This window comes from Pedobacter sp. GW460-11-11-14-TSB4, assembly GCF_059423705.1.
The window spans coordinates 1-50,772 of sequence record NZ_JBWKYI010000035.1 but is presented as its reverse complement, the minus strand read 5'-3'; the positions used below and the strand labels follow the sequence as shown (position 1 = coordinate 50,772).

The following is a 50,772-nucleotide window of genomic DNA, read 5'->3' as shown; positions in this document are numbered from 1 at the left end:
ATTCTCAATAATAACATTAATAGGTTAAATAAAAGTCGTGATTTAGCACTTACATAAAATTTTGTATTGATAATCCCGATATTAGTCAAGTCGAATGTGAGATTTGTGAAGAATCCTTTTAGTCAAATCTCATATCTAACACCTCAAATCTACCCCAATGAAAAGCATCGGAGATCACATTAAACAAAGCAGGCTGGCCTTAGGTTTAAGTCAGGCTGATGCCGCTAAAAAGCTAAATATTTCTACTCCGGCTTTCTGTAAAATCGAGACGGGTCAAACCGATCTCAATATCTCCCGTTTACTCCAGATTTCCAAAACATTTAAGGTTCCGGTTATGCAGCTGATCGCCGGACAATCAGGAGGATCTAATTCTTCTGAAGAATTAACCGCGCTTAAAAAAGAACTGATCGAAAAAGAAGAGGAAATTAACAAACTCCGTAAAAAGGTGATTGATCTGTACGATAAACTTGGGATATAAAATGCGGTTTATCTGCTATTTTGCCGACTAATTATCATATTAAAATTATAATAAAGAATAAAATTCATTATTATTTAAAATATTTTGAATTTTATTCTAATAATTTATAGTTTTATAGAATGGTAATCGAAAACAATTTTAGTCTGGATCATGTCGATCTGGCTATACTCAGACTTATGCAGGATAATGCGCGGATCTCGAATGTAGATTTAGCGAAGGCATTGGATCTGGTTCCATCAGCTGTGCTGGAACGGGTAAAGAAGTTGGAAAAGAAGAATGTAATTACCCAATATAATGCCCGGATAAATCCTGTGGCGCTCGACTTAAAATTACTAGCCTTTATTTCGATGAAATCATCTCAAAGTTTAGGCTGTAGTGATACCGCAAACGAGCTGGCAAAAATACCTGATGTGCAGGAAGTGCACGTCATTGCAGGGGATGATTGCTTTCTGATTAAGGTGAGGACAGCAGATTCGGCCTCATTAATGGCTTTATTGCGTGATGAATTTAGTAAGATTCCAAATATTTTATCGGTTAAAACCACGATTGTGCTGGAGACTGTAAAAGAGCAGCAAAAATTAGTAATTCCTGAAAAATAAAAACATGGCAAATTTAAATAAAACAGCATCTCCGGTAATGGTTTACCTCGCATTTGCTATTGTATATATCGTATGGGGTTCAACTTACTTTTTCATTCAAAAGGCCCTGGTTGGTTTTCCACCTTTTATTTTAGGCGCATTCCGTTTTTCTATTGCAGGAGTGCTCATGTTAACCTGGTGCAAGATTAAGGGTGAAGACATTTTTAATCTAAAAACCATTAAAATTGCTGCAGTAAGTGGTATTTTAATGTTAGGCTTAGGTAATGGAATCGTTATTTGGGTAGAGCAGTTTATCCCCAGTGGTTTAGTGGCTATTATGGTGGCCTCAGCAGCCATATGGTTCGTTATTTTAGATAAATCACATTGGAAAGAAAACCTGAGTAATAAGTATATCGTTTCGGGTTTAGTGATTGGCTTTTTAGGGGTTGTGCTCTTATTTGGCAACCAGATCGTGCAAGCGCTTGATAAACCTCAAAGTAACCTGCAGGTTATAGGCATGGTATTACTTGTTTTTGGACCAATAGCCTGGGCTGGGGGATCGCTTTATTCGAAATATCATCCCACTACCGGTAGTTCGGTTTCGGTTAATACGGGCTGGCAGATGTTGATGGCCAGTCTCGCTTTTTTACCCGGAGGGTTTTTCAAATCTGAGTTTAAATTGCTCGATTGGGGCAGCATACCGCTTGATGCCTGGTTATCGATTATCTACCTTATCCTTTTTGGTTCAATTGCTGCCTTTAGCGCTTATGTATGGCTGCTTAAAGTCCGTCCGGCTACGCAGGTGAGCACCTATGCTTATGTAAACCCGGTAGTAGCAGTTTTGTTAAGTTTAACCTTTACCAATGAAGTGATTGGCCTAACGCAGGTAATTGGATTGGTGATTATTTTGGGAAGTGTGCTCTTGATTAATTTGCCGAAATATAAAAGCGCGTAGATTATTATAGTGGATTCGTCATTTCGACTGTGGTGCAGTCCCGAATATTCGGGAGAGAAATCTGCTGCATACGGCTTAGAAGTTAATTGATCCGTGTTTTCAGTGAATCCGTGGCAGGAAAATAAAAAAAGGTTCGTGGAGACACGAACCTTGGCAATTGACAACCCCATTCAGGTTAAAATATCTTGCGCATCGTTAAATGCTTTTTGCCAAAGGTAGCACCGGTGGCTTTATGGATAGCAATCATCTGTTCGTTAAAATCGCCTACCCAACTCAATTCGAGTTCCTTGTATTGGTTTTTAGGCAGCACATATTCACCTAAGCGGATAAAAAGAACCGATTCTAAGCCATGTTTTTGGAATTTAGGTTTAGTACCCATTACAATTGCACGCATGCGGGTAACGCCCACCCAGCGACGGTAAGCAAACTTTAATTTTTCAATTAAACCTAATTTGCCATCAAAACCTTTTATCATCTGGTTAGCATCCGGAATCAGCACAACAAAGGATGCTGGTTCGCCATTAAAGTACGCAAACTGGATGAGATGTTCATCCATAATGGGCTCCATACTTTTAAAACTTTCTTCGAGGGTTTCTTTTTTAATGGGCACAAAGTTTTCAAAATCCTGCCAGCCATCATTGTAGATTTCCATTAAATCGTTAATGTATTTGCTCGAATTGGCTTTGCTGAAATATTCGAAAGTATAACCAGGTTTATTTCTTACCCAGTTGGCAATTTTGGTAAAACGTTCCGGGAAAGGAATAGTAAGGTTAATGTGGTTGGTTAATTGCTCGTATTCGGTAACGAAACCATATTTCTCGAAAAATTTCTGATAGTATGGAAAGTTATAGTTCATGCCGAAAGAAGGGGGGGTGAAGCCTTCAACTAGTAAGCCCCAAAAGCTATCGTTTTCGCCGAAATTAATCGGGCCGTCCATCGCTTTCATTCCATTTTCGCTTAACCATGTTTTGGCAGTATCGAATAAAAGAAAGGCAGCTTTTTCATCATCAATACATTCAAAAAATCCCATACCGCCTGTTGGCTGGTCGTAATGGTAGGCTTTTTTCTCATTGATAAAAGCAGCTACACGGCCAATCAGTTTTCCTGCATCGTCTTTTAAAACCCAACGCGTACATTTTCCATGCGCAAAAAAGGTATTTTTCTCGGGGTTAAAAACATTTTCAACTTCACTATCCAGCGGACAGATCCAGTTTTTATCGTTTTTATATAGGATTTTTGGAGTGTCTAGAAAGTCTTTTTTTAATGATGAATTGCTTACGGGTATAACTTGCATGGGCAGATTTTAAAATTAAAAAGCATCCTACCAAGCGGGCGGATGCTTTTTCAAATATATGTTTTTTTAAATATTAATAATCGTCGTCGTCATCGTCGAAATTATCGAAGTTGTCAAGGTCATCTAATGGCATATCAAAATCATCATCGTCATCATCTTGAGGCTTCTTTTTCGTTGTTTGAATATCGTCATCTTCAAGATCATCATCTTCGTCTACCTGTTTCTTGGTAGTCGGCTTGGTTGGGAGTTTCTTTGGCGCTTTCATAACACAAAAATAAAAATTGCTTTTATAGTTTAAAAATACAAAAAAACTTTTTTTAATAACAACCTGGAAGCAAAGAAATTAATTTATTTATTCCACATTTTCTCCGACCGTATTTTCCTCCTTTACGATATCTTTTAACTGGGGAAGTTGGTTTAGGTTATTTAAACCAAAATAATCCATAAATAAGGTGCTGGTGCTATACAGAATAGGTCGGCCCGGCGTTTCTGCTTTTCCATCGATACTGATCAGCTCTTTTTCCAGCAGTCGTTGTACAGAATAATCTGAATTAACACCTCTTATCTGTTCGATTTCTAATTTAGTAATGGGTTGGCGGTAGGCTATAATAGCCAGCGTTTCCATAGCAGCCTGACTTAATTTTTTCTTCGAACGGTGTAACTGCAGCTGGTTAACCGTTTCATGGTAATCTTTTTTGGTGAGAAACTGATAACCATTATTTAAGAATACCAATTCGATGGCAAAATCATCATGGCTATATTTTTCCTTAATTTGTTCAACACTTTCGAATACCTGTGCTTCGGTAAATTCTTCATTGAAAACAGCATTTAAGGCCAGTATAATTTCTTGCGTACCGATGCTTTGACTGGAAGAGAATACAAGGGCTTCGATGTGCCTGGAGATGTTGTGATTGGGCATATACAAAAATAGAATTTTTGGGCATAAAAAAAGCGGTCTCGCTTTTAAAAACAAGACCGCTTTCAACACACAAATGAAACCTGAATTAAGATATAGTTTTAGGTTAGGTTATTAAATATCTATATCAATTCTATAAGAACGTCTTTGATAAACACTATCGTTTATTTCTAACACAAGTTTAAGGCTAAACCGGGTTCGAACAAGATTCTATTTAGTGAGTGGTATTAATAATTGAGTAAACGGTAAATTTTCTATTTTAACGGTATACAAATGGATACCGTAGTACCATTTGTGGTGTTCTGCTTCACATTTAAGTGTATAGGTTTTGCTCCAATCTGACCTAAAAGGTGCAATCTTTCTTTGGTTAACTGCATACCTTTACTAATGTGTGTTTCCTTTTTATCCTTTAAAGAGTTGTCAATTCCAATCCCGTCATCAATAATTTCGATGTTAAGATAGAATTCATCTTTCAGTTTAATGTTGATCAGGATTTCGCCGCCGGTTTCTTTTGGCATAATGCCATGCCATATTGCATTTTCTACATAGGGCTGCAACAACATAGACGGTATAAAAGTTTCTTCTTTATCGATATCTTCATCCACATTAAAAATATAGGCTAATTTATCTCCAAAACGATTCTTTTCCAGCTTAAGATAGAGGTTTAGGTATTCCAGTTCTTCTTCAAGTGAGATATAACTTTTTGTGCAGATTTCCAGGTTTTTTCTGATCAGTCTTGCAAACCCTGTTAAAACCTTATTGGCCGAAGCGGTATTCTGCGTATTAATGTAATGCTGAATGGAGTTCATCACATTAAATACAAAATGTGGATTCATCATCGCCTGCAGAGCCTGTTGCTCCAGCATGAGTACTTTGTTTTTTAATAATAATTGCGCCTGCTCTTTATCTTTCTGCTTGCGGGTAATGTAAACAGCTACCTTGTAAAAGATATAGGCTACAAGCAATATTAAAATAGATAAAAACCACAGGCTTTGCCAAAAATGCTTTTTAATGGTAAAAGCGATTTTCGCCGATTCGCCCCAATTACCGTTCTGGCTTTTTGCACTTACTTCAAATACATAATCGCCTGATTGTAGTGAAGAAAAATCTAAACGTCTGGTACGGGTTTCTACCCACGCCGAATTTTCGTTTAAGCGGTAACGATAGGTAATATCACTGGTGGTAAAATCGACTGCACTAAAAGTAAACAGAATGGTATTGTTACCGGTTTCGAAAGTAAAATTACCCTGATCAACCGGCAAACGCTCATTATCTTTAATGATAGAGGTAACGTAAACTTTAGGAAGATTCCTAACAATATTTTTATTATTGTATTTGAATAAGATCAGGCCTTTGTTTGTCGCAAAATAGGCGGTACTGTCATCAATAAATAAACTGTTGATGTCGTCACTCAAAAGATCTTTGCCATAATCGAAATTAGCCACAGTGGGTTGATTAGGATAATCGGCTATTTTGTTAACGCCTTTATTGGTTAATACCCATATTTCGCTGTTTTTTACAAATATTTTGGTACAGATATTATTCGTTAAACCATCTTTTTGAGTAATCTGGCGGGTAATCTGATTGTTCTTATAAAAAATTAAACCATAGCCATCTGTCGCCAGAATCAATGTGCCATCGGCAAGCTGCTGAATGTCATTGATCCTTTTGGTAAGCAAAGGATGGTTTTCGTAATGTTTAATCAGTTTCCCTTTAGAAAATTGGGAAAGACCATTGATATTCGAGAACCACAAACTGCCTTCGCGATCGTAAAAAACGTGGTAAGACCTGTCTTTAAAAAAATCTTCTTTTTCGCGGTATTTTGCCGCGTTAAACTCAAATTTATTTCTTCTGTCTGATAAGAAAACCACTCCCGATGATAGGGCTAAGGCAAGTTGATTGTTATTTTCACCCACGCTAAAGTGTTTAATAACGAACATCGAGTTGTTTGATTCTTTTAAATAACTTACCTCATTACTGTTGTTGTAGATATTTTTGAAAACACCCATTCCATAATCAGAAGCAAAATATATGGATTGGTCTTTTGGGTCGAAAGTAATCTGTTTAATGGTTTTATATTTCTTAAAGTCATCTAAACCAATTTCATCTACCTGATAATTGTTGATGGTGAGCACATCGATTACGGCATCATCAGTACCCAGCCACAGGCGGTTTTTCCCATCTTTGGTAATGCTTTTGATGACATTGCTGCTCAGACCAGATTCTGCATCAATAATCGATAACCGGTTATTGGTATTAGGGAGCATATAAATTCCCTGATTGGTGGCAAACCACATGTTCTGGTTATTATCCTTGATTACCTGGTTAACCGAAATATCCTGCAGATATTGGATTGTTTTCCCGCTTTTATCGAGGGCGAAGGCTCCATTGGCATTCGATAACCAGACCTCTTTGGTCTTAACATCGTAATAAAAATATCCCGACATGTTCTTGATCAGATTCTGGGGAATCGGGATGAGATCGTTAATGCTGCCGTGCCTGTATTGTTTTAATCCTCCACTGTCCAGGTAAAATAAAGATCTGTGGCTACTGTTTGAAGCGGTCATGTAAGAAAGTGGTTGTACTTTCGAACTGACCATGGAAAAAGTTTTTCCATTAAACTTTTGTACACTTAAGTCGCTATAAGCAAATATGTTACCTTGCTCATCTTCATGAATAAAGGCGTTGATGAATTTATCGTTTAGATTAGGGGAGATGTATTTTTTGATCGTTTTTCCATCCCAGCAAACGATCAGGTTCGCATTGGTTCCGAGCCAGATCCGCCCCGATTTATCCACTAAAAAGGAAACAATTACTGTATTAAAGTTTAGCTTTTTAAGCAGTTCATCATTGTCCTGGTTATAAAATTTTCCTTCTTTTAAGTAGCTGAGCTGACCGTTCAGGGCAAAAAACCACAACCGTCCCTCTTTATCTTCCCTCATCTGGAGGATCTGGGTGTCAGGAAGTCCATCTTCGATGGTGAAGTTCTGGAAGTTTGTCCCATCAAAACGGCTCAATCCATTATCGGTGGCAATCCATATAAAACCTTTTTTATCTTGTAAAATGTAATAACAGTTATTGCTGGCAAGCCCGCTTTTTGTATTGTAATGGGGGAGGTAAGTGGTTTGGGCAAGCAGGTTTTTCGGGAGGAAAAATATAATAAACCCGAATAAAAAAGCAATAAAAGAGCGGCCAAAGTTTAACTTCAGGATTGCTTTTTCAGCAAATAAAAGCGCTTTTATGCGTAGTTTAATGATCACTGTTTGCCTTTGTAAATAATTTTATTTTTTCAAAAAAATCGCTTGCTCTTCTTCGCGAAATGTTAATGCTTTCACCATTTTTTAAGAAAACCTGAAGTCCGTTTTTAGAATTATACTCTTTTAAGTGGTTAAGATTTATAATGCTCGACTTATGGATCCGCACAAATTGATCGCCTGGCAAAAGCTCTTCAAATTCCCGTAAAACTTTCGAAACCGTTATTTTATCATGGTTATTTAAGTGTACAATCGAATAATTGCTATCTGCTTCGATGTAAATAATATCATCGATATCAATCATTTTAAAACCCTGTCCATAAGGGAGGGTCAGTTTTCTGATTTCCGCCCGTGAACTTAAACTTGAAGCCAGGTTATTGATTCTTTCGTCGTTTTCGTTCTGGCTTTTAAAACGTTTAATATGTTGAAAAACCTTATCTACAGCTATTTTAAGCTCATCAATATCAATTGGTTTTAACAAATAATCGAGTGCATTTGCTTTAATCGCTTTTAGTGCATACTGATCGTAAGCAGTGGTAAATATAACGGCGGCATTGTGTTTTTGTGCATCGGGAATAAGTTCAAAGCCGTTGCCTCCAGGCATGGCAATATCCAGAAAAATCAAATCAATGGGATGATGCGCTAAAATATCTTTTGCTTCCGCTACAGACCTGGCAATACCGGTAATTTCTACCTGCGGGCAGTTCTGTTGCAGTAAAAAAAATAACGATGAGCGTGCAAATTCCTCATCATCAACAATAATGGCTTTTAATATCGTCATAGCTATAGGTTGGTGAATGTATTAAAATGGTCTTACAAAAAAAAATGCAAAGAGAAAAAACCAGTCTTGAAATTGTCACGTATGTATCATCAAACGAATTCAAAACCACTAAACATAGATTACTATGAAAAACAATGAACTAGAAACAAAAAGTGAACTTCAAGATGAAAGTTTATTTAACAGCACCGTAGGCAGGAGATCTTTTCTTCAGTACGCAGGTGCGAGTGCAGCCGGTATTGCTTTGGTTGCCGCAGGTTGTAAAAAAGATCGTGGCTACATGGATCCGCTTGCAACAGGTGCTACGCTAGATTTTAAAGATGATTTCGGTGTATTAAATTATGCATATGCTTTAGAGCAATTAGAAGCTGCATTTTATGTTAAAGTTGCTTCAGCACCTCCTGCATCTTTCACTGCAGCTCAGAAAGCATATTTCCAGGATATTCAGTTTCATGAAATTGCCCACAGAGAGTTTTTTAAAGCTGCTTTAGGTACAGCTGCAATCGGAAGTCTGGAAGTAGATTTTTCATCAATTGATTTTACCAGTTCTGCCAGTGTTTTAGGAACGGCAATGGCTTTTGAGGATTTGGGAGTGGCGGCATACAATGGCGCCGGACCAAGAATCAAAACTGGTGCTTATTTATTGTTAGCTGGTAAGATTGTTTCGGTTGAAGCCCGTCACGCAGCTTATGTCCGCGATCTGATCTCAAATGGAACATTTGCTGATTTAAACAGCCTTTCTGCTTTAGGTGCTGATAATTCGAAGGGATTAGATGCCGCACTTACTCCAGACAAAGTTTTAAATATTGCTAAAACGTATATCAAAACCAAAATTAATGTAATCAATCTTTAATTTTTAAAACCAGAAATCATGAATATCGTAAATATATTAGAAGAAATTGAAAAAGTTGATGGAGAAATCTATGAGAGATTAAATCCGAGAAGAGCTGCAATGAAAAGCTTTTTCAACATGGGTAAAAAAATCTCTTTAGCGGCTATGCCACTGGCTTTGGGCTCAATGTTCCAAAAAGCTTATGGACAAACCGCTTTACCGGCAGCGGTTGTGGATGTATTGAACTTTGCTTTATCATTAGAGTATTTGGAATACCATTTTTATAATCACTGTATTGTAGGAAAAACTCCGGGATCGGCTGTAACCGATGTTACCTTTAATTTTCCTAATGCAGCCAGCCAGGCAGCCATTACTACCATTCGTGATCACGAAAAAGCGCACGTTGATTTATTGGTAGGCGCTTTGGGAAGTTCGGCCCGTGCACCAATTGCCTATGCAGATACCGATTTTAGAGCAGGTGGAACATTTAGTACCGTATACTCTGATTATGGTACCTTCTTAGCGGTAGCACAAGGTTTTGAAGATACTGGTGTTAGGGCGTATAAAGGTCAGGCAGGGAATTTATTAGTGAGCCCGGGCGTATTGCAAACTGCATTACAAATTCACTCTGTAGAGGCACGTCATGCATCACACATCCGTCAAATGCGTACAGCAGCTGGCACTGCAGTTTACAAACCATGGGTTAGTTTAGGCGCTTCAGGCCAGGCAAATGACTCTGGAGTTCCTCAGGTAGATGCCGTTTATGCTGGTGAAGATTTAACCGTACAGGCAAATGTGAACATTGCAAATATTACTGGTGCACCAAACGCCACTGCGGCTAAACTGGCTGCTGTGGAAAGTTTCGATGAACCACTGGATAAAGCAAGTGTAATCACCATTGCAAACTTATTCCTGAAAGACGGCAAAAAGCTATAATAGCAATTTTTTACATTATTAATTAGGTAATGTTTTGTTTAAGGTAGGGAGGTAGAACTTGGTTTTACTTCCCTTTTTTTGCAAGATTATCAGGATGACAGGATTTTAAGATCAATGTGTATAAAAAATCCATCTCACCTCATCCATTTGACGGCATCTATCCCTTTTACAGTCCTAGTACGTAATTACCTGTTCTTCTAAGTGCTCGGGTAAATCTCTGTAGTTGTATTTTTGTCCGCGTAACTGCGGTTCGAAACCTGCAGCTTTAATAGATTGCTGAATACCATTTGCCGTAAAACGGTGTGGTGCACCAGCCGCCGATACTACATTTTCTTCGATCATAATCGATCCGAAATCATTCGCACCTGCATGTAAGCAAAGCTGTGCGGTAGCTTTACCAACAGTTAACCAACTGGCCTGGATATTTTTAATATTTGGCAACATGATGCGGCTTAAAGCAATCATGCGGATATATTCATCAGCTGTTACATTGTTGCTAATGCCCCGTAAGCGCTTTAATAAAGTGCCATCATCCTGGAAAGGCCATGGAATAAAAGCTAAAAATCCATTTGCATCAGCAGGTTTTTCACTCTGTACCTGGCGGATCCATACCAGATGTTCAAAACGTTCTTCTATGGTTTCAACATGGCCAAACATCATCGTTGCCGAAGTCGTGATGTCTAATTGATGACATGCACGCATCACATCAAGCCATTCTTGTCCGCCACATTTACCTTTCGAAATTAAACGCCTCACGCGGTCGTTTAAAATTTCTGCACCGGCACCAGGAAGTGAATCCATTCCTGCTTCTTTTAGTGCTTTTAATACTTCAGTATGTGTCATGCCTTCGAGCTTTGCAACGTGTGCAATTTCCGGTGGGCCCAAAGCATGTAATTTTAAATCAGGATATAATTCTTTTAGTTTTCTGAATAAGTCGGCATAAAAAGCCAAACCTAAATCGGGGTGGTGACCACCTTGTAATAATAATTGATCTCCACCTAAGCGGAAAGTTTCTTCAATTTTTACTTTATAAGTTTCGATATCAGTAATATAACTTTCGTCGTGGCCAGGCCTGCGGAAGAAATTACAGAATTTACAGTTGGCAATACAAACGTTAGTGGTGTTTACATTACGGTCGATCTGCCAGGTTACTTTACCGCTGGGTACCTGTATTTTTCTCAGTTCATTTGCCACAAACATCAAAGATGCGGTATCGGCATGGTGGTATAGATGGACACCTTCTTCAAGGCTTAAAAAGTCAAAATGTAATGCCCTTTGCAGTAAATCGGCTGTATTCATAATGCAAAAATACTAAATTGTTTATACAACACTGCTTAGTTATTATGGCAGGAAAGTAAATTTTTGGCATAAAAAAAAAGAGCGACCTTATTAAAGAGCCGCTCTTTTTAAAACGTTTACTATTTAAGGGATAATAAAAACCCAATGGTAAAATTGGCATCCCAGTCAAATACGAAAGTATCGCAATTGGTAGCGTCTTTAATAGCTTTGTAGATGTTTACACCGCTTTTAATTTTAATTTTATCGGTATTGTATTGATCAGGATCATTTAGAACAGTAAATCTTTCATCACCTGTACGGGTTTGTTTTGCAAGTTCAAAAGGCACACCTCCGATAATGAAACAAACATCGTGTTTTGTAGAAGGGATTTTTGATGATAAAGATTTAACCTCATTATATACATCATCATCTTTCAGATTTTTCTCATAATATTTAGCGCCGGGTGCTTCAAAAGATTTCACATCGCCATCCATCCACGAAATTTTAGTATTACCTGAACCAATGTCAACAACAAAGGAATTATCATAATAAGATGCAGGTAAAACACATTTTAAGGCGAGTTTACCTTCCTGCTCTGCTGTAACAAGGTTCACCACAAAGCCCATTTTCTTTAATTCAGAACTAATGGCCGTTGTTTTAGGCTCTTTTTGTGCACCAGAACTGATTACAAAGTGAATGTTTTTAGATTTTACACCTTTATCAAACATGGCACCTATATAATCTTTTAGTCCGGTTCTGATATCTGCGGTATTGGCTAAACCTTCATAAACAAAAGATTTTCCAAAATCTTTAGAGATAATTTCCCAGCGTTTTTCCTTATCAATATTTACTACAAAAGAGTTAAAGCCCGATGCACCAACTTCAACAACACCTTTATATTCACCATTTACAGGTTTTTCAGGAGTGTAATTAAAACTTCTTTTTTCATCGCTTTTAGCGGCAGTAGGTGATGATACCTGCTCCGTTGTGTCTTTTTTACTTCCTTCTGTGATGTTTACACCATCAATTTTTCCTGATTCGAAAGCCCAGTAACCAAGGCCAATAATAGGTATTGCAATAATAATTGCTTTTATAGGCCAACGTAGTCTTGCCCAGGTCGATTTTTCTTCCATTGTGATATGTTTTTAATTAAGAGTTTGATTAATCTAATAAGGTAAAGCCTTTGTCTATTTTTTCTTCAGGTTTAAGTTCGTAAGACGCATCGGTCATTCTGCTTACATTAAGCATTTTAAGGTTGCGGTCGTCAACTTTTTTGATGAATTCTTCCAGTTCACTTTGCGATGGTGCACCACCAACGGTAATGTTATTATTCTGATCCAAGAAATCGAGGTTCGAACGGATAGATGCAATATTTTGGCTGATGGCTCCGGTAGCCGCATTCATCGCTTCCTGAAAAGCCCATCCATCTTTAATGTTAAAAACTTCAGCAAGGCCTTCAGTTGCATTTTTCATTTTTTGGGTTGCTTCCAGTTTTTTAGAAATGATAGAAATACTGCTATCTAAGGTGCTCACATAAATGCGGGCAGCACTTTCGTTATCTTTTAAAACTTCTAAAACTTTAGCAAACTGGTTGGCGTATTGTACGTAACTACGTGCATTCTGTTCTTCGGCTTCGCCCTCTTTACCCAAAAGGAAAGCTTTTGTACGCGTTTCTTTTGCATCCCGGTTAAAATCGTTGGCCTTTTCAATATTGTTGTTTGCTGTTTCCTGTTTAGCTTTTTCGTCTAAACCCGCGGCTTCAACAGTAAAGCGTTTAGCATAAGTATATTTTTCTTCGGCAGTTTTCTGAGCGGTTTCTCCGCTTTGGATCATGTCAATCCGTACGCCATCAACATTGGCAATTTTATCTTTCACTCTTTTTAACGTGTCCTTTGCATCTTTTGATAAAAGTTGCAGGGTTTCGATCGGGTTACCTCTTATAATGGCTTTTTCGCCTTTAAAAAGTAAAATTGTTCCTAACCTGTGTAATAAAGAAATAATTTTTGGAGCCAATAAAAGCAATACAATCAGTATAATACTAAAAATAACCAGTAAAATACTTTTGGCTGCATAAACCAGCATAATTGGCAAAAATTTGAAAAATGCAAATGCACCTCCTAAAATTAGCGCCCAAAAAAAGATACTTGACATTACCTTTTTGCCTTCAGGTGTTTGTATTTGACTGGGAAGATGATCGCCTAAAACCTGAAATATAGGCAGCTGACTTTTAATTTCGGCTGGAATATTTACATACTGATTTTTGTTTTCCATTACGTTTTCGTTAATTTTTAATCGTTAATTTATGTTTGTTTCAATAATATTCAGTGCTTTTTCAATATCGGCTATTACCTCCTTAACTGCTGCATTACCTAAAGCAATTTTCTGATCGATATCTTTCAACTGCGGATCATACTTCACATTAAGGCTCTTTAAATCCTGCTCTTTATTTTGCAATTTAGTTTTAAGCTCGGCAATGTTTTGTTCAATGCTTTTAATTTCGTTTACCAGATTGTTTTTTTCATCAACCAGGCTGTTTTCTATGTTTTGTTTTTGCTGCTGTTTCTGGCTGCTTTCCTGATCAATAACTTTTTTTAACTCTGTAGCATAATTTCGGCCGGTAGTTAACAGCTTTTGTTTATTTAAGTCTTTTTCTACATATTTTAAAGATGTATAAGCAGCTTTTATCGTTGAAGCATCAATACTGCCCATTTCTGCTGCAGCATTCCAAACCTCAAAAAAATCGAGTCCGGGCTCATTCATTTTTTCCAGTATACCCAAAACTTTTACTTTCATTTGCTTCACATCGGTAACACCTACTGCACTCACATTTTCCTTTAGATTAACCTGTGGCTGGTTAGTTACAGGTTCGGGCGTTTTTGTACTGGAGCTGGTCGGTTGCTGAGCTGGTGTGGTGCCTGGCTCATCTGCACTGTCTTCAAAAATTAATTTTTTTAAACTATTTAAAATTCCGAAAGAATTTTTTGCTGTTTCCTCACCCATGTTTACTTGATTATCTGTTGCTAAAATAATAAAAATAGAATTGCCAGCGACTAAAATATCTTTTAATTGTATTCTCTTGATAATCACTTTCTGCTAAACGAATTATTAAATTATCTTTACCGCTCTAAAATTAAATAATGGTAGATTTTAATCGTTTTACACTAGCTAACGGGTTAAAAGTTTTGGTGCATGAAGATGCAACTACTCCGATGGCAGTTCTGAATATTTTGTATGATGTAGGCGCACGCGATGAGGATCCGGAAAAAACGGGTTTTGCGCATTTGTTTGAGCATTTAATGTTTGGGGGATCAATCAATATCCCCAATTATGACGAGCCTTTACAACGCGTAGGAGGTGAGAACAACGCTTTTACCAGTAACGATATTACTAATTATTACATCACGCTGCCTGCTGAAAATATAGAAACTGCATTCTGGCTGGAGAGCGACCGCATGTTGAGTCTGGCTTTTTCTGAAAAAAGTTTAGATACCCAGCGAAATGTAGTAAGTGAGGAATTTAAACAACGTTATCTTAATCAGCCTTATGGCGATGTTTGGTTAAAGTTGCGTCCATTAGCTTATAAAAAGCATGCTTACCGCTGGGCAACCATCGGGAAAGAACTTTCGCATATCGAAAATGCGACCATGGAAGATGTGAAAGCATTTTTCAAGAAACATTATACCCCACAAAATGCGATTTTGGTAGTGGGTGGCAATGTGAAAACCGAAGCGGTAAAAAAACTGGCCGAAAAATGGTTCGAACCTATTCCCGCCGGAGATAAATACAACCGCGATTTGGTACAGGAGGAACCTCAAACTGAAGCCAGAGCCGAAACTGTTCAGGCGAATGTGCCATTAAACGCGCTTTATATGGCTTTTAAAATGCCAGGGCGATTAAGTCAGGATTATTATGCCTTTGATTTATTATCGGATATTTTATCACGGGGACAGTCTTCGCGTTTGTACAATAGCCTGTTAAAGGAACAGAAACTTTTTAGCGATATCAACGCTTATATTTCGAGCAGTTTAGATCCGGGTTTGTTTATTGTTGAAGGTAAACTGGTGGAAGGTGTAACTATCGAAAGGGCAGAAAAAGCAATCTGGGTTGAACTGGAAAAATTAAAAGCCGAGCTGGTTTCTGAAACTGAATTAACTAAAGTGAAGAACAAGGTAGAATCGGTACTTGTTTTTTCTGAAATGAGCCTGTTAGATAAAGCGATGAACCTGGCTTATTACGAATTACTTGGAGATGCGGCTTTATTGAACCAGGAAACCGAAGCATTTTTAAAGGTTAAAGCCGAAGATATTAAACGGATATCTAACGAAACTTTCCAAACCAATTCATCGTCAACTTTATATTATTTAACTGAAGAAAATGCTTAACAGACAACAGGCGCCTGATTTTAAGCAGGTATCGACCATAAATTTTATCCACCCCGAAAAAAAAGTATTAGATAACGGTGTACCCGTTTTTACAGTTTATTCCGGAGAGCAGGATCTGGTACGTATTGAATTTATTTTTGATAACGTAAACTGGAAACTCGAAAAACCATTGCAGGCGATTGCGGTTAGCGCTTTGATCAATAATGGAACAAATAAATTAACTTCAAAAGAAATTGCAGAGCAGATTGATTTTTATGGTGCATTTTTCCAAACAGAATATGCCCAGGACCAATCTTCGGTTACACTGTACACTTTAAATAAACATTTACATTCGGTATTGCCGATTGTGAAAGATGTTTTATCAGAAAGTCAGTTTCCACAACACGAGCTCGATATTTACATCCAGAATCAGAAGCAAAAGTTACAGGTAAACCTGAAAAAAAACGATGTGCTTTCGAGAAAAGAATTTGCCCATGCTTTATTTGGCGATACCGCTTATGGTGTAAATATTAAAGCAGAACATTACGATGCATTAAAGCGCGAAGATTTAATAGCATATTTTAAAGCGGCCTATGCACCAAATAATTGTACCATAATTGTTTCAGGAAAGTTTGATAACACCAGCTTTGAGCTGTTAAATGATGCTTTTGGGAAGGATTGGGAAAAAAGTAATGCGGTAAAAAATAGTTTCAATTTCACCACAACGGCAAAACAGTTTGTTTATACCGAAAAACCAGAGGCTTTACAATCGGCCATCAGAATAGGTCAGTTGGCGATTAACCGCACACACGAGGATTTTTCGGGACTTCAGATTTTAAATACCGTTTTAGGGGGCTATTTTGGATCACGTTTAATGAACAATATCCGCGAGGATAAAGGTTATACTTATGGCATTGGTTCGGGTATTTCTTCTTTACAACAGGCTGGTTATTTTTATATTGCGACTGAAGTTGGTGCCGATGTTTGCTCCGCTGCATTAACTGAGATTTACAAAGAGATCGAGATATTGAAAAATGAGCTGGTAGGGGAAGAGGAGCTGAATCTGGTTCGGAACTATATGCTGGGTTCGATGCTGGGCAGTTTGGAGAATGTTTTCTCCCATGCCGATAAATTCAAGAACATTTATTTCGCAGGATTGGATTACGACTATTATACCAGATATATCGAGAAAGTTAAAAACATTACTGCAGAAGAATTACTCGCCCTGGCAAATAAATACCTCACAACTGATCATTTTACGGAAGTAGTGATCGGGAAGAAATAAGGGTAAATTAATCCAATAAAGAGGCCGTCATTTCGAGTGGAGTGCAACGAAGTCGAGAAATCTGTCGAGATAGATCACTCCATTCCACTGCGTTCCAGTCGAGATGACGACCTTATATCAATCTACCTGTACTGGCAAAGATACGTTGTTTGAACGCTCGCCTTTACTTTAAATGATGAATTGGCAGGGACTTCAAAATGGCTACCTGCTTTAATGTTTTGCCAGTTGGTGGCATCTGGTAAAAGTGCTGTTAATTCACCTTCTATTACGTGCATAATTTCTTTCTGAGCTGTTCCAAAAGTATATTCTCCCGGATTGATAACGCCTATCGTCGATTTTCCTTCAGCGGTTTCATAGCCTAACGATTTAACGTTGCCATCAAAATATTGGTTTTCAGTAATCATATGCTAATTTATAAAGTTTTTGCTAAAACGGCTTTTTGTTTATCTGCCTGGTAGATCTTTTTATAAAAATCTACATATTCACCATATTTTTCTGGCGGATACTTTTTATTGTTCATGGTTTGTGTTCTGCTATAAACAATCATGTTATCCTTAACACTAAATTTTGCAGTGTACGAGCCAAACTCAGAGTTAATGGCAATATCTTTTGGAATAAACTCTACAGTATAGCCTTTTGGTAAAACGTAACTAATTTCATCATCATCATTATAACTGAACGGAACAGCAAAGTATGTTTTTCTGCCCTCTACTTTAAGCGGAACAGTCTCGCGACGATTCACCTGGTTTACCACCAGAAACAACTTATCTCCACCTTTGGTTAACAAGGGATTGGTTTTAAAGTTAATCTCCTCGGTCAGCACCGGCACCGTTTTATCTGGCTGTGCATATTTATAGCTAATCAGCTCTGCCACCGGAATAGGACTGTCTTCGATTATTGTTTTGCGGAGCTCAACGGGTTCCATTAAAGTCATCGGAAAATTTTCTTCAAACTGCGCGTTGCCGTATGTAGATTTTATTTCAGAACTGGCGGTACCATCTTCAGCCAGGATAATTTTGGTTTTTCTGATCTGATAATTCTCTTTAGCATTGTAAGCAGGGGTATGCACTATTTTCCCACCATCTTCGGTAACCATCAATACATTCCGGTCTGAATTGCTATAACCGATAAATCCCATGGGTTTATATTGGCTGGTACATTCTAAAAACGTAGTGTCTTTTGCTAATGGAACGCATAAAATCATGTGGTTTGCCTGCCCCATGCTGGAGTAATTGGGATTTAAGCTGGGCATATCGTTTCCAATGACAATCAAATTTGAGGCAATGCCTGCTTCATTTAGTAAGGCCTTCATATAATTAGAAAGTGCTTTACAATCGCCATAATTTACCTGGGCAACTTTTTCAGCCAAAATAGGCCTAAATCCACCAATTCCTAACTGAACACTTACATAACGGGTATTTTGCTGCAAATGGTTATATAAAATGCTGATCTTTTCTTTTGGGGTTTTGGCATCTTTAATTAAGTTCTGCACCATTAATTTGGTTGCTTCAGGAAGTTTATTTCCGCCCTGATTTAAGGTAAACAACCAGGATCCGAAATTCTTCCAGTTATCGAAATTTCCTGTAGTACCGTCGTATTCAAACTGATTGGGAGAGGCTTTAACCCAGGCAGAAATGTTATCAATGCCTACACTTAAAGGCTCATCAGCAACTGCTGCAACATTAGCACTTTTCCATTTGTACTGTACCTTTTCTCCATTAAGCACCGAGTCGGTTTGTAAATTCGGACTCGTAATATAGCGCATTTTGTAGTTTTTAGCCTTTTGAATCGTGTAGGCCGATTTTTCTACCGACACCCCGAAACCTTTCAGGTCTTGCCATGAAGGGAAATAAAGCAATCCGTTATAATCCTGACTATAGCTGTACTCTATGGTGTACGGATAGGTTATACTTACAAATTTTAAGAGCTTAAGTCTATTGTCTTCGAAGATCGAAAAATCCGAAATCAAACTTTGGTCTTTAATATCTGAGCTTTTATAGTCCTTTACCTTTTTTCCTGCAGCATCGTAAAGCGTAGCCTTAATGTTGTATATGCTGCTAAATTTATCATAAACCTCTGCCATTTCACCGTAACCTTCACCAGCTTTGGTTAAAATGGTCATCGCCACTTTATAATCTATTTTTCCTGCACCTAAACCCTTAACATCAAAAAATGATTCCTCATTCCTGATGACCACAATCGCATCCTTTTTCAGGTTCTCCGGGATCTTTGCTACATCGTAGTCTACCTGTGCTAATGCACTGTTAACGCTTACAAACGCTAGTGCCAAACTTAAATAGTACTTCATTATACTTTCTTTTTAAATACAATCTGTTCAGCTTGTTTTTCCACAACCGTTTTAAATAATTCTTTTAAATCGAAATATTCTTCCGGTGTATAAAGCGATTTGTTTACGTTGATAATACTTCTTACCATTAAGGTTTTGCCTTCTGCAACGTAATTGATAGTAAATGTTCCATTCTCTTCCGGAAGTTTAAAAATCCCACCTTTTGGTAACTTATCTACTTCATAGTCTTCCGGGAAGTTGATTGTAATCCGGTAACTTTCTTTAAACGGATAAGCAAAATCGACCGGGAATTTTCTTTGCTCCAGTTTGAATAAATTTTCTTTGGTTCTTTCGAAAAGCAACGGTGTAAAATACACCAGGTTCCCGGCTTCTTCCACATTGTCTTCAATTACTGCATCCATCGTTTCAGTCAGCAGCTCATCAAGATTGTCGAGGTTGTCGATTTTATAATTAGAAACTTCAAGACCAGTTTTGTCTTTTTTGAAGTTTTTAACAAATTCGGTTTCGTTATTTGTTTTTCTATACTTATTGCGAAGGTTTAATGCGCTATAGCCTTTTGAATATTGATTGATTTTGCCCGATAATTTATGGTCTTTATCAAGCGTCATATTATAAACAAAAATCTTTTCGCTCGATACACTTGGTTCTGTCGAAAGCCATTTTCCATTAAAACTTTTTAAGTCCATATAAAAGCCCTGGTGGCTCAGGTTATCAGAATCTATCATACCAGCAGGAAGATCTTTATCTGTAGCATCAAGAAAATATAAATTATTACCGATCTGTGTAACACCAATTACGTTATTAAATGCCGATACCACCGGATATCCGGGATGTTCGCCATTCTCTCTTGTACTGATCAAAACAGGGTAGGCATCAATCTTCGCTTCCTTTAATAAACTTAACAGGGCGAGGTTAATATCAGCAGATGAACCTGTTTTCTTTTCGAAAATGCTTTTTGGATTGGTTTCGTAAGCATATTTCGAGTAGTCTTTATTCCATTTTAAATTGTTTTTAACATAGTTGAAAATAAGTTTTACAGCAGCAAGGGTATCTTTTTCGCCCTTTAAAATGCCCGGAAGTACCGATTTGGCATAACTGTTTTTATTAATAAAACCACCAAAATTTTCATCCTCGGCCAGTCCATGTATAATTTTTGGCCACGAACCGTTAAAGTCCTGATAAACTTCACCCGGGAACTGGGTTGCCCTAAGTTCGAATTCTATTTTAGGCGTATAATCGTCCATTGTGGTAACGTAAGGCTCCTCTTTCAATGCAGGGACGTTGGCAGCACAATATTTATCGTAAACAGCAGTAGAACTTAAGCCAGGTACATAGGTTGCATTTACATTTTGGTGAAGCGGATGGTCGACATGATAATATCCACTCAGGTTATTCTTGTAGGTGAGGTATTCAGGTATCTTTACGTTGTACTCCGACCAAAGTGTTGGAATGTTTGACTGGAATTTCCAGCCACGCAGGGTAAAAATAAAGTCTGATTTGATTTTGTATTTAAATTCGATAATAGAGCCTTCTTTAACATTAGGCAATGCAAATTTTTTGATTACATAGTTTTTGTTAAACTCCTCGGTAAACTTGGCATCCTTGTTCAGTTTACTGGTAACCATTTTGCCATCAACCATGTTGTAGGTGGCAGCATCCATAAAATTGAGGTCTTCTTTTGCCGAATTGCTATTTTTGAAAAGTTCTACCTTAAAATTAGCCAGATCGTAGCCATTTTTATTTAAGATTTTGTAACGGATGTGTCTTTCAAAAACATAAATAAATCCTCCGGATCCAGGCCCGACTTCAAAATAACAGTCGCCAACGTCAAACAGTTTAATCGCCGAGGCAGAGGAGTCTTGTCCTGTGGCTTTCACTTCAAATTCTGTCGGGGCAATTTTACCAAACTTGAATTCTCTTTTTATAGGTTGAGTAGTTTGGGCATAAAGGGTGCTAACTCCAACGCATAGCATTAAAGTCAGAAATTTGAGAGCATTTTTCTGCATTTATAAAATTAGTTTTTTGGTTGTGCAATAATAAAAAGATTCAGCGAGATATGATCAATTCATGCACAACAAATTTTTGATATAATCTTTTAAATCAGACGATAGGGTATGCGAAATTTTAAAAAGTAATCTGGTATTCCTTTTTATGGGCTCGTCATTTCAGTTTTGTAAGTTTTCAGGTATTCTGATCTCACTATTTTGGCCGTTTTATGGTCTTTGGTGTGGCTCCATCCGGGAGGCATAAAAATGTAGCGGAACTTGTTCTTAATCCCCGGCGCACGCCAAACATCTTTAGCCAAAAGAACAATTTCACCAAAATAAGCATCTAAAAAACTATGTTTTTTCATTTCCCGGGTAATGCCGTATTCAATTTTTATCGATTTGTCTTCTTCCTGATAGGTTTTAAAAACATGGTCCCAGATGGGTAGCAGGTTGCAGAAGTTGGTATCCATATACAATGCATTCTTGGCATGGTGTACCCGATGGTGAGAAGGGGTGAGGATGATTTTATTAAGAAAACCGAAACGGCCATCTTTAGAAATGTTTTCGCCAATATGGATAAAAGATCCCCAAAGACCATCAATAAACATAATTAAAAAAAGCAGCGAAGGACTTACACCCAAAAGAATACAGGTTGTTGTTCTAATCAGGTCGGCATAGGGAGCTTCAAGAAAAAAGTGAGCAAAATTTACGGATAGATTCATGGTTTCTGGCGCATGATGAGTAGAATGCAGGCACCAGAACAGCCTAACTTTATGCGCTAAAAAGTGATAAATGAAATGGCCAAATTCCCATATTACATAACCATAAATGAGCCAGTACCAGGTAATTTCGGTTTTAAAAATGGCATATTTTCCAAATAAACCAATGCAGATGGAAACCATTCCGATTGAAATGATACGACCCACAAATGAATTGAAAACCAGCGAAAAGAAAGAGATGCGGTAATCTACCACTTTAAAACGGCGGTAAAATGTCATTCTAATAATTTCAAAAACCAATAGAAAAGGAATTAAAGGACCGATCAACGCGCTGATTCCTTTCCAGCTCATAAACTGACTATAATCGTTGGTTTGCAGCAGCTGTAAAATTGCCGATAAGCCGAAAAAGCCAATCAGCCATTCCTTCGTTCCTTCCAGAAAATCAATCATACTTATATATTTGGTTTGATGAATTTATATAAATCCCGAGTTTAATCAAATTAAATCGCTAAATAATTAGTCCGGTTATTTTATACTAACCTGGCCATTCTGGTGCTGTGGCAATTGTCAGGCAAGCTCAATATTTAAGCATTTTTATCTTTGTGCTTTTATTTTCCCTCAATTTTCGTATCTTTGCCTGGCAAATAATAAATCCTAATTTATTTGCTATGCAACTCGATTCCACAAAGTTTATTGCCACAGGTTTAACGTATGACGACGTACTTTTAGTACCCGCATATTCCGAAATTCTGCCCCGTGAAGTAAATACAGCCACTTTTTTAACTAAAAAAATTAAACTTAACGTTCCATTGATTTCTGCGGCAATGGATACAGTAACAGAAGCCGAACTTGCCATTGCCATTGCGCAAAACGGTGGTATTGGTATGTTACATAAAAACATGACTATTGACAGACAAGCTGCAGAAGTACGTAAAGTTAAGCGTTCGGAAAGCGGTATGATCCAGGATCCTGTAACTTTATTGGAAACAGCTGTTGTGGCCGATGCTTTCAAAATCATGAAAGAGCATAAAATTGGTGGTATTCCGGTTGTCAGTAGCGATAATAAACTGGTTGGTATCATTACAAACAGAGATTTACGTTTTCAAAAGGATATGAAGAGACCAATTTCTGAAGTAATGACTAAAGAAAATTTAATCATTGCACCAGAAGGAACCACTTTGGTTCAGGCAGAAGAAATTCTTCAGAACCATAAAATCGAGAAACTTCCTGTAGTAAGTAAAGATGGATACCTAAGCGGTTTAATCACTTTTAAAGATATTTCTAAAGTTAAAAATTATCCTGTTGCCTGTAAAGATGAGCGTGGCCGTTTAAGGGTAGGTGCTGCAGTAGGGGTAACAGCCGATACTTTACAGCGTGTTGATGCTTTGGTTCATGCCGGTGTTGATGTAATTACCATCGATACTGCCCACGGACATACAAAGGGTGTAGTGGATAAATTAAAAGAAGTTAAAGCTAAATACCCTGATTTACAGGTTATTGTTGGTAATATAGCTACCGGTGCTGCTGCGAAATTTTTAGCTGATGCTGGTGCTGATGCGGTTAAAGTGGGTATTGGTCCAGGTTCTATCTGTACCACCAGAATTATTGCAGGTGTTGGTGTTCCGCAGTTATATGCTGTTTACGAATGTGCAAAAGCTTTAAAAGGTACAGGCGTACCGGTTATTGCTGATGGTGGTATTAAACACACTGGCGACATTGCCAAAGCAATTGCATCAGGTGCAAGTACAGTAATGGCAGGTTCGTTATTTGCAGGAGTAGAAGAATCACCAGGTGAAACCATTATTTACGAAGGACGTAAATTTAAATCTTACCGCGGAATGGGTTCAATCGAAGCGATGGAGCAAGGTTCGAAAGACCGTTATTTCCAGGATGTGGAAGATGATATTAAAAAATTAGTTCCAGAAGGCATTGTTGGTCGTGTGCCATTTAAAGGTACTTTAGCAGAAGTAATGTACCAATATATCGGCGGTTTACGTGCCAGTATGGGATACTGCGGAGCGGCAACTATAGAAGCGTTACAGGAAGCACAATTTGTACAAATTACAGCTGCAGGTATGCGCGAAAGTCATCCTCACGATATTACCATTACCAAAGAAGCACCAAATTACACTAGGTAGGTGTAAGGTAAAAGGTTTAGGGTGTAAGGTTTAGGCTTTTAATAATCTTAGCAGGAGGATTTTCTAACCACTCAAAATTTTAGGAAAAGAATATATATCTAAAGTTACCTATAGGGGATTTAAGGATAATTACAGCGGGGCATCGTTTTACGATAGCCCCGTTTTGCTTTTAGATCTTATAGGTTTTAAAACCTAATAAAGGACTGGAGGATTAATAAAAATAGAAAAATCACAAAATAAAATTTGGCAGCTAAATTTTTTTAATATATTTGTCGACTAAATCTATAGGATTTATATATAATTATGAAATTTGAACTAAAAACCCGCTTGTATAGTTGTTGTAGCTCATATTCTAAAACAGAATTAAACAATTAACAAAGCCAATTATCAATAACATTTAAAACAAACTATATAACCAATCATGAACAAAAGTTTACTTATTTTCTTTTCATTAATACTTTCTGCAAGCTTTGTTTTTGCTCAGACCCCAATAAAGGGTGTAATAAAGGCAAGTAACGGTAGCACCATACCACACGCAACCATAAAAGTAAGAGGAACCAATCAGGCCGTTGTAGCCGATGATAACGGTGCCTTTAGCATAAACGTGAAGCAAGACGTTCCATTTTATTTACAAGTGAGTTCAGTTGGCTTTAAACCGCAGGATTTTCAGTTTTTAAAACCTCAGGAGGCACCGATTGAATTGGTTCTGGTAGAAGATGCACTGCTGGATGAAATTGTGGTAACGTCGAGAAGACGTTCGGAGGTTTTACAGGATGTGCCTATTCCAATTACTGTAATCGGTGGACAGGCAGCAGAAAATGCAGGTGCCTTTAACGTTAACCGTTTAAAAGAACTGGTTCCTTCGGTACAATTGTATGCTTCGAATGCCAGAAATACCACTTTAAATATCAGGGGGTTGGGCTCAACATTCGGTTTAACCAATGATGGTATTGATCCGGGAGTAGGTTTTTATGTAGATGGGGTTTATCACGCACGTCCCGCTGCAACCTCAACCGATTTTCTTGATATTGAACAAATTGAAGTGATCCGTGGTCCTCAGGGAACATTATTCGGAAAAAACACTACTGCTGGTGCATTTAACATTACCACCACAAAACCAACCCAAACACCAAGCGCAAAGGTAGAGCTGAGCGTGGGTAACTATAACTTTATCCAGGCAAAAACATCAGTTTCTGGCGGTCTAGCCAAAAATCTTGCTGCAAAAATATCAATATCGGGTACGCAGCGCGATGGTACCATCTGGAATACACGTGAAGAACGTAAATACAGCGGACAAAACAACCTTGGTTTTAAAGGCCAGTTGTACTATACGCCGTCAGACAGATTACAAATTTTATTAAGTGGCGATGTAAGTGTGCAGCACCCGGCAGGTTATCCGCTGGTCATTGCAGGCGTTGCCCAAACCGAAAGAAGTGCTTACCGTCAGTATGCTAAAATTGTTTCTGATTTAGGCTATCAGCAACCTAAGATTGATCCATTTTCAAGAGAAATTAATACCAATACACCTTGGAGACACAATCAATCTATTGGCGGTATATCGTTAAACGTAGATTATAAAATTGGTAACGGAACGCTTACTTCTACTACTGCCTGGAGATTCTGGAACTGGGATCCAACAAACGACAGGGATTTCTCGGAATTGTCGGCATTAACAAAATCACAAGGTAACTCCCGTCACGATCAATATTCACAGGAAGTTAGATATGCTGGTCATATCACCGATAAATTAAGTGGTGTAATTGGTGTGTTTGCCCTTGCCCAAAACTTAAAAGGTTTAGCTCAAACCGAAGAGGTGGGTAAAGATCAGTGGAGGTTTGTGCAAACCAGCAATACCGGTAGCCAGGCTTTATATTCAACACCAGGTTTGTTAGATGGCTTTGGTATTAAAACCAATTCAACCATCAAATCGTTAAGTGCTGCTATTTTTGCACAGGTAGATTGGGAATTTTTAACCAACTTGCATGTTTTACCAGGATTGAGATACACTTACGACAAAAAAGATGTTGATTACGACAGGGTAACTTACGGCGGTTTGCAAACAACTGATGCAGCTTTATTAGCACTAAAAGCAGCAGTGTATAGCAATCAACAGTTTACTACGAATGTAGATAACAATAATCTGTCTGGTAACCTTACTGTATCTTATCGTCCAAACCCTAAATTAAATGTTTATGGAACTTTTTCAACCGCCTATAAACCAGTTGGTGTAAACGTAGGGGGCTTGCCAACTACCTCAACCGGACAGGCAGACTTATCAGTTGCTGTTGTAAAACCAGAATATGTTCAACATTACGAACTGGGTTTAAAAACCAAACCAGTTAAAGGCGCTATTTTAAACATTACAGCTTTTAATACCGATATTAAAGATTACCAAACCAATGTGCAATCGCCACAATTGGGTGTAAACAGAGGTTATCTGGCCAATGCGGAAAAAGTTCAGGTAAAAGGTTTAGAAGTTGATGGAACTTATCAGTTAGAAAGATTCTTAACTTTAAATGCTGCTGTTGCTTATTTAGATGGTAAATATGTGAAATTTACCAATGCACCACTACCTTTAGAAGAAACCGGACATACAGAATTGGTAAATGGCGTAGCGACTCAGGTAGCATTTAAAGATGCCTCAGGAGGTAGATTACCAGGTATATCTAAATGGAATATTTCTGGTGGTTCAGAATTTAGCACCCCTGGTAGTTTAGCAACCAAACTGGGCAGGTATTTTATTGCTGCTGATGCCAGCTACCGTTCAGAGTATTCTTCAAATCCTACACCATCGAGTATATTAAATGTTAAAGGTTATGCTTTATTTAATGCCAGATTAGGCTTCAAATCTGATAAATTCTCGGCATTTGTATGGAGCAGAAATATCGGAAACAAAAATTATTACGAGCAATTGCAGGCAGCCGCAGGTAACTCTGGTTTGTATGCAGGTGTACTTGGCGATCCAAGAACTTATGGCGCTACTTTGCGCTATTCTTTCTAAGTGCTTAACAAAGAAATCTTTTCTCTCTTATATTTGGTTAAAAGGAGTGGTGTAATGCTACTCCTTTTTTTTGTTTTAGGCAGCGCAGGGTTCTGTACTTTTCGGTTCCGCTAATCCTGCTGTACGTTTTATCCCGATGAAGAATCGGGATGCCCACTTCCATCAGGTCTGTTTTACTTCAGTCCGTGGTTCTTAAGGAGATTAAAGTACCAGAAACTAATTTTATCATGACTAAGAAATTTAAAGGGTAAAATGAAACAGCGTAAAATAAGCTATCGCTTTTGGTGCTTTAAACTTCAAAAAACAGACCTGTAACAGTATTGTGCAGAATTAAAATTTATAGAAAGCTGATAAAATATTAACTTCGGTAAATTTTTGAAAAAAATGAATAAGCTTAACTCGGTTTGTGTGTATTGTGGCTCAAACTTTAATGGCGATATCACATTGCGTAAGGCGATAAAGCAATTGGCCGAAACACTTGTAAAACAGCAGATCAGGTTGATTTATGGTGGTGGCAGTGTTGGCGTGATGGGCGTGTTAGCCAATGATGTATTGGAGTTGGGTGGTTTAGTAACAGGGGTAATTCCTCAGTTTTTAATGGATAAGGAAGTCGGTCACCAGGGTTTAACCGAAATGGTGGTTACCGAAAACATGCACCAGCGAAAACAGAAAATGGCCGATTTGAGCGATGGATTTGTGATCTTACCTGGTGGATTTGGTACACTGGAAGAATTTTTTGAAGTGTTAACCTGGTTACAGCTCGGTTTGCACAATAAACCAATTGGTGTATTAAATGTAAGTGGTTTTTACGATCCCTTATTTGCCCAAATGGACATGATGGTGCAAAGCAAATTTTTAAAACCGGCCAATCGCGATTTAGTTTTCAACGAGGCAGATGCAGAAATATTAATTCATAAAATGGACGGCTTTTCTGCTAGCCCTGATGAAGTTTGGTTTAGGGAAAGAAACTTAAGCTAAAAATTAATTATCAATAACAAGCAATTATCAATTCGCCAACCGCAAAACGCTTGGCGCTAAAAATATATAAAAAATGCAAATCATTACTTCCCACGCAGAATTTGAACAATACCTGGACAAGGAATTAGGCGTTTCTTCATGGCATACCATTACGCAAGAACAGATTAATAAATTCGCTGATGCTACTTTAGATCATCAATGGATACATGTTGATGAAGAGCGGGCACAAAATGAAGGACCTTTTAAAGCAACTATCGCCCATGGTTATTTAACTTTATCATTAATCCCTTACTTATGGAAAGAGATAGTGGATATCCAGAATTTAAAAATGGAGATCAATTACGGGATTGAAAGTTTAAGGTTTGCACAGGCCGTTACCGTAAACAGCAAAGTAAGATTAAAAGCAAAACTGGCTTCTATCATTAACCTTCGGGGCGTAACTAAGGTAAACATGGGTATTGAAATGGAAATCGAAGACCAGAAAAAGCCTGCATTTAGCGGAGAGGTTGTTTTCTTGTATCATTTTATCAGCTAATTATGGCGATGTAGCGGATCGTTTATTTTTAACATTTAAAAAAAGAAAAACAAATTCGCTGATGAAGAATATTTTCAATTTCTTAGGTTTTGCTTTAATTGGTCTGTTTATCTTATCCTGTATGAAAAATAAGGATCAAGATCCTGTTGCCGATTCATTTTTACCCATGCAGGTTGGTAACCTATGGTACATGAATGCTCAATCTTATACCGAAATTCAGGATACCGTTCGGATTAATAAAAAGCTTTTTTATAAGTTTTATTCTTTGATCGGGGGCGATGCAATCAGCACAGTTTATTTAAGAATCGATGAGCAGAATAAATTGATTGAGAGTTATCCCGATAGTCCTTCGAAAACGTATACCAGAGCTGATTTTAATGCAAAAATGGGCGATAAGTTTTTCACTACAGGAGAAAAGGATGAAAATGATAACGAAGTAACGGTGATTCAAAAATCAGATACCGAAATGACTTTCTCATTCGATGCCGTTTATCATCCAAATTTAAAAGGACATCCGCATTCCATAAAATATTTAAAAGGTAAAGGTTTCCCTGGTAACTGGAAAAAATTAATCATTAATGGTGTAGTTTACCAAAATTAATTTTAACGTTTTAATGCTTTTTCGTATTGTTCAATCCACTGTGCAGGCGTAATTTTTCCGGCCAGTTCCGCAATTAAGGCGTACGGAATATCATCAGGCTTTTTAAAACGGACGCAACCTTTGCCCATATCGAGTTTATATTTGCAATGTTTAGGGTATTCTGCCTGAAACCATTCCAGTAAATCGGTAAATGCATATAGGCCCAGGTGGTGCATCACAATAAAATTCTTTTGCGAACCAATATTGATGAAGGGTAAAGCCTGTTCCGGTTTACAGTGGTAACCTGCCGGATAAAGTGTTAACGGAATAATATAACCCAGCATACCATAGGTAATTTTTTCTTCGAAACCTTTGGGTAGGTTTTCTAAAATAGTATCCCTCAGTTTTGAAACGGGTATTTTTCTTTCTTCAGCAATACTGTTTAAATATTCTTCTGGTGTATTAATGGCCATCTGTTTATAAATTTTTATCAAACTTCTTTTTTAATCTGCTCACTATCGATGGATTATCCAATTCTGCTAAACTGCTCAGTTCCAGCTCGAGTGCCTTTGTACTGATCTGGATTTCGATCAGTGAGATAATGAGCGAAATCATAAAAAAGATCAAGCTCAATGCAAAAAGAATTTCGGCAACCGTATTCCACTCCAGGTAAATAAAAAACATACAAAAAAGACAGCTCGCAAAACTGAGCACGCCAAAAGCCTGCATATTTTTAATTAACCTTAACCGGTAACGTAGGTTTTCAATCTGCAGATGAAGCGCAGCATTTTTATCGCCGTCTTCATATTTCGACTTTAAACTTCTTACCAGGCTGGCCAAGGCCAGAAAACGGTTGGTATAAGCCAGCATAATTAAACTGATGGCAGGAAACAATAGTGCCGGAATATTGATGGTTAGTTCCATTTTTAGGATTTACCCAAAAATATCATTTTAAATGGATTTCTTTTATATTAACCGCAAAGGATGCAAAGTTTTCACAAAGAAATTTTTTAGTTAATAATGTGCAAATCCTTATTTTCTTTGCGACTTTTTTCTGCGCACCTGGCGGTTAAACCAGGCGGTAGACCAGAAACCGTTTTGGTCAATACTGTTTTTCTAAAATTAAATTTAAATTGCCACCATGAATATCGAATTCAACAAAAACGAGGATGTAAATAAACAGTTGGTTTACGAACTGAAAACCAGACTCAAAAAAATATATTTGGGTGGCGGTGAAAAGAACGCCGCAAAACAAAAAGAAAAAGGCAAACTGCTGGCCCGCGAGCGGATTGCTTATTTAATTGATAAAGATTCTAATTTTTTAGAAGTAGGGGCCTTTACTGCTGATGGCATGTATGCTGAGCAGGGTGGATGCCCTTCGGCAGGAGTGGTGTGTGGTATAGGTTATGTAAGCGGGAGGCAATGTATGATTGTGGCCAATGATGCCACTGTAAAAGCGGGCGCCTGGTTTCCGATGACCGCAAAAAAGAACCTGCGTGCGCAAGAAATTGCCATGGAAAACCGCTTGCCGGTAATTTACCTGGTAGATAGCGCCGGCGTATACCTGCCCATGCAGGATGAGATATTTCCAGATAAAGAGCATTTCGGGAGGATGTTCCGTAATAATGCCATCATGTCGTCGGAAGGGATTGTGCAAATTTCGGCCATTATGGGCGCTTGTGTTGCGGGAGGAGCTTATTTGCCGATTATGAGCGATGAAGCAATGATTGTGGACAAAACCGGATCGGTATTTTTAGCAGGTTCTTATCTGGTAAAATCGGCCATAGGTGAAGAAGTGGATAATGAAACTTTAGGTGGAGCCACTACGCATTGCGAAATCTCTGGGGTTACCGATTACAAACACCTCAATGATCAGGCCTGTTTAGATAGTATCCGGAATATCATGAGTATGCTGGGGGCTCCCCAAAATGCAGGTTTCGACCGGATTAAACCGGCTAAACCTAAAGAAAAAGAAGAAGAGTTATACGGTATTCTTCCGGAGAACCGCGATAAACCTTACGAAATAATGGATATCATTAACCGTTTGGTTGATGGATCTGAATTTGAAGAATACAAAAAAGGCTACGGACAAAGCATCGTTTGTGGTTTAGGTCGCATTGATGGCTGGGCAGTAGGTATTGTGGCCAACCAGCGTAAAGTAGTGAAATCGAAAAAGGGTGAAATGCAGTTTGGTGGTGTAATTTATTCTGATAGCGCCGATAAAGCTACCCGTTTCATTATGAACTGCAACCAGAAGAAAATCCCGCTGGTTTTTTTACAGGATGTTACCGGTTTTATGGTGGGCAGTCGATCAGAACATGGCGGTATTATTAAAGATGGGGCTAAAATGGTTAATGCCGTTGCCAATTCGGTGGTGCCGAAATTTACAATCGTATTGGGGAATTCTTATGGTGCCGGCAATTATGCGATGTGCGGGAAGGCTTATGATCCAAGATTGATTTATGCCTGGCCAACTGCTAAAATTGCGGTAATGGGCGGTTCGCAGGCAGCAAAAACTTTGCTCCAGATTCAGGAGGCCTCATTAAAAGCCAAAGGCGAGGTAATTACACCAGAAAAAGAAGCCGAACTGTTAAAAGAAATTACCGATAGGTACGATAGCCAAACCACACCTTATTATGCAGCATCAAGGCTTTGGGTAGATGGTATTATCGACCCCTTAGAAACCAGAAAGGTTATTTCGATGGGCATTGAGGCCGCTAATCAATCGCCGATTACAAAGAAATTTAATGTTGGAGTGATACAGACATAGGTATAATGTGCTGTTAGGTATGATCATCTGACTGCTGGTGGGTATATTTTTCACAAACTAAGTATATCTGAGCATTAATAATGGATTACAATATATCATTTTCAAAAATGGATCAATTAGCCCAACAAGCTAACCTAAACAGATGCAAAGTTTCCTTAGCGCAAATGAGAAAGCAAGCGTTAGATCTAAAAAACAAATGTGTATTAGAAATTAAAAAACGACCTATCTAAATAAGGTTTGCTTTAAAAGAAATTTTTCGATGCGCTGTTGGATATTACCATCTAACATTTAATGTTTCATGAATTTTCACCACCTGAGTCACCTTAGTATACCTGAGTTTTGCCTTTGTGCTCTTGGTGGTAAAAGAACAATTAAAAGAATTTAAGTGGCCAAAGCAATTAATGTTATATTTAAAACATGAAAAGTATTTGCCTTTTTCTTGGTCTGATTGTTTTACAAATCAATCTTTTTGCCCAAAGTTCCAAAATTCATCGAGATGCCATTGTAGTTGATACCCATGGAGATATACTTTTCAATCAGATTAAATCGGGTATCGATATCGGTAAGCTTCAGCAGAAGGGAAATTTCGATTTAGTAAGGGCCAGGCAAGGCGGTTTAGATGTTCAGTTTTTCTCTATTTGGTGTGATGAAACGGGTGGGTATGCCGTAGCTAACCGCGAAATAGATTCGCTATATAGTTTAATCAAAAGATATCCCGATAGGATCCAACTGGTTACAACGGCTAGAGATTTAGAATTAGCGGTTAATAAACAAAAATTGGCCGCAATGATTGGGGTGGAAGGTGGACATATGATCGAAAACCGGTTAGCCAATATCGATAGCCTGGCAAAGCGGGGAATGGCCTATCTTACTTTAACCTGGAACAACAGCACATCTTGGTCGAGTTCGGCGGCCGAAGAAAGTTCAGGTAAGGTAAAACCTGAGCAGGCAGGTTTAAACAACTTTGGAAAACAGGTAGTAAAGCGATTGAATAAACTTGGGGTAATGGTCGATTTATCGCATGTAGGTGAAAGAACGTTTTATGATGCCATTAAAGTATCAGCTAAGCCTGTAATAGTATCCCATAGCTGTACTTATGCCATCAATCCGGTTCCGCGAAATTTAAAAGATGATCAGATTAAAGCTGTAGGCAAAAATGGGGGCGTAGTGTGTATTAATTTCTACAGTGGTTTCTTAGATTCTACTTTCAATACCAAACAAAAAGCTTTTTTTGCCAAATATGATGGCGAGCTTAAAACTTTGACGGCTAAATATAGCAGAAGCAATGCCATTGATACCTTAATTTATAACCATCAGGTTGATGCTGATGCTACACGTCCGCCCATATCGCTATTGGTTAAACACATCAATCACGTTGTAAAATTAATTGGTATTGACCATGTGGGGCTGGGTGCAGATTTTGACGGCGCAGAATCTTTTCCTCTGGGCATGAATAGTGTGGCCGATTATCCTAAAATTACAGAAGAACTCATTAAAAACGGATATTCGGAAAGCGATATCAGGAAAATTATGGGCAGAAATGTAGTTCGGTTGATTAGAGAGAATAAAGGTCGGTGATTTTTGGTGCTGTAAAATGTTTCATCTTACCCTTAATTACATCACGAATGTGCACCTGGACTTAATCGCCAAACACCAGGCGCTATCCGCTGCTCCCATGATGTTAATAAGTAAACTATGTTGACAATGTGCACTTGTCAGCAAATATTTAAAGCATTAAATTTGCGCTACGATTAATGAATTTCAAACACACAATATAATGTCACAAGAAAACGAGCACGTTCAGTGTTTAATTATAGGTTCAGGTCCTGCAGGTTATACGGCTGCAATTTATGCTGCCAGAGCTGATTTAAAACCAATTATGTATACTGGTATGCAAGCCGGTGGACAGCTTACACAGACTACAGATGTAGAAAATTTTCCAGGTTATCCACAAGGAATTATGGGACCAGAAATGATGGAAGATTTCCGCAAGCAGGCCGAGCGTTTTGGTACCGATATCCGTTTTGGTTATGTAAGTTCAGTAGATTTTTCTTCAACGCCGCATAAAGTAGTGGTTGACGAAATTAAAACCATTACTGCCGATACCGTAATTATTGCTACCGGGGCGACTGCTAAATGGTTGGGCTTACCAAGTGAGCAACAATACAATGGTTTTGGTGTTTCGGCCTGTGCCGTGTGCGATGGTTTCTTTTTTAAAGGACAGGATGTTGCCATTGTAGGTGCGGGAGATACAGCAGCCGAAGAAGCAACTTATTTAGCAAAACTTTGTAAAACGGTGCACTTATTGGTGCGCAGAGACGAATTCAGAGCTTCTAAAGCCATGGTGAGCCGTGTATTGGCCACACCAAACATTGTGGTGCATTACAATACCGAAACACAAGAGATTTTAGGTAACGGCAAAAATGTAACGGCTGTTAAAGTTTTAAATAACAAAACCGGTGTTGAGTCTGATATCGCAGTAGAAGGTTTCTTCGTGGCTATTGGTCACAAACCGAATACTGATATTTTTAAAGGTCAGTTGGATATGGACGAAACCGGTTATTTAGCGACTAAACCTGGTTCTACTTTAACCAATATCGAAGGTGTTTTTGCCTGTGGCGATGTGCAGGATATGTATTACAGACAAGCGGTAACCGCTGCAGGTTCTGGTTGTATGGCTGCGCTCGATGCAGAAAGATACTTAGCCGCAAAAGAACATGCGGTAGAAGCATAAAAATAATTTCAAAATATTTTGAAGAAGAGAAATCAGTAACGGTTTCTCTTTTTTGTTAAAATCGTCATCTCAACTGGAACACGGTGAAATGCGTCATCTCGACTGGAACACAGTGAAACGGAGAGATCTACAAGTAGAAGTTCTAAGAGATAATTCCCCTTTTTTATTAAAATCGTCATCTCGACTGGAACGCAGTGAAATGGAGAGATCTACCAGTAAGAATTCTAACAGATAATTTCTCTTTTTTTATTAAAATCGTCATCTCGACTGGAACGCAGTGAAATGGAGAGATCTATGAGTAGGAGTTCTAAGAGATGATTTCTCTTTCTTATGATTGATGTTTTTTGGAAAGCAACTGCGGTGGCTCTTTTTATTGTTAGTCCTGCTTTCCGTTACAAGTCCTCGCTACGCTGCGGGCTTTTCACTTCTATCAGGTTTAAATAATTGTTTTCTGCTATTTAAAGTCGAATGGCAGACTGCCTGAAATAATTCTTTTGCACTTTGCAACCCAAAATAGTACCAATGGTTGTGCCACTTAAACCCGATCAAAGCGAGATGCCGATATTTCCATCGGCAGAAGCGGGAGCGGGACTCCCGTCTCCTAATAATGCTGTACCTGATTTTCAAAAAAACGTTATCTCCATTATTAATACGACTATCTGATGATGAAGGACCTGCCCGTAATTAATAAATCGATTTATGATGAAAATCGCTGATATCAAACGTTTGATCCCTATTGTAACAAGAATGTGGGATTTATAATGTCTCCATAATCTCTATCTTGGTTCAAATAATCAAATGAATCTATAAAAACCAAAACACAACATGAACAAAGCATTATCGATTTTTATTGGAGTATTAATCAGCACGAGTGCATTTGCGCAGAGTGATCCTAACCTGGGTATCATACCTGCGCCTGTAGCCATTACCAGGGCAAGCGGAAATTTCGTATTAGATAAAACCACAGTTTTAGTAAATCAAAGCATCGACGGCGCAAAGATGTCTGATTTATTGAATGCTTTTATCGTGACCAAGGCAGGTTTTGCCTTAAGAGAAGCTAAAATTACCCAACCTAACCAAAAGGCTATTATTTTAACATCTGTTGGAGCAGATCAGTTACCGGCCGAAGGTTATACCATTAAAGTTACACCGAAACAAATTGTTTTAACAGGAAAAGGCGCAGGCCTATTTTATGCCGTTCAGTCGGCTATGCAAATGATGCCTGATAAAGTTGCCGATAAAATTACCATTCCTGCCGTTAATATTAACGATTATCCACGTTTTGCTTACCGCGGAACGATGTTGGATGTATGCCGTCATTTCTTCCCGATTTCTTTTATCAAAAAGTATATCGATCAGCTGGCTTATTATAAAATAAATACTTTCCACTGGCATTTAACAGATGATCAGGGCTGGAGACTGGAAATAAAAAAATATCCAAAGCTAATTGAAGTTGGTTCTTCACGTAACGGTTCTATTATTGGTAATTATCCGGGCAATGGCAATTACCTTACACCGGTTAAAGGTTATTATACGCAGGAAGAAGCCAAAGATATTGTTCAATATGCTGCTGCTAAATACATCACCGTTATACCGGAGATTGAATTACCTGGACATGCTTCAGCCGCAATTGCAGCATATCCTGAATTAAGCTGTTTCCCTGATCGCGATACTTTTATCAGCGATAAAACGCCATGGGCGGGCAGCAGAAAAGGAAAGCAAGTACAGCAAACCTGGGGTGTTTTTGATGATATTTTTGTGCCATCTGCAAACACATTCACCATGTTGAATAATATACTTGATGAGGTTATAGCTATTTTCCCATCAAAATACATTCATATTGGTGGCGATGAGGCACCTAAAACCTACTGGAAAGAATCTCCTTTCTGCCAGAACCTGATGAAAGAGAAAGGTTTGAAAGATGAGCACGAATTACAGAGCTATTTCATTCAGACTATTGAAAAACACGTTAATGGAAAAGGAAGATCGATTATTGGTTGGGATGAAATTTTAGAAGGTGGTTTGGCTCCAAATGCAACCGTAATGAGCTGGAGAGGTGAAGACGGTGGAATAGCGGCTGCACAACAAAAACACGATGTGATTATGACACCTGGTTCTATGGGTTTATACATCGACCATAAACAATCTAATTCTCCTGATGAGCCGGTAACCATTGGTGGATTCGCGCCTTATCAAAAGATTTATGCCTACGATCCGATTCCGAAAGTATTAACTGCTGATGAAAGAAAATACATTAAAGGCGTACAGGCCAATATGTGGTCTGAGTATATCAAAACTACGGCAAAAGCAGAAAATCATGCTTTCCCACGTTTACTGGCTTTATCAGAAATTGCCTGGTCGCCGGTTGAGCGTAAAGATTTAAAGAATTTTTCTGAACAACGTTTACCAGCGCATTTAGCGCGCTTAGATAAGATGAATGTGAATTTCTGGGTACCAACACCAATTGGTCAGAGCGATAAACCTTTAACCGGAGGAGAATTTACGATTGATTTAAAAGCACCAATTACCGGAGCTAAAATTTATTATTCGATTGATTTATCACGTCCATCAGAAAATGCATTTTTATACACCTCGCCGGTTAAGATCATCGTTCCACAAGGCGAAAAAAGGGTATTAAAAACCATTGTAATTGCACCAAGCGGTAGAAGAAGTGTAGTTACTGAAACCGTTTTAAATAACGGAGCACCTGAAGTTAAAGCAGAGGCAAAGAAATAAAAATGTTGCTTTAAACGGCTAAAATACTTAATTTGGGGCAACCAAAACGTCCTAAATAAATGAAATTACAAAAATATACATTACAGCATCTCTTGTTAATTACAGGGATGCTGTTTTGTTTTGCATGCACAGAAGAAAAACCGAAAGAAATTAAGACAGAAACGGCAAAAGTGCAGAAAAACCCCTTCCGTTTTTATAAAGATATAGAAGTGAAACCCGGATTAAACTTCGAAATTGTGAGCTGGGGAAAAGGGGTTGACTCTATAGGCGGATATCAGATCCTCATGTCTGATTCTGTTCGCAATAATTATAGGTCTGCTGCGGTAGATCGCAAAGGTATTTTGATCGATGCCTGGAATATGGATTTAGATAATGATGGAAATCCTGAATTGTACATTCAGCTTTTAAGCAAAAAAACAGTTTCGGATTTAAATGTTTTTGAATACTCGGGTGGCAATTTCAATAAAATCAGTTTCCCTTCTTTAAGTACCAGTCAAAAGAAAGGTTATACCGGCAACGATAATTTTTTTATTAAAAACGGAGACCTGTTCCGCTCTTTCCCGGTAAAAGATAGCGCCGATAGCACTAAAACCATTACCAAAACCTATCAGTATAAATTAAGTGGAAATAGTTTTTCTACAAGTGAGGTGAAATAAGACGTAGCGCGTGTGGCGTAAGGCGTAAGGCGAGGAGTTATTCCTGGGAGGACGTCATCCTGAGCTTGATTCAGGATCTATCATGCATTTAAAAAACAATGAGCAACCAAAAGTTTTCAATTATCGATCGCATTAAAAGCTTTAAATATGCCTTTAATGGCCTGAAACTATTTTTCGTTAAGGACCATAACGGCAGGGTTCATCTGTTTGCGGCAATAATAGCCATTGGTTTATCTTTTTATTTAAAGATCTCCGACTTAGAATGGATTGCTATTTTATCTGTTATTTCAGCAGTTATAGTAGCTGAGATTTTAAACGCTGCGATCGAAAAACTAGCCGATGTGGTTTCTCCGGATTATCATCCCAAAATTAAAGTGGTTAAAGATCTGGCGGCGGCTGCAGTTTTGGTGGCTGCGTTTCTGGCGGTAGCTGTGGGGTTTATTGTGTTTTTTCCAAAACTATTTTTGTAATTCGGCCATAGCAGTCCTCGATTCTTCAATCTTATCCTGGATAATGTCATCCCATCGGGCCTGCATTTTATGATTGCTGCCATGCTCAGTTTCTTCATCATAATTACGTTGCATGGTATCAAAGTAATCGCTGATCTGATTGGCCAGCTCAGATATTTGCGCTTTATAGTTCGATACTGAATAGTTCCTGTTTTTCAATACCCTTTCGGCTTCTAAAAGCAAAATATATTGAATATCAGCATGCCCTTGTTCGTGGTGTAAAAGACTGGCCCTGATTTCGGGATCTTTAATTTTATCCCACTTTACCCACGATCTGGTTTTATCGATACTTACATCATTTTTAAGCTTAATGGCTACACGGTTACGGTAAACAGTACTTTCATAACTATATCTCCACGTCATGGCGGTTAAGGCAAAAAATGGTGAGCGCAGATCAGCTTTACCTTTAAAGTGTGTTTCCCAATTCAGCTGAACCGGTTGGGTAAAATCTTGTTTAAAGGCAAAAGTGCATGGCAATGCGAGTAAAAATAATAAAAAAATCAATCGTGTTTTCACCTGTGTAATTTTAGTTTCAACTGTGGTGAAGCGATCATGACTTAGTTATTCCATTGTTAATGGGTAAATCATGACGGTTTCATGTGTTGGTTTTTACAATGAAAAAACCGTGCCTAAAATTACTCTGCAACAGAAATCTGTCCGCTAATGCGCTCAAATTTCTCAATCAGTAGTGAAATTCTTTCCTTTTCGCGTTTGATTACAGCCTTGCGCAATATAGTTGAGCAGAATAGTATCCATGAAAAAGTTAATACAATTGCCGCTACTTTTTGAGGCATGCTCAAGTAGGTTAATATTTCAATGAAATAAAATATAATTCCCAGTGATAATGCAATGGCGTAAAACCAATATAGAGAATTGTAAAGTTTGAAGCGGTTTAATTGATAGGTTTTTAAGTTATTCAGGTATTCGTGCGGATGGGCAGTCGCATCATTTTTCGCAATCAAACGATGGTCGCGATAGAGGATAAGCGTATATACACCAATAGCAACGATGGTAATGCTGATGCCAACATGGGTTGTCCATGATTCGAAATGCATAAAAATCCATAATGCAGCAATAGCGATAAAGGATGCCAGCATTCCTAAAATATTTAAAGCAGATTTTAGCTTTAATCCATTTACTTCTTTCTTCGCTTGTTGCAACATCTCATCAGCAGAAACTTTAACTTCTACCTCGTGCTTTTGCCACAACTCCTGTATTTGATCAAACGCTTGCATACTGGCTATATAGTTCTGTTAATTTTTGTTTAATTCGGTGAATTTTTACCCTTAAATTGCCTTCGCTTATCCCTGATATATCGGCAATTTCGTGGTATGGTAACTCATCAAGTACCATCGTAATGATCAAACGGTCATTTTCTTCGAGCTTCGATATACATTTATAAAGTAGGGCAACCTGTTCATTTTTTTCTGAAAACTCTTCTACCTTATTTTCTATAATGTTATCTGTTAATTCATCTTTTGCCTGTCTTTTTTCTGATCGCAAATAAGTTAAACAGGTATTTACTGCAATTCTGTAAATCCACGTAGAAATTAAAGATTTGTTCCTGAACTTGTCCAGATTTTGCCAAACCTTTAAAAAAGTTTCCTGTAGAAGATCATTTGCAGCGTCGGTATCGCCAGTATAACCATAACATAAATGGAATATTTTTTTGGAATTTGAATCGAAGATCTCTTTAAATAACTTGTCTTTTTGTTCCATTTAGGGGTTTATAGTTGCGTTTTAGATGATGATGCGTGTTTTTTGTTACAGCGGAAATCAAAAATAATATATTTTTTAATGTCACCTGTTATCAAAATTTGTTACACGCCGTAAATATCGTAGTTTTACCAAATTAAGTTGCCACAAACTTTTTATATTCATGAAGAAAAACAAACTCACGCTTTTTATTTTCTTAGCGCTGATTGCGGGTATTGCATTAGGCTATATTTTAAATGTCAATTCAATAAATGTTTATAACCAAAATATACTTACCGCCGATGCGAAAGTAAAAAGTATTGAGGTTCGCATTGCCAAATCGACCGATACCACCAGTATTGGTTATACACAACTTAAAGCTGAACGAAAAGCCAATGCCAAAATCAAAAAAGAGAACGAAGACATCAGGGAGAAAAAATTAGAATATTTTACGCTGCTGAGCGATATTTTTCTTCGCTTAATTAAGATGATTGTTGCCCCATTGGTATTTACAACCTTAGTGGTTGGGGTAGCCAAAGTAGGCGATATTAAAGCAGTCGGCAGAATCGGGGGTAAAACCTTAGGCTGGTTCCTGGCCATGTCGCTGATGTCGCTGGTTTTGGGAATGGTTCTGGTTAATTTGTTTGAACCAGGAAGACACATGAAATTATCATTACCAGATCAACTGGTAAATACGGGGATCCAGAAAGCAGCAATGAGTGTGAAAGATTTTATTGCGCACGTTTTTCCAAAAAGTATTGCCGAATCGATGTCAACCAACGAAATTCTGCAGATTGTGGTATTCTCGCTATTTTTTGGGGTAGCCACTGCAGCCATCGGCGATTTAGGGCAGATTGTGATCAAAGCTTTCGATGCCATTGCGCACGTAATCTTAAAAATGACCGGTTATGTAATGAATTTTGCACCATTGGCCGTTTTTGGGGCAATGACCGCCATCGTGGCCAAACAAGGCTTAAATGTACTAAATACCTATGCTATATTTATTGGTGAATTCTATCTGGGTTTAGCCATACTCTGGGCTGTTTTAATTTTCTTAGGATTTTTAGTATTGAAGAAACGTATTTTCCGCCTGGTAAACGATATGAAAGAGCCAGCACTTTTGGCTTTCAGTACAGCAAGTAGCGAAGCGGCATATCCAAAAACAATGATGCTGTTAGAACGTTTTGGCTGCAAAGATAAAATTGTAAGTTTCGTTTTGCCATTGGGTTATTCCTTCAATCTAGATGGATCGATGATGTACATGACCTTCGCTTCTTTATTTATCGCACAGGCTTATGGTATACACCTGGGTTTCGAACAGCAAATTTCTATGCTTTTAATCCTGATGTTAACCAGTAAGGGGATTGCAGGTGTGCCAAGAGCATCGTTAGTGGTCATTGCAGGTACCATTGCAAGTTTCAATATTCCGGAAGCAGGCCTGGCCTTGTTAATCGGTATCGATCCGTTATTGGATATGGGCCGTTCTGCAACGAATGTGGTAGGAAATAGCATTGCAACGGCAGTAGTAAGTAAGTGGGAAGGGGAGCTTAAGGAGTCCTGAGTCTGGAGTCAATAGTCTTGAGTCTTAATAATCATTTAACAATTCTCTCATTCAATAATTAAATATTCATTCATTAATTCAATATCAAGTGTCAAGTAGAGGAAAAAAAATATTCTTAGCCATTACCATTATCGTTCCGATGATCATTTATTGTTATATCTATTACAAACCGATTATTCAGAATGCACCTTTCCGCAAAGATGATTTTGTGTCGATGCAGTATAGTTATGGCTTAAAAGATACTTTAGAAAACACATATGATTCAAAAACTGGTGTTTATCAGTACGTTAATAATAAGGACTCTGTGGTGACCAAAAAGTTCTTTTTAAAGAGCAACGATGTATTATACATGCATAGAAAGGCAAATGAAATCGGCCTTTGGAATTTTCCAGATACCATTGGTAAAAAAAGTGATAAATCCAGGTTAGTACCGCGCTATGATATTACTTTCAATTATAAAAAGAAATCAAAACATGTAACCATTTATGGCGATTTTGATGGCAATCCAAAATTACTGGATGCAGCTGTTCAAATGAGAAAAATTATTCAGGAAACCTTATTACAGGCAGAAAAGAGAAGCGGGAAGTAGGTAAGGTTAGTCCGAAGTCGGGAGTCCGGGGTTCGAATCCAAATTGTCTGTAAATCAGTTTGGAGTCGATTAATCGAAGGGCGATTAACCAATCAACAATGAACTAGGAAAGACTTTAATAAAGCGCTAAATGTTAGCGTTTTGTTAAAGTCTTTTTCTTTTAGGATGTTTTCGTATATTTACGATATATTCGTAATAATGGAAAAGTTAACATTACAGGAAGAAGAAGCGATGCTCGCCGTTTGGCAGATAGGTAAGGGGTTTATCAAAGATTTTATGGATGTACTTCCAGATCCGAAACCGCCATACACTACACTGGCCTCTACCATCAAAAATTTAGAACGGAAAGGCTATCTGGTAAGCGAGCGTTTTGCAAATGCGAACCGCTACAGTGCCAAGGTGAAGGAAGTGGAATATAAAAAGCGCTTTATGAGTGGTTTTGTAAATAATTATTTCCAGAGCTCTTATAAAGAACTGGTTGCTTTTTTTGCAAAGGATAAAAAAATCAGTGCGGAGGAACTTAAAGAGATTATAAATTTAATTGAGAACCCTGAAAAGTAAATGCCATGCCACATTTCTTTATCATTCTATTGAAAATTAATTTGGTTCTGATTTTGTTTTCAGCAACCTATTACCTGGTGTTGCGCAGGCTAACTTTCTATTCCATCAACAGGGTATTTCTGCTGTTTGGGATCATTTTTTCTTCAGCCTATCCCTTTATTAACCTGACCGCGTTTTTTGCTGCTCAGAAAGCTGTACCTGCCTTCGTTCCGCAATTCAATCAGCAGGTTAGTCAATTGGTGCAACAAAATGCCGTTTCGATATTTTGGCAAGGTTTAACTGTTCTTTTTTATATTGGCGTTATAGTAATGGGCATGAGGTTACTGGTGCAGTTTATGTCACTTTATAGGATGCATAAAAAATCTTCGCCAGAGCAATTAAACAACTATCATGTGCGGATTTTAAATGATGAGGTAAGCCCGTTTAGCTTTTGGCAAACCATTTATATCAATCCGCTTTTACATAAAAAACAAGATTTAAGCAATATTCTCGAGCACGAACGTGTGCATGTAGAAGAATGGCACACTTTTGATATCATTTTGGCTGAAATTTGTGTGGTTTTCTACTGGTTTAATCCAGGGGTTTGGTTAATGAAAAAAGCCGTAAGGGAAAACATTGAATTTATTACCGACGCTAAAATTTTAAGGAAAGGGATTGATAAAAAAGCTTACCAATACAGTTTATTAGATGTAGGAACCTTGCAGCCATCTGTCGCTATCGTGAACAATTTTAACCTGTCTGACCTTAGAAAACGGATTAAGATGATGAATGCGAAACGTTCTTCAAAAGTAAACCTCACCCGGTATTTATTTGTGTTGCCTGTATTGCTTTGTATTACACTCGCTTTTACCATCGATAAGAAGGACGTAAAGAAAAGCCTGGCACCCTTAACAAAAATAGTCAACGATGTTTTGCCCGATAAAGTTGCTGCAGTTCGTTTACAGCCGAAAACGGTTTTAAAGCCTAAAGCAAAAAAGAGCATACTTATTGATACATTAAAAAGACCGGATACAATCACTAAAATGACTTTTATTTTTAAAAGTATAGTCGATGGTGCAGATTCTTCCCGAAAATCAGTAGAAGATGTTTTGAAGGGCTTGGGTAATAAAGTGAAAATGATGAGCTTTAAAACAGATGGAGATTTTAAAGGCCAAACCTTTGTACAACATTTTAATTTTACCGATACGATAAATCCAGACCATAAAATTGTTAATATAAAGATTGTATCTAAAAAAGACGGTGGTTTCGAGACCTTGCCAATGCCCCCGAAAAGTGGTGTTGGTATGTTTTACCTTTTAAAATCAACAGCCAAAATATCAGATGTTAAAGATGGAAATCAGCATGTAACAGGCAATGGAACTGTGGTTAATGAAACTACTACCTATTTTTTAAATGGTAATAAAATTTCAAAAGAGGAACTTGATAAACTGAATTTAAACAAGATTTCTGATCTCAAAGTTGACCGGAATAATCAGGCTATTCAGATTAGTATGAAGCCGTAATCGTTTTGAAATAATTAAATTCAAAAAAAAGTCGTCATTGCGAGAAGGCTTTTTCAGCCGACAGCCTGTCCCGACCTTTCGGGGAAGCAATCTGAACGCGATGAATCTCATCTTGGTAAGATCGGTCGTCATTCCCGCGCATGCGGAAATCGTAATGCTATACGCTTTAAGATTCCCAATCAGGTTGGGAATGACGAACCGCCTATATCTACGCATACTACAACAAAAATTGTCATTGACGAAAACATTAATTTAAAAGTTAAATGTCGCTTTAAGCATAGCCACTCTGCCTGGTATGTTATATGTTCCGGTGGTAAGTGAATTTGCTGAAAGGTAAATTGCATCAAACCTTTTGATGTTGGCCAGATTGGTTATCCCAAATTCTAAGTCCGTTTTCATTTTGAGGTATTTGTACTTAATATTCATATCTGCAAAAAGATATTTCAGGTTCGGCTGTGTAGACTGATGTGTGAATAAATGCTCCGCCGATAAATTTAAATACACATTTCTAACCGTGGTAATGGCCAGGGTAGATTGCTGTCTAAGCTGTTGAAAATTTGTTTTTATCGCATTGGCAACTTTGGCTTTATTATCGGTTACCGCGAAATTGGCAAGGTAGGACCAATTGATAAAGCTGGCAAGTTTTGCTTCAATACCTACCTTATAAGAAATAGTCTGTGCATTAAATGCAAATAGTTCGTTATTCTGCAGTTGATCGTATCTACTCTGCGAAAAACTTAACCCTGCACTCACCGTGCTTCGCAGATCAAAAAGATATTTGCTTGCATTTGCACTGAATGAGAGTGTACGGATGTGGTTGCTTAGCGGCAGCACAACCCTTTGCTGGATATTGTTGCTTAAACTGTACGAAGAAATGGTGTTCAACTCTGCATCGCTGTAGTTAGCCGTTAAATTGATGAATAACATTTGCATCGCTTTTCTAAAGTTAAAGCCGGCCCCAACGTTGTGTGTTTTCGATTCCGAAATCGGTGCATTGTTGGCGAAAAGCGAACGGTAATTTTTTAGTACAGTACCCCGATAAACGTCGTCAATTCCGCCCAGGTCGTTCCGAAAGGCATAATTTGCCGTCACATAATTTTCAGTGCTCGTTTGATACTTTACATTAAGCGAAGGGTTTAAGAATAATTTATGCAGGCTTTTATCCAGTTGGTTTAACTCGTCGCTATAGTTAATTTGATTGTAGCTTAAGGGTAAACTCAGTCCTGCTTTTAATTTGTCGTTTGTAAATTCATAGGTCGCGTCCGCGTAGAGCTTTGTTTTAAGCCAGTCGAGATCATTTACCGCATTAGCCGAAAGTTCTGTTTGCTGGTTGTTTTGTATACGGTAAAGCTCTGAATTGAGCTGCTGCTGCTGTATATTAAAACCTGCCTTATAGGTTTGCACGAAATTGTTTTTCACAAAGGCAAACGACGCATAATTATTGGTGTACCAAGTTGGTATTTTGATGTACTGGCTTAAACCAAGATAACTGTTTCCGTTGTTTAAGATATCGGCATTGAGACCCGGTGTAATGTTTAATGTTTCAGGCTGCGTTGTCCGGTTTAAATAGGAGTAGAGGTTAATTACATCTTCCGACTTTAATTTTTTACGGTAATTAAATTCATTAGAAATATCGAGGGTTTCCTGACGAAGTACCTGATTAGCTGCAAGATTATTAATGACAAAGCCAGAAGCGCTTTTGTAAGGCGCATAATCCAATACAAAGTTGTTATTCAGATAATATTTGTCTGCATTTCCATTCAGGTTAAATTGGGTGCGGAGTTTTTGCGGATTGATAACATTGTTCTGCGATTCTGAATAACTAATGGTTTGACCAGAAAGATAGGTTTCTGAAAACTTATTGTATTGCTGGTCGCGCTGATCGTACAGATAGGAAAGGTTTGCCCTTAGTTGCAAGTCTTGATTAAACTTGTATAAATTGTTTAAATTAATCAATCCGGCTTTATTAAAAAGATACCTGCTTTGTGGTAAGGACGGTACGCCTGCAGCGCCTGTAGATAAAAGTCCGCTTGGTTTATCATTGTCGAGGCGTTTTAAATAATCCGATAAATTGTGTGAGGTAAGGTCGATCCCCGGATCGTTACCAATGTTATTGCCTTTAATGTTATTGATGAACTTCAGCTTTTTATTAAATAACATCGCTGTGAGGTTTTCGTCAAAGCGGTTGGGCATTCCGGCGCCAACGGTTGCATCGCCCATTACCTTCAGTTTAGCATCGTCTTTAATCACCAGGTTCAAGGCAACATCATCACTCATGTTGTTTTTGCGCATCATTTTAATGGGCTGGTCATTCTGGATAACCTGTACCTTATCTACAGCACTTTGTGGGATACTTTTGGTGCCGATGTTATACTTGTCATCTAAAAGATTATCGCCATCTACATAGAGATTAGAAATCGATTTCCCATTATAACTGATCTTTCCATTTTCTGCAACTTCGATTCCCGGCATTTTTTTCAAAACATCGCCAATGCTCCGGTCTTGTTTGTCGGCAAAATCAGATGGCCGGTAATTTAAAGTATCGCCATTTGCCGTTAATGATGGCCGGTTTTTTACCGTTACGGTTTCTAATGTGGTTTCACTGTGTTGCAAAACCAGGTCATAACTTTTGTTTACATCTGTCACAACGGTGCTCAGTTTTTTATAACCAATGCTTGAGGCTTCAATTTTATAACCTGCAATCTGATCATTTTTTAAAGGAATATTAAATTCTCCGTTACGGTTGGTTCTGGTAAAATTTATAATATTCCCTTCAGCATCTTTTAGACTGACATTAACTGATTCAATTGCCTTGCCATTATGATCTTTAACCAAACCCTTGATCGGTTTTTGAGCCAAAGCCGAAAAAGCGGTGAGCAAAAACAGTAACATTATCGCATAGTTTCTCATTTTTTCTCTGGAATTTCGATTGGGTTGTTGATCTCGGCTTTGCTTATGGTTGCGCTTCCCGCCGGACGTGGAGCGGGGTTAGCCCTAAACGAACCTTGCATACCGCTTGCGGCCATTTGGGCCTGCATAAATCCCTGTGGATCTTTATCTCTTGCTGCTTTGAGCTTGTCTAATTCTTTTCTGGTGGTTTTGATGGCGTCTGCGGGTAATTTAATCTCTGATCCAAGGTAAGAGGTGCTTACATCTATTCCGACCATTTTGACTACCCCTGTACTGTTGGGCATTACAATTTTGCCATCCTCACCCGAGTTTGCCTGGCTGGCATCTTCTTTTACGTTTTCAAGACCAGCAAATGTAAATTTTACCTCTTTTTTCTCATCATAAGCTTCCACAATCAAACCAGGCAATCCATTTAATTTCCACGGACCGCTTTGAAAAGGTATTTCTGTAGCAAACCAGGCTATCCAGTTTCTGCCTTTAAAGTTTGTGGTTGCTTTCTGGCAGGCTATACCCGAAAAACTCATGGTATCTTTTAAAATTTTCCAATCGATTTGTGGCGCAGTTTCTTCAACAAGGTAATTGTTAAATAAGCGCTCTTTGGTAATCATTTTATGCTCATCGGCAAAAAAGAAATAATCTACCTGCGTTAGCGGAGCTTTCATTTCACTTTTGATCTCAATTTTCATGTTGCTGTTACCCGTTTGGTTTTTCATCTGTTCCTGTATCTGCTTTTGGGTATTTAAGGCCTGGTTCAGCTTATCATAACTGGTATACACAGAAGCATTTTTGCCGGTTACAAGCAACATATTCTCCGTACGGGGCTTGTCTCTTTGCGTTGTATCTGCAATGTGCGTAAACGTATATCTTACTCTTGCCAGGGCCTTATCAGGGTTTTGGGCTTTTGCCGAAAGGGTTAAGGCACTTGCTAAACAGATGGTTAGGGTTAGTTTCATGAGTTTTGTTTTTAAGTTTTCTATTTAATATTCGTAAATCTACGAAATATTCGTAATAAGAAAAGCGCTTTAACATTTTTTAACGAAGAGAAGATAAGGGGGTGGAGGAGGTGAAATGGAAGATGTAAAATGGAGGATGTGAAATGGAAAATGGGAAATGTGAAACGGAAGATGTAAAATGGAAGATGGGTGACGGAGTTTGATTAGGACATTCTATTGGTTAGTTCGTAATGCGATGCATATAGCAAAGTATGGCTTGAAAAACTGAATTCTGTGAACTAAACCTGATGGTAATGAAAAGCCCGCAGTGTAACGAGGACTTGTAATGAACAGCAGGACTGCAGTAACCGATGGATAGCCTAAATTGCTTTTCAAAAAAAAACGATACGTATCTTTATACAAGTGCAGGATACTCGCAAATTTTTGGTTATGATTTGGAAATGAACGGGTGGTGGTTTTGGCGGCCTTCAGTCCTGCCATTCGCTATAGCTCCGATAGAAAAAATCGGAGGCTGTCGCTGCTGTCAGGTTTAAGAACAAAGGGTTCTGCACCTGGCAAGCCCGAAAATGAAATAGATGATGCTTTTCTAAAAAATGCAATTAAAATAGTTGTTCAATTGATCTCTAAATCCTCCCAATCCTGATCCGGTATGATTTAAGTGAAAAATATTGATATGTCATCCTTAGCGGAGTCGAAGGAGCTGTGGCGGAACTTGTACAGGTCATTTCATTGGTTGTTGTCTCACCGATCGAAACCCAGAGAAGAGTATACTCGCAAATTTTTAATTATGATTTGGAAATGAGCGGGTGGTAGCCTTTGGTGGGCTTTAGTCCTGCCATTCGCTATAGCTCCGATAGAAAAAATCGGAGGCTGTCGCTGCTGTCAGGTTTAAGAACGAAGGGTTCTGCACCTGGCAAGCCCGAAAATGAAATGGCCGATCCTTTTCTAAAAAATGCAATTAAAATAGTTGTTCAATCGATCTTGAAATCCTTAAATCCTCCCAATCCTGATCCGGTATGATTTTAGTGAAAAATATTTTCGATATGTATTTGTGTGTTAATTGAATTTGTTCTATATTTGCACCTCGTTAAATAAAAATTAAAAAACTAATATTTAAACAATGTACGCAATAGTAAATATAGCAGGGCAGCAATTTAAAGTTGCTAAAGACCAGCACCTTTTTGTACACAGATTACAAGGAGATGAAGGCGCTAGTATTGAATTTGATAATGTATTGTTGGTTGACAACGGTGGTGCAATTACTGTAGGTGCTCCTGCAGTTAAAGGTGCTAAAGTTTCAGCTAAGATCGTATCTCATTTAAAAGGTGATAAAGTAATTATTTTCCACAAAAAACGTAGAAAAGGTTACAAAAAGAAAAATGGTCACCGCCAGTTTTTCACTAAGATTCAGATCTCTGACATCACTCTATAATTAATTGTTAACCCAATAATTCGCTTTTTAGCGAGTTACAAAATATAAAATCATGGCACACAAAAAAGGAGCCGGTAGTTCGAAAAACGGACGTGAATCGCATAGTAAGCGTTTAGGTATTAAAATTTTCGGTGGGCAATTAGCTATCGCTGGAAACATTTTAGTACGTCAACGTGGAACAAAACACCACCCTGATAAAGGTGTTGGTATTGGTAGAGACCACACTTTATTTGCTTTAGTTGATGGTACTGTAATTTTCAGAAAGAAACAAGATAACAAATCTTACGTTTCTATCCTTCCTATCACTGAAGCTGAAATCGAAGCAGCAGTAGCTAAAGCACCAGTGGCTAAAAAAGCGGTTGCAAAGAAAGAAGTTGTAGCTGAAGAAGCTGCTCCGGCAAAAAAAGCTCCAGCTAAAAAAGCAGCTAAAAAACACGAAACTACTGAAGAAGCTGCACCTGCAGAATAATTAGTAACGAACTTATAAATGAAAAGTCCTGATGAAAATCGGGACTTTTTTTGTTTTGATGTGGTTCAATGGTTCATTAGTCATTCGTTCATTAGTCATTCGTTCATTGGTCAAACCGGTTAATTGGCGCTAAATGCCAAGCGCTTGAGGAGATCGATACCCGACTCCAAACCCGAAACTCCCAACTTCAGTCTGGTTAGTTCCAAACGCGAAGGTCGTCATTGCGAAACCGCTCCTTAATTGGATGAAATAATCTTACACTGATTGCACAACCTTAATTTTCTTAACTTCTTAATGGTTAAAATAAAGTTCGTAATAAATTGGTTCATTGATTTCAAACACCTCCCAAACTATCTAGCAACCCCTCGACTCCGCTCAGGCTTGTAAAGGTTTAGTAATTCGGTAACAGATTTGATTTTAGATTAGTATTAATTTATTATTTTTTTTGATTTTCATTTTTAGCCATTTCAATGGGTGTTATTCCTCCTATTCCTTGATGAGGT

General features: G+C 38.1%; 44 protein-coding genes. 24 read left to right on the top strand and 20 right to left on the bottom strand.

Translation table 11 applies throughout. The annotated features are described in order from the left end of the window. Positions 1–157 precede the first annotated feature (157 nt). The 3 genes from AC07YT_RS22695 (at position 158) to AC07YT_RS22685 (ending at position 2,011) form a co-directional block, all read left to right on the top strand. Positions 158–478, top strand: a complete 321-nt coding sequence (locus AC07YT_RS22695; RefSeq protein WP_086546674.1) for a helix-turn-helix domain-containing protein — start codon at positions 158–160, stop codon at positions 476–478. Between the two features lie 119 nt (positions 479–597). Continuing rightward, positions 598–1,077, top strand: coding sequence for an Lrp/AsnC family transcriptional regulator (locus AC07YT_RS22690; RefSeq protein WP_086546673.1), 480 nt, complete (start codon positions 598–600; stop codon positions 1,075–1,077). A 4-nt stretch (positions 1,078–1,081) separates the two neighbouring features. Then, a complete protein-coding gene (locus AC07YT_RS22685) occupies positions 1,082–2,011 on the top strand; it encodes an EamA family transporter (RefSeq protein ID WP_494945541.1) in 930 nt (309 codons plus the stop codon). Between the two features lie 175 nt (positions 2,012–2,186). Here AC07YT_RS22685 and AC07YT_RS22680 read toward each other — a convergent pair whose 3' ends face one another. The 5 genes from AC07YT_RS22680 to AC07YT_RS22660 form a co-directional block, all read right to left on the bottom strand. After that, on the bottom strand, positions 2,187–3,305 hold the full coding sequence (locus AC07YT_RS22680; RefSeq protein ID WP_086546672.1) for an N-acetyltransferase: 1,119 nt from the start codon (positions 3,303–3,305) through the stop codon (positions 2,187–2,189). 73 nt (positions 3,306–3,378) lie between these two features. Continuing rightward, positions 3,379–3,570 (bottom strand): hypothetical protein, encoded by a 192-nt coding sequence (locus AC07YT_RS22675; RefSeq protein ID WP_057935224.1) that lies wholly within the window; start codon positions 3,568–3,570, stop codon positions 3,379–3,381. Between the two features lie 87 nt (positions 3,571–3,657). Then, positions 3,658–4,224 carry an SMC-Scp complex subunit ScpB gene (scpB, locus tag AC07YT_RS22670; RefSeq protein WP_086546671.1) on the bottom strand — a complete coding sequence of 189 codons (567 nt, stop codon included), beginning with the start codon at positions 4,222–4,224 and terminating at the stop codon, positions 3,658–3,660. Positions 4,225–4,475: 251 nt separating this feature from the next. Then, on the bottom strand, positions 4,476–7,481 hold the full coding sequence (locus AC07YT_RS22665; protein WP_086546670.1) for a ligand-binding sensor domain-containing protein: 3,006 nt from the start codon (positions 7,479–7,481) through the stop codon (positions 4,476–4,478). Further along, positions 7,471–8,256 carry a LytR/AlgR family response regulator transcription factor gene (locus AC07YT_RS22660; protein WP_086546669.1) on the bottom strand — a complete coding sequence of 262 codons (786 nt, stop codon included), beginning with the start codon at positions 8,254–8,256 and terminating at the stop codon, positions 7,471–7,473. Before AC07YT_RS22660 ends, AC07YT_RS22665 begins: the two co-directional genes overlap by 11 nt. Before the next feature lie 124 nt (positions 8,257–8,380). Between AC07YT_RS22660 and AC07YT_RS22655 the strand changes: the two genes are divergently transcribed. Then, positions 8,381–9,106 carry a ferritin-like domain-containing protein gene (locus AC07YT_RS22655; RefSeq protein WP_086546668.1) on the top strand — a complete coding sequence of 242 codons (726 nt, stop codon included), beginning with the start codon at positions 8,381–8,383 and terminating at the stop codon, positions 9,104–9,106. 18 nt (positions 9,107–9,124) lie between these two features. Continuing rightward, positions 9,125–10,021 (top strand): ferritin-like domain-containing protein, encoded by an 897-nt coding sequence (locus AC07YT_RS22650; RefSeq protein WP_086546667.1) that lies wholly within the window; start codon positions 9,125–9,127, stop codon positions 10,019–10,021. Positions 10,022–10,195: 174 nt separating this feature from the next. On the opposite strand, the gene AC07YT_RS22645 is transcribed toward AC07YT_RS22650, so the two are convergent. The 4 genes from AC07YT_RS22645 to AC07YT_RS22630 all read right to left on the bottom strand — a co-directional run bounded on the left by AC07YT_RS22645 (position 10,196) and on the right by AC07YT_RS22630 (position 14,299). Next, a complete protein-coding gene (locus tag AC07YT_RS22645; protein ID WP_086546666.1) occupies positions 10,196–11,320 on the bottom strand; it encodes a CofH family radical SAM protein in 1,125 nt (374 codons plus the stop codon). A 119-nt stretch (positions 11,321–11,439) separates the two neighbouring features. Next, entirely contained in the window at positions 11,440–12,432 is a 993-nt protein-coding gene (locus tag AC07YT_RS22640) for a hypothetical protein (protein WP_086546665.1), read from the bottom strand. A 28-nt stretch (positions 12,433–12,460) separates the two neighbouring features. Further along, on the bottom strand, positions 12,461–13,570 hold the full coding sequence (locus AC07YT_RS22635) for a hypothetical protein (protein WP_086546664.1): 1,110 nt from the start codon (positions 13,568–13,570) through the stop codon (positions 12,461–12,463). A 24-nt stretch (positions 13,571–13,594) separates the two neighbouring features. Further along, a complete protein-coding gene (locus tag AC07YT_RS22630) occupies positions 13,595–14,299 on the bottom strand; it encodes a V-type ATP synthase subunit I domain-containing protein (RefSeq protein WP_145954250.1) in 705 nt (234 codons plus the stop codon). A gap of 137 nt (positions 14,300–14,436) precedes the next feature. On the opposite strand from AC07YT_RS22630, the gene AC07YT_RS22625 reads away from it, so the two are divergent. Together AC07YT_RS22625 and AC07YT_RS22620 are read left to right on the top strand one after the other, a co-directional pair. Next, entirely contained in the window at positions 14,437–15,681 is a 1,245-nt protein-coding gene (locus tag AC07YT_RS22625) for a M16 family metallopeptidase (RefSeq protein WP_086546662.1), read from the top strand. Continuing rightward, positions 15,674–16,945 carry a M16 family metallopeptidase gene (locus AC07YT_RS22620; protein WP_086546661.1) on the top strand — a complete coding sequence of 424 codons (1,272 nt, stop codon included), beginning with the start codon at positions 15,674–15,676 and terminating at the stop codon, positions 16,943–16,945. Before AC07YT_RS22625 ends, AC07YT_RS22620 begins: the two co-directional genes overlap by 8 nt. A gap of 122 nt (positions 16,946–17,067) precedes the next feature. On the opposite strand, the gene ppnP is transcribed toward AC07YT_RS22620, so the two are convergent. The 4 genes from ppnP to AC07YT_RS22600 form a co-directional block, all read right to left on the bottom strand. Continuing rightward, on the bottom strand, positions 17,068–17,349 hold the full coding sequence (gene ppnP, locus AC07YT_RS22615) for a pyrimidine/purine nucleoside phosphorylase (RefSeq protein WP_086546660.1): 282 nt from the start codon (positions 17,347–17,349) through the stop codon (positions 17,068–17,070). Positions 17,350–17,357: 8 nt separating this feature from the next. Next, positions 17,358–19,253 (bottom strand): DUF3858 domain-containing protein, encoded by a 1,896-nt coding sequence (locus AC07YT_RS22610; protein WP_086546659.1) that lies wholly within the window; start codon positions 19,251–19,253, stop codon positions 17,358–17,360. Beyond that, complete coding sequence (locus AC07YT_RS22605) at positions 19,253–21,259, bottom strand: DUF3858 domain-containing protein (RefSeq protein ID WP_086546658.1); 2,007 nt, start codon at positions 21,257–21,259, stop codon at positions 19,253–19,255. The genes AC07YT_RS22610 and AC07YT_RS22605 overlap by 1 nt, the downstream gene beginning before the upstream one ends. 143 nt (positions 21,260–21,402) lie before the next feature. After that, on the bottom strand, positions 21,403–22,410 hold the full coding sequence (locus AC07YT_RS22600) for a sterol desaturase family protein (RefSeq protein WP_086546657.1): 1,008 nt from the start codon (positions 22,408–22,410) through the stop codon (positions 21,403–21,405). A 218-nt stretch (positions 22,411–22,628) separates the two neighbouring features. Here AC07YT_RS22600 and guaB point away from each other — a divergent pair, with 218 nt between their 5' ends. The 5 genes from guaB to AC07YT_RS22575 all read left to right on the top strand — a co-directional run bounded on the left by guaB (position 22,629) and on the right by AC07YT_RS22575 (position 29,213). After that, a complete protein-coding gene (gene guaB / locus AC07YT_RS22595) occupies positions 22,629–24,098 on the top strand; it encodes an IMP dehydrogenase (protein ID WP_086546656.1) in 1,470 nt (489 codons plus the stop codon). Between the two features lie 421 nt (positions 24,099–24,519). Beyond that, positions 24,520–27,099 (top strand): TonB-dependent receptor, encoded by a 2,580-nt coding sequence (locus AC07YT_RS22590; protein WP_086546655.1) that lies wholly within the window; start codon positions 24,520–24,522, stop codon positions 27,097–27,099. A 384-nt stretch (positions 27,100–27,483) separates the two neighbouring features. After that, positions 27,484–28,077 carry an LOG family protein gene (locus AC07YT_RS22585; protein ID WP_086546654.1) on the top strand — a complete coding sequence of 198 codons (594 nt, stop codon included), beginning with the start codon at positions 27,484–27,486 and terminating at the stop codon, positions 28,075–28,077. A 73-nt stretch (positions 28,078–28,150) separates the two neighbouring features. Beyond that, positions 28,151–28,612: a MaoC family dehydratase gene (locus tag AC07YT_RS22580; RefSeq protein ID WP_086546653.1), complete on the top strand. Its 462-nt coding sequence runs from the start codon at positions 28,151–28,153 to the stop codon at positions 28,610–28,612. Positions 28,613–28,673: 61 nt separating this feature from the next. After that, positions 28,674–29,213: a hypothetical protein gene (locus AC07YT_RS22575; RefSeq protein WP_145954249.1), complete on the top strand. Its 540-nt coding sequence runs from the start codon at positions 28,674–28,676 to the stop codon at positions 29,211–29,213. 2 nt (positions 29,214–29,215) lie between these two features. On the opposite strand, the gene AC07YT_RS22570 is transcribed toward AC07YT_RS22575, so the two are convergent. Further along, positions 29,216–29,686, bottom strand: a complete 471-nt coding sequence (locus AC07YT_RS22570) for a DUF1801 domain-containing protein (RefSeq protein WP_494945540.1) — start codon at positions 29,684–29,686, stop codon at positions 29,216–29,218. Further along, positions 29,670–30,116, bottom strand: coding sequence for a DUF2721 domain-containing protein (locus tag AC07YT_RS22565; RefSeq protein ID WP_086546651.1), 447 nt, complete (start codon positions 30,114–30,116; stop codon positions 29,670–29,672). The genes AC07YT_RS22570 and AC07YT_RS22565 overlap by 17 nt, the downstream gene beginning before the upstream one ends. Positions 30,117–30,333: 217 nt before the next feature. Between AC07YT_RS22565 and AC07YT_RS22560 the strand changes: the two genes are divergently transcribed. The 6 genes from AC07YT_RS22560 (at position 30,334) to AC07YT_RS22535 (ending at position 38,558) form a co-directional block, all read left to right on the top strand. Then, positions 30,334–31,962: an acyl-CoA carboxylase subunit beta gene (locus tag AC07YT_RS22560; protein ID WP_086546650.1), complete on the top strand. Its 1,629-nt coding sequence runs from the start codon at positions 30,334–30,336 to the stop codon at positions 31,960–31,962. A gap of 417 nt (positions 31,963–32,379) precedes the next feature. Beyond that, positions 32,380–33,540 carry a dipeptidase gene (locus tag AC07YT_RS22555; protein WP_086546649.1) on the top strand — a complete coding sequence of 387 codons (1,161 nt, stop codon included), beginning with the start codon at positions 32,380–32,382 and terminating at the stop codon, positions 33,538–33,540. Between the two features lie 199 nt (positions 33,541–33,739). After that, the gene (gene trxB / locus AC07YT_RS22550; protein WP_086546648.1) at positions 33,740–34,696 is read left to right on the top strand and encodes a thioredoxin-disulfide reductase; all 957 of its coding nucleotides are present in this window, start codon (positions 33,740–33,742) and stop codon (positions 34,694–34,696) included. Positions 34,697–35,521: 825 nt separating this feature from the next. Then, entirely contained in the window at positions 35,522–37,432 is a 1,911-nt protein-coding gene (locus AC07YT_RS22545; protein WP_086546647.1) for a beta-N-acetylhexosaminidase, read from the top strand. 59 nt (positions 37,433–37,491) lie between these two features. Further along, positions 37,492–38,088, top strand: coding sequence for a hypothetical protein (locus tag AC07YT_RS22540; protein ID WP_086546646.1), 597 nt, complete (start codon positions 37,492–37,494; stop codon positions 38,086–38,088). 98 nt (positions 38,089–38,186) lie between these two features. Beyond that, positions 38,187–38,558 (top strand): diacylglycerol kinase family protein, encoded by a 372-nt coding sequence (locus tag AC07YT_RS22535; RefSeq protein WP_086546645.1) that lies wholly within the window; start codon positions 38,187–38,189, stop codon positions 38,556–38,558. Here AC07YT_RS22535 and AC07YT_RS22530 read toward each other — a convergent pair. The 3 genes from AC07YT_RS22530 to AC07YT_RS22520 all read right to left on the bottom strand — a co-directional run bounded on the left by AC07YT_RS22530 (position 38,547) and on the right by AC07YT_RS22520 (position 40,316). Continuing rightward, positions 38,547–39,113 (bottom strand): DUF922 domain-containing protein, encoded by a 567-nt coding sequence (locus AC07YT_RS22530; protein ID WP_145954248.1) that lies wholly within the window; start codon positions 39,111–39,113, stop codon positions 38,547–38,549. The genes AC07YT_RS22535 and AC07YT_RS22530 overlap by 12 nt on opposite strands. 119 nt (positions 39,114–39,232) lie before the next feature. Beyond that, positions 39,233–39,832 carry a hypothetical protein gene (locus tag AC07YT_RS22525; RefSeq protein ID WP_086546643.1) on the bottom strand — a complete coding sequence of 200 codons (600 nt, stop codon included), beginning with the start codon at positions 39,830–39,832 and terminating at the stop codon, positions 39,233–39,235. Then, positions 39,819–40,316, bottom strand: coding sequence for an RNA polymerase sigma factor (locus AC07YT_RS22520; RefSeq protein ID WP_086546642.1), 498 nt, complete (start codon positions 40,314–40,316; stop codon positions 39,819–39,821). Before AC07YT_RS22520 ends, AC07YT_RS22525 begins: the two co-directional genes overlap by 14 nt. Positions 40,317–40,476: 160 nt before the next feature. Between AC07YT_RS22520 and AC07YT_RS22515 the strand changes: the two genes are divergently transcribed. From AC07YT_RS22515 to AC07YT_RS22500, 4 genes are all read left to right on the top strand, one after another. Further along, a complete protein-coding gene (locus AC07YT_RS22515; protein WP_086546641.1) occupies positions 40,477–41,853 on the top strand; it encodes a dicarboxylate/amino acid:cation symporter in 1,377 nt (458 codons plus the stop codon). Between the two features lie 88 nt (positions 41,854–41,941). Further along, the gene (locus tag AC07YT_RS22510; RefSeq protein WP_086546640.1) at positions 41,942–42,442 is read left to right on the top strand and encodes a hypothetical protein; all 501 of its coding nucleotides are present in this window, start codon (positions 41,942–41,944) and stop codon (positions 42,440–42,442) included. Between the two features lie 198 nt (positions 42,443–42,640). After that, positions 42,641–43,003 (top strand): BlaI/MecI/CopY family transcriptional regulator, encoded by a 363-nt coding sequence (locus AC07YT_RS22505; protein ID WP_057935055.1) that lies wholly within the window; start codon positions 42,641–42,643, stop codon positions 43,001–43,003. Between the two features lie 5 nt (positions 43,004–43,008). Continuing rightward, positions 43,009–44,505, top strand: coding sequence for a M56 family metallopeptidase (locus AC07YT_RS22500; RefSeq protein WP_086546639.1), 1,497 nt, complete (start codon positions 43,009–43,011; stop codon positions 44,503–44,505). A gap of 252 nt (positions 44,506–44,757) precedes the next feature. Here the strand turns inward: AC07YT_RS22500 and AC07YT_RS22495 are convergent, their stop codons facing one another. Continuing rightward, positions 44,758–47,415 carry a TonB-dependent receptor gene (locus AC07YT_RS22495; RefSeq protein ID WP_086546638.1) on the bottom strand — a complete coding sequence of 886 codons (2,658 nt, stop codon included), beginning with the start codon at positions 47,413–47,415 and terminating at the stop codon, positions 44,758–44,760. Then, positions 47,412–48,368 carry a GLPGLI family protein gene (locus tag AC07YT_RS22490; RefSeq protein ID WP_086546637.1) on the bottom strand — a complete coding sequence of 319 codons (957 nt, stop codon included), beginning with the start codon at positions 48,366–48,368 and terminating at the stop codon, positions 47,412–47,414. Before AC07YT_RS22490 ends, AC07YT_RS22495 begins: the two co-directional genes overlap by 4 nt. Positions 48,369–49,488: 1,120 nt before the next feature. On the opposite strand from AC07YT_RS22490, the gene rplU reads away from it, so the two are divergent. Further along, entirely contained in the window at positions 49,489–49,800 is a 312-nt protein-coding gene (gene rplU / locus AC07YT_RS22485) for a 50S ribosomal protein L21 (protein ID WP_025146774.1), read from the top strand. A 52-nt stretch (positions 49,801–49,852) separates the two neighbouring features. Next, entirely contained in the window at positions 49,853–50,269 is a 417-nt protein-coding gene (gene rpmA, locus AC07YT_RS22480; RefSeq protein WP_494945539.1) for a 50S ribosomal protein L27, read from the top strand. Positions 50,270–50,772: the final 503 nt, after the last annotated feature.

Bases quoted from the DNA above. Each gene is read 5' to 3' on its own strand.
- AC07YT_RS22540 (WP_086546646.1), top strand. From the start codon at position 37,492: ATGAAATTACAAAAATATACATTACAGCATCTCTTGTTAATTACAGGG.
- AC07YT_RS22565 (WP_086546651.1), bottom strand. From the start codon at position 30,116: ATGGAACTAACCATCAATATTCCGGCACTATTGTTTCCTGCCATCAGT.
- AC07YT_RS22585 (WP_086546654.1), top strand. From the start codon at position 27,484: ATGAATAAGCTTAACTCGGTTTGTGTGTATTGTGGCTCAAACTTTAAT.
- AC07YT_RS22590 (WP_086546655.1), top strand. From the start codon at position 24,520: ATGAACAAAAGTTTACTTATTTTCTTTTCATTAATACTTTCTGCAAGC.
- AC07YT_RS22625 (WP_086546662.1), top strand. From the start codon at position 14,437: ATGGTAGATTTTAATCGTTTTACACTAGCTAACGGGTTAAAAGTTTTG.
- AC07YT_RS22630 (WP_145954250.1), bottom strand. From the start codon at position 14,299: ATGGGTGAGGAAACAGCAAAAAATTCTTTCGGAATTTTAAATAGTTTA.
- AC07YT_RS22660 (WP_086546669.1), bottom strand. From the start codon at position 8,256: ATGACGATATTAAAAGCCATTATTGTTGATGATGAGGAATTTGCACGC.
- AC07YT_RS22650 (WP_086546667.1), top strand. From the start codon at position 9,125: ATGAATATCGTAAATATATTAGAAGAAATTGAAAAAGTTGATGGAGAA.
- AC07YT_RS22695 (WP_086546674.1), top strand. From the start codon at position 158: ATGAAAAGCATCGGAGATCACATTAAACAAAGCAGGCTGGCCTTAGGT.
- AC07YT_RS22640 (WP_086546665.1), bottom strand. From the start codon at position 12,432: ATGGAAGAAAAATCGACCTGGGCAAGACTACGTTGGCCTATAAAAGCA.
- rplU (WP_025146774.1), top strand. From the start codon at position 49,489: ATGTACGCAATAGTAAATATAGCAGGGCAGCAATTTAAAGTTGCTAAA.
- AC07YT_RS22515 (WP_086546641.1), top strand. From the start codon at position 40,477: ATGAAGAAAAACAAACTCACGCTTTTTATTTTCTTAGCGCTGATTGCG.
- AC07YT_RS22490 (WP_086546637.1), bottom strand. From the start codon at position 48,368: ATGAAACTAACCCTAACCATCTGTTTAGCAAGTGCCTTAACCCTTTCG.
- AC07YT_RS22575 (WP_145954249.1), top strand. From the start codon at position 28,674: ATGAAGAATATTTTCAATTTCTTAGGTTTTGCTTTAATTGGTCTGTTT.
- AC07YT_RS22555 (WP_086546649.1), top strand. From the start codon at position 32,380: ATGAAAAGTATTTGCCTTTTTCTTGGTCTGATTGTTTTACAAATCAAT.
- rpmA (WP_494945539.1), top strand. From the start codon at position 49,853: ATGGCACACAAAAAAGGAGCCGGTAGTTCGAAAAACGGACGTGAATCG.
- guaB (WP_086546656.1), top strand. From the start codon at position 22,629: ATGCAACTCGATTCCACAAAGTTTATTGCCACAGGTTTAACGTATGAC.
- AC07YT_RS22560 (WP_086546650.1), top strand. From the start codon at position 30,334: ATGAATATCGAATTCAACAAAAACGAGGATGTAAATAAACAGTTGGTT.
- AC07YT_RS22645 (WP_086546666.1), bottom strand. From the start codon at position 11,320: ATGAATACAGCCGATTTACTGCAAAGGGCATTACATTTTGACTTTTTA.
- AC07YT_RS22610 (WP_086546659.1), bottom strand. From the start codon at position 19,253: ATGAAGTACTATTTAAGTTTGGCACTAGCGTTTGTAAGCGTTAACAGT.
- ppnP (WP_086546660.1), bottom strand. From the start codon at position 17,349: ATGATTACTGAAAACCAATATTTTGATGGCAACGTTAAATCGTTAGGC.
- trxB (WP_086546648.1), top strand. From the start codon at position 33,740: ATGTCACAAGAAAACGAGCACGTTCAGTGTTTAATTATAGGTTCAGGT.
- AC07YT_RS22680 (WP_086546672.1), bottom strand. From the start codon at position 3,305: ATGCAAGTTATACCCGTAAGCAATTCATCATTAAAAAAAGACTTTCTA.
- AC07YT_RS22500 (WP_086546639.1), top strand. From the start codon at position 43,009: ATGCCACATTTCTTTATCATTCTATTGAAAATTAATTTGGTTCTGATT.
- AC07YT_RS22620 (WP_086546661.1), top strand. From the start codon at position 15,674: ATGCTTAACAGACAACAGGCGCCTGATTTTAAGCAGGTATCGACCATA.
- AC07YT_RS22685 (WP_494945541.1), top strand. From the start codon at position 1,082: ATGGCAAATTTAAATAAAACAGCATCTCCGGTAATGGTTTACCTCGCA.
- AC07YT_RS22525 (WP_086546643.1), bottom strand. From the start codon at position 39,832: ATGCAAGCGTTTGATCAAATACAGGAGTTGTGGCAAAAGCACGAGGTA.
- AC07YT_RS22605 (WP_086546658.1), bottom strand. From the start codon at position 21,259: ATGCAGAAAAATGCTCTCAAATTTCTGACTTTAATGCTATGCGTTGGA.
- AC07YT_RS22580 (WP_086546653.1), top strand. From the start codon at position 28,151: ATGCAAATCATTACTTCCCACGCAGAATTTGAACAATACCTGGACAAG.
- AC07YT_RS22690 (WP_086546673.1), top strand. From the start codon at position 598: ATGGTAATCGAAAACAATTTTAGTCTGGATCATGTCGATCTGGCTATA.
- AC07YT_RS22520 (WP_086546642.1), bottom strand. From the start codon at position 40,316: ATGGAACAAAAAGACAAGTTATTTAAAGAGATCTTCGATTCAAATTCC.
- AC07YT_RS22600 (WP_086546657.1), bottom strand. From the start codon at position 22,410: ATGATTGATTTTCTGGAAGGAACGAAGGAATGGCTGATTGGCTTTTTC.
- AC07YT_RS22545 (WP_086546647.1), top strand. From the start codon at position 35,522: ATGAACAAAGCATTATCGATTTTTATTGGAGTATTAATCAGCACGAGT.
- AC07YT_RS22675 (WP_057935224.1), bottom strand. From the start codon at position 3,570: ATGAAAGCGCCAAAGAAACTCCCAACCAAGCCGACTACCAAGAAACAG.
- AC07YT_RS22495 (WP_086546638.1), bottom strand. From the start codon at position 47,415: ATGAGAAACTATGCGATAATGTTACTGTTTTTGCTCACCGCTTTTTCG.
- AC07YT_RS22505 (WP_057935055.1), top strand. From the start codon at position 42,641: ATGGAAAAGTTAACATTACAGGAAGAAGAAGCGATGCTCGCCGTTTGG.
- AC07YT_RS22655 (WP_086546668.1), top strand. From the start codon at position 8,381: ATGAAAAACAATGAACTAGAAACAAAAAGTGAACTTCAAGATGAAAGT.
- AC07YT_RS22635 (WP_086546664.1), bottom strand. From the start codon at position 13,570: ATGGAAAACAAAAATCAGTATGTAAATATTCCAGCCGAAATTAAAAGT.
- scpB (WP_086546671.1), bottom strand. From the start codon at position 4,224: ATGCCCAATCACAACATCTCCAGGCACATCGAAGCCCTTGTATTCTCT.
- AC07YT_RS22535 (WP_086546645.1), top strand. From the start codon at position 38,187: ATGAGCAACCAAAAGTTTTCAATTATCGATCGCATTAAAAGCTTTAAA.